Origin of the sequence: Synechococcus sp. FACHB-909 (assembly GCF_014698945.1) — a bacterium.
Taxonomy (GTDB): Bacteria; Cyanobacteriota; Cyanobacteriia; order PCC-6307; family Cyanobiaceae; genus Cyanobium.
Genome location: NZ_JACJTY010000004.1, coordinates 166,416 through 221,692 on the forward strand (window position 1 = coordinate 166,416; position 55,277 = coordinate 221,692).

The 55,277-nt window shown below is 70.7% G+C and carries 55 protein-coding genes and 1 tRNA gene (2 of these 56 cut by a window edge); 16 read left to right on the forward strand and 40 right to left on the reverse strand.

The features are described 5' to 3' along the window. A protein-coding gene (locus tag H6G99_RS08510) for a formylglycine-generating enzyme family protein (RefSeq protein ID WP_502707677.1) crosses the window boundary here: on the forward strand, positions 1–529 show its 3' portion. The gene continues 485 nt to the left of window position 1, outside the view; only the last 529 of its 1,014 coding nucleotides appear in the window; its start codon lies beyond the left edge, outside the window; its stop codon occupies positions 527–529. Beyond that, a complete protein-coding gene (locus H6G99_RS08515; RefSeq protein WP_190611028.1) occupies positions 522–3,086 on the forward strand; it encodes an arylsulfatase in 2,565 nt (854 codons plus the stop codon). Before H6G99_RS08510 ends, H6G99_RS08515 begins: the two co-directional genes overlap by 8 nt. 42 nt (positions 3,087–3,128) lie before the next feature. Here H6G99_RS08515 and H6G99_RS08520 read toward each other — a convergent pair whose 3' ends face one another. From H6G99_RS08520 to ftsH, 6 genes are all read right to left on the reverse strand, one after another. After that, complete coding sequence (locus tag H6G99_RS08520; RefSeq protein WP_190611030.1) at positions 3,129–3,503, reverse strand: hypothetical protein; 375 nt, start codon at positions 3,501–3,503, stop codon at positions 3,129–3,131. 140 nt (positions 3,504–3,643) lie between these two features. After that, a tRNA-Ala gene (locus H6G99_RS08525) sits at positions 3,644–3,716 on the reverse strand. A 63-nt stretch (positions 3,717–3,779) separates the two neighbouring features. Further along, a complete protein-coding gene (gene lexA, locus H6G99_RS08530; protein ID WP_502690425.1) occupies positions 3,780–4,394 on the reverse strand; it encodes a transcriptional repressor LexA in 615 nt (204 codons plus the stop codon). Positions 4,395–4,491: 97 nt separating this feature from the next. Further along, positions 4,492–5,454, reverse strand: a complete 963-nt coding sequence (gene argF, locus H6G99_RS08535; protein ID WP_190611031.1) for an ornithine carbamoyltransferase — start codon at positions 5,452–5,454, stop codon at positions 4,492–4,494. Positions 5,455–5,500: 46 nt separating this feature from the next. After that, complete coding sequence (locus tag H6G99_RS08540) at positions 5,501–7,036, reverse strand: glycosyltransferase family protein (RefSeq protein ID WP_190611032.1); 1,536 nt, start codon at positions 7,034–7,036, stop codon at positions 5,501–5,503. Between the two features lie 69 nt (positions 7,037–7,105). Next, positions 7,106–9,001: an ATP-dependent zinc metalloprotease FtsH gene (gene ftsH / locus H6G99_RS08545; RefSeq protein WP_190611033.1), complete on the reverse strand. Its 1,896-nt coding sequence runs from the start codon at positions 8,999–9,001 to the stop codon at positions 7,106–7,108. A 105-nt stretch (positions 9,002–9,106) separates the two neighbouring features. Between ftsH and H6G99_RS08550 the strand changes: the two genes are divergently transcribed. The 3 genes from H6G99_RS08550 to H6G99_RS08560 are packed head-to-tail and all read left to right on the forward strand — an operon-like array spanning position 9,107 to position 10,583. Then, positions 9,107–9,814, forward strand: coding sequence for an SOS response-associated peptidase (locus tag H6G99_RS08550; RefSeq protein WP_190611034.1), 708 nt, complete (start codon positions 9,107–9,109; stop codon positions 9,812–9,814). Between the two features lie 26 nt (positions 9,815–9,840). Further along, complete coding sequence (locus H6G99_RS08555; protein WP_190611036.1) at positions 9,841–10,095, forward strand: Nif11-like leader peptide family RiPP precursor; 255 nt, start codon at positions 9,841–9,843, stop codon at positions 10,093–10,095. 5 nt (positions 10,096–10,100) lie between these two features. Beyond that, positions 10,101–10,583 (forward strand): DUF427 domain-containing protein, encoded by a 483-nt coding sequence (locus H6G99_RS08560; protein WP_190611037.1) that lies wholly within the window; start codon positions 10,101–10,103, stop codon positions 10,581–10,583. Here H6G99_RS08560 and H6G99_RS08565 read toward each other — a convergent pair. From H6G99_RS08565 to H6G99_RS08580, 4 genes are read right to left on the reverse strand one after another with little or no spacing between them, the layout of a single operon-like run. After that, on the reverse strand, positions 10,549–11,634 hold the full coding sequence (locus H6G99_RS08565; protein ID WP_190611038.1) for a hypothetical protein: 1,086 nt from the start codon (positions 11,632–11,634) through the stop codon (positions 10,549–10,551). The genes H6G99_RS08560 and H6G99_RS08565 overlap by 35 nt on opposite strands. Before the next feature lie 25 nt (positions 11,635–11,659). Next, positions 11,660–12,784 (reverse strand): bifunctional diaminohydroxyphosphoribosylaminopyrimidine deaminase/5-amino-6-(5-phosphoribosylamino)uracil reductase RibD, encoded by a 1,125-nt coding sequence (gene ribD, locus H6G99_RS08570; RefSeq protein WP_286191070.1) that lies wholly within the window; start codon positions 12,782–12,784, stop codon positions 11,660–11,662. Then, entirely contained in the window at positions 12,781–13,290 is a 510-nt protein-coding gene (locus H6G99_RS08575; protein ID WP_190611040.1) for a DUF3122 domain-containing protein, read from the reverse strand. Before H6G99_RS08575 ends, ribD begins: the two co-directional genes overlap by 4 nt. Next, positions 13,287–15,794: a GH116 family glycosyl hydrolase gene (locus tag H6G99_RS08580; RefSeq protein ID WP_190611042.1), complete on the reverse strand. Its 2,508-nt coding sequence runs from the start codon at positions 15,792–15,794 to the stop codon at positions 13,287–13,289. The genes H6G99_RS08575 and H6G99_RS08580 overlap by 4 nt, the downstream gene beginning before the upstream one ends. A gap of 95 nt (positions 15,795–15,889) precedes the next feature. Between H6G99_RS08580 and H6G99_RS08585 the strand changes: the two genes are divergently transcribed. After that, positions 15,890–18,004: an acyltransferase family protein gene (locus tag H6G99_RS08585; RefSeq protein WP_190611044.1), complete on the forward strand. Its 2,115-nt coding sequence runs from the start codon at positions 15,890–15,892 to the stop codon at positions 18,002–18,004. On the opposite strand, the gene H6G99_RS08590 is transcribed toward H6G99_RS08585, so the two are convergent. Then, positions 17,974–18,252 (reverse strand): DUF8678 family protein, encoded by a 279-nt coding sequence (locus H6G99_RS08590; RefSeq protein ID WP_094585448.1) that lies wholly within the window; start codon positions 18,250–18,252, stop codon positions 17,974–17,976. The two genes, H6G99_RS08585 and H6G99_RS08590, sit on opposite strands and share 31 nt — an antisense overlap. Before the next feature lie 35 nt (positions 18,253–18,287). On the opposite strand from H6G99_RS08590, the gene cbiE reads away from it, so the two are divergent. Continuing rightward, positions 18,288–19,583, forward strand: coding sequence for a precorrin-6y C5,15-methyltransferase (decarboxylating) subunit CbiE (gene cbiE, locus H6G99_RS08595; protein ID WP_190611045.1), 1,296 nt, complete (start codon positions 18,288–18,290; stop codon positions 19,581–19,583). On the opposite strand, the gene H6G99_RS08600 is transcribed toward cbiE, so the two are convergent. From H6G99_RS08600 to H6G99_RS08610, 3 genes are read right to left on the reverse strand one after another with little or no spacing between them, the layout of a single operon-like run. Beyond that, positions 19,537–20,046: a DUF192 domain-containing protein gene (locus H6G99_RS08600; protein ID WP_190611047.1), complete on the reverse strand. Its 510-nt coding sequence runs from the start codon at positions 20,044–20,046 to the stop codon at positions 19,537–19,539. The genes cbiE and H6G99_RS08600 overlap by 47 nt on opposite strands. Beyond that, the gene (locus H6G99_RS08605; RefSeq protein ID WP_353617206.1) at positions 20,043–20,699 is read right to left on the reverse strand and encodes a winged helix-turn-helix transcriptional regulator; all 657 of its coding nucleotides are present in this window, start codon (positions 20,697–20,699) and stop codon (positions 20,043–20,045) included. The genes H6G99_RS08600 and H6G99_RS08605 overlap by 4 nt, the downstream gene beginning before the upstream one ends. A gap of 35 nt (positions 20,700–20,734) precedes the next feature. Continuing rightward, positions 20,735–21,661 (reverse strand): NAD(+) kinase, encoded by a 927-nt coding sequence (locus H6G99_RS08610; protein ID WP_094585452.1) that lies wholly within the window; start codon positions 21,659–21,661, stop codon positions 20,735–20,737. A 216-nt stretch (positions 21,662–21,877) separates the two neighbouring features. Here H6G99_RS08610 and H6G99_RS08615 point away from each other — a divergent pair, with 216 nt between their 5' ends. Beyond that, entirely contained in the window at positions 21,878–22,744 is an 867-nt protein-coding gene (locus H6G99_RS08615; RefSeq protein WP_190611050.1) for a hypothetical protein, read from the forward strand. 60 nt (positions 22,745–22,804) lie between these two features. On the opposite strand, the gene pheS is transcribed toward H6G99_RS08615, so the two are convergent. Beyond that, positions 22,805–23,812, reverse strand: coding sequence for a phenylalanine--tRNA ligase subunit alpha (gene pheS / locus H6G99_RS08620; RefSeq protein ID WP_190611052.1), 1,008 nt, complete (start codon positions 23,810–23,812; stop codon positions 22,805–22,807). Positions 23,813–23,886: 74 nt separating this feature from the next. Here pheS and surE point away from each other — a divergent pair, with 74 nt between their 5' ends. Continuing rightward, complete coding sequence (gene surE / locus H6G99_RS08625) at positions 23,887–24,699, forward strand: 5'/3'-nucleotidase SurE (RefSeq protein WP_190611054.1); 813 nt, start codon at positions 23,887–23,889, stop codon at positions 24,697–24,699. Here the strand turns inward: surE and H6G99_RS08630 are convergent. Next, the gene (locus tag H6G99_RS08630) at positions 24,684–25,265 is read right to left on the reverse strand and encodes a DUF3611 family protein (RefSeq protein WP_190611055.1); all 582 of its coding nucleotides are present in this window, start codon (positions 25,263–25,265) and stop codon (positions 24,684–24,686) included. The two genes, surE and H6G99_RS08630, sit on opposite strands and share 16 nt — an antisense overlap. 63 nt (positions 25,266–25,328) lie before the next feature. Between H6G99_RS08630 and H6G99_RS08635 the strand changes: the two genes are divergently transcribed. The 5 genes from H6G99_RS08635 to H6G99_RS08655 all read left to right on the forward strand — a co-directional run bounded on the left by H6G99_RS08635 (position 25,329) and on the right by H6G99_RS08655 (position 28,881). Continuing rightward, positions 25,329–26,285, forward strand: coding sequence for a bifunctional riboflavin kinase/FAD synthetase (locus tag H6G99_RS08635; RefSeq protein WP_190611057.1), 957 nt, complete (start codon positions 25,329–25,331; stop codon positions 26,283–26,285). Positions 26,286–26,389: 104 nt separating this feature from the next. Beyond that, positions 26,390–27,457: a thiamine phosphate synthase gene (locus tag H6G99_RS08640; protein ID WP_190611148.1), complete on the forward strand. Its 1,068-nt coding sequence runs from the start codon at positions 26,390–26,392 to the stop codon at positions 27,455–27,457. 8 nt (positions 27,458–27,465) lie between these two features. Beyond that, a complete protein-coding gene (thiS, locus tag H6G99_RS08645) occupies positions 27,466–27,681 on the forward strand; it encodes a sulfur carrier protein ThiS (protein WP_094585458.1) in 216 nt (71 codons plus the stop codon). Positions 27,682–27,708: 27 nt separating this feature from the next. Further along, complete coding sequence (locus H6G99_RS08650; protein ID WP_190611059.1) at positions 27,709–28,659, forward strand: DUF1517 domain-containing protein; 951 nt, start codon at positions 27,709–27,711, stop codon at positions 28,657–28,659. A gap of 63 nt (positions 28,660–28,722) precedes the next feature. After that, positions 28,723–28,881: a hypothetical protein gene (locus H6G99_RS08655; RefSeq protein ID WP_190611061.1), complete on the forward strand. Its 159-nt coding sequence runs from the start codon at positions 28,723–28,725 to the stop codon at positions 28,879–28,881. Here H6G99_RS08655 and larB read toward each other — a convergent pair whose 3' ends face one another. The 6 genes from larB to era form a co-directional block, all read right to left on the reverse strand. Next, positions 28,882–29,535, reverse strand: coding sequence for a nickel pincer cofactor biosynthesis protein LarB (gene larB, locus H6G99_RS08660; RefSeq protein ID WP_502707678.1), 654 nt, complete (start codon positions 29,533–29,535; stop codon positions 28,882–28,884). A gap of 44 nt (positions 29,536–29,579) precedes the next feature. Next, entirely contained in the window at positions 29,580–30,080 is a 501-nt protein-coding gene (locus H6G99_RS08665) for a TIGR03792 family protein (protein ID WP_353617207.1), read from the reverse strand. Continuing rightward, positions 30,077–30,562, reverse strand: coding sequence for a 2-C-methyl-D-erythritol 2,4-cyclodiphosphate synthase (ispF, locus tag H6G99_RS16355; protein ID WP_286191071.1), 486 nt, complete (start codon positions 30,560–30,562; stop codon positions 30,077–30,079). The genes H6G99_RS08665 and ispF overlap by 4 nt, the downstream gene beginning before the upstream one ends. Positions 30,563–30,628: 66 nt before the next feature. Further along, positions 30,629–31,324 carry a tRNA (guanosine(37)-N1)-methyltransferase TrmD gene (trmD, locus tag H6G99_RS16360; RefSeq protein ID WP_094585464.1) on the reverse strand — a complete coding sequence of 232 codons (696 nt, stop codon included), beginning with the start codon at positions 31,322–31,324 and terminating at the stop codon, positions 30,629–30,631. A gap of 7 nt (positions 31,325–31,331) precedes the next feature. Continuing rightward, on the reverse strand, positions 31,332–31,853 hold the full coding sequence (locus H6G99_RS08675) for a phycobiliprotein lyase (protein WP_094585465.1): 522 nt from the start codon (positions 31,851–31,853) through the stop codon (positions 31,332–31,334). A 102-nt stretch (positions 31,854–31,955) separates the two neighbouring features. Then, positions 31,956–32,939 (reverse strand): GTPase Era, encoded by a 984-nt coding sequence (era, locus tag H6G99_RS08680; protein WP_190611064.1) that lies wholly within the window; start codon positions 32,937–32,939, stop codon positions 31,956–31,958. Positions 32,940–32,985: 46 nt separating this feature from the next. Between era and H6G99_RS08685 the strand changes: the two genes are divergently transcribed. Continuing rightward, positions 32,986–33,561, forward strand: a complete 576-nt coding sequence (locus H6G99_RS08685) for a sll1618 family protein (RefSeq protein ID WP_190611065.1) — start codon at positions 32,986–32,988, stop codon at positions 33,559–33,561. A gap of 33 nt (positions 33,562–33,594) precedes the next feature. Here H6G99_RS08685 and H6G99_RS08690 read toward each other — a convergent pair whose 3' ends face one another. From H6G99_RS08690 to H6G99_RS08700, 3 genes are read right to left on the reverse strand one after another with little or no spacing between them, the layout of a single operon-like run. Next, positions 33,595–34,275: a hypothetical protein gene (locus H6G99_RS08690; RefSeq protein WP_190611067.1), complete on the reverse strand. Its 681-nt coding sequence runs from the start codon at positions 34,273–34,275 to the stop codon at positions 33,595–33,597. After that, entirely contained in the window at positions 34,272–35,366 is a 1,095-nt protein-coding gene (locus tag H6G99_RS08695; protein WP_190611069.1) for a hypothetical protein, read from the reverse strand. The genes H6G99_RS08690 and H6G99_RS08695 overlap by 4 nt, the downstream gene beginning before the upstream one ends. Positions 35,367–35,388: 22 nt before the next feature. Next, the gene (locus H6G99_RS08700; RefSeq protein ID WP_190611071.1) at positions 35,389–36,477 is read right to left on the reverse strand and encodes an SLBB domain-containing protein; all 1,089 of its coding nucleotides are present in this window, start codon (positions 36,475–36,477) and stop codon (positions 35,389–35,391) included. Between the two features lie 498 nt (positions 36,478–36,975). Here H6G99_RS08700 and H6G99_RS16570 point away from each other — a divergent pair, with 498 nt between their 5' ends. Continuing rightward, positions 36,976–39,336, forward strand: a complete 2,361-nt coding sequence (locus H6G99_RS16570; RefSeq protein WP_190611072.1) for a GumC family protein — start codon at positions 36,976–36,978, stop codon at positions 39,334–39,336. A gap of 48 nt (positions 39,337–39,384) precedes the next feature. On the opposite strand, the gene H6G99_RS08710 is transcribed toward H6G99_RS16570, so the two are convergent. The 15 genes from H6G99_RS08710 to H6G99_RS08775 all read right to left on the reverse strand — a co-directional run. Continuing rightward, entirely contained in the window at positions 39,385–39,912 is a 528-nt protein-coding gene (locus H6G99_RS08710) for a protein-tyrosine phosphatase family protein (RefSeq protein WP_190611074.1), read from the reverse strand. Between the two features lie 97 nt (positions 39,913–40,009). Next, positions 40,010–40,675 carry a hypothetical protein gene (locus H6G99_RS08715; RefSeq protein ID WP_094585472.1) on the reverse strand — a complete coding sequence of 222 codons (666 nt, stop codon included), beginning with the start codon at positions 40,673–40,675 and terminating at the stop codon, positions 40,010–40,012. Further along, positions 40,672–41,610 carry an exosortase/archaeosortase family protein gene (locus tag H6G99_RS08720; protein WP_094585473.1) on the reverse strand — a complete coding sequence of 313 codons (939 nt, stop codon included), beginning with the start codon at positions 41,608–41,610 and terminating at the stop codon, positions 40,672–40,674. The genes H6G99_RS08715 and H6G99_RS08720 overlap by 4 nt, the downstream gene beginning before the upstream one ends. Continuing rightward, on the reverse strand, positions 41,607–42,419 hold the full coding sequence (locus tag H6G99_RS16370) for a polysaccharide biosynthesis protein (protein WP_286191072.1): 813 nt from the start codon (positions 42,417–42,419) through the stop codon (positions 41,607–41,609). Before H6G99_RS16370 ends, H6G99_RS08720 begins: the two co-directional genes overlap by 4 nt. Then, positions 42,406–43,545, reverse strand: coding sequence for an SDR family NAD(P)-dependent oxidoreductase (locus H6G99_RS16375; protein WP_286191073.1), 1,140 nt, complete (start codon positions 43,543–43,545; stop codon positions 42,406–42,408). Before H6G99_RS16375 ends, H6G99_RS16370 begins: the two co-directional genes overlap by 14 nt. A gap of 329 nt (positions 43,546–43,874) precedes the next feature. Further along, positions 43,875–44,813 (reverse strand): MraY family glycosyltransferase, encoded by a 939-nt coding sequence (locus H6G99_RS08730; RefSeq protein WP_190611075.1) that lies wholly within the window; start codon positions 44,811–44,813, stop codon positions 43,875–43,877. Further along, complete coding sequence (locus tag H6G99_RS08735) at positions 44,810–45,733, reverse strand: SDR family oxidoreductase (RefSeq protein ID WP_190611077.1); 924 nt, start codon at positions 45,731–45,733, stop codon at positions 44,810–44,812. The genes H6G99_RS08730 and H6G99_RS08735 overlap by 4 nt, the downstream gene beginning before the upstream one ends. Positions 45,734–45,750: 17 nt before the next feature. Beyond that, positions 45,751–46,485, reverse strand: a complete 735-nt coding sequence (locus H6G99_RS08740; RefSeq protein WP_094585477.1) for a YdcF family protein — start codon at positions 46,483–46,485, stop codon at positions 45,751–45,753. Positions 46,486–46,513: 28 nt separating this feature from the next. After that, positions 46,514–47,392, reverse strand: coding sequence for a glycosyltransferase (locus H6G99_RS08745; protein ID WP_190611079.1), 879 nt, complete (start codon positions 47,390–47,392; stop codon positions 46,514–46,516). Beyond that, positions 47,389–49,140, reverse strand: a complete 1,752-nt coding sequence (locus tag H6G99_RS08750) for a carbamoyltransferase family protein (protein WP_190611081.1) — start codon at positions 49,138–49,140, stop codon at positions 47,389–47,391. The genes H6G99_RS08745 and H6G99_RS08750 overlap by 4 nt, the downstream gene beginning before the upstream one ends. 294 nt (positions 49,141–49,434) lie before the next feature. Further along, entirely contained in the window at positions 49,435–51,273 is a 1,839-nt protein-coding gene (gene asnB, locus H6G99_RS08755) for an asparagine synthase (glutamine-hydrolyzing) (RefSeq protein ID WP_190611083.1), read from the reverse strand. Between the two features lie 5 nt (positions 51,274–51,278). Further along, a complete protein-coding gene (locus H6G99_RS08760) occupies positions 51,279–52,499 on the reverse strand; it encodes a glycosyltransferase family 4 protein (protein WP_190611085.1) in 1,221 nt (406 codons plus the stop codon). Next, positions 52,496–53,530 (reverse strand): GDP-mannose 4,6-dehydratase, encoded by a 1,035-nt coding sequence (locus tag H6G99_RS08765; protein WP_190611086.1) that lies wholly within the window; start codon positions 53,528–53,530, stop codon positions 52,496–52,498. Before H6G99_RS08765 ends, H6G99_RS08760 begins: the two co-directional genes overlap by 4 nt. 106 nt (positions 53,531–53,636) lie before the next feature. Continuing rightward, entirely contained in the window at positions 53,637–54,440 is an 804-nt protein-coding gene (locus tag H6G99_RS08770) for a glycosyltransferase family 2 protein (protein ID WP_190611088.1), read from the reverse strand. Continuing rightward, positions 54,437–55,277, reverse strand: partial view of a hypothetical protein gene (locus H6G99_RS08775; protein WP_094585484.1) — the 3' portion only. 617 nt of this gene lie beyond the right edge of the window; the window shows 841 of its 1,458 coding nt (coding positions 618–1,458); its start codon lies beyond the right edge, outside the window — the gene reads right to left on this strand; the stop codon is at positions 54,437–54,439. The genes H6G99_RS08770 and H6G99_RS08775 overlap by 4 nt, the downstream gene beginning before the upstream one ends.

The window sequence follows — 55,277 nt, forward strand, 5'->3', positions numbered from 1 at the left end:
GCAGGTGTCGCTGGCGGATGCGGAGGCCTACGCGGCCTGGGCCGGCGCCGCCCTCCCCAGCGAGGCCCAGTGGGAATTCGCCGCCCGGGGCGGCCTGCGGGATCGGGCCTTCAGCTGGGGCAACACCTGGCGGCCAGGCCAGGCCAACACCTGGCAGGGGGAGTTCCCCGTCAGCAACACCGCCGACGATGGCTTCACCGGCACCGCTCAGGTGGGCAGCTTCCCCCCCAATGGCTACGGGCTCCACGACATGACCGGCAATGTCTGGGAGTGGACGGCGGACTGGTACCGGCCAGGCCACGATCGCCTCGCCGGCCAGGACGATCCGGTGCTGGCCGACCCGGCCGCCAGCAGCGACCCGCGGGAGCCCGGGGTGGCCAAGCACGTCATCAAGGGGGGCTCCTTCCTGTGCGCCCCGAACTACTGCAGCCGCTACCGGCCGGCGGCACGGGAGGCCGAGAGCCCCGACACCGGCACCTCCCACATCGGTTTCCGACTCGTTTCCCCCGCCCTGACGACCCATGGCTGAACGTCCCCTGTCCCGCCTGAGCGTCGCGCTCGGCCGCCTGCTGCGGCGCCTGGTGCCGGCGTGCCTGGCCCTGGCCCTGGTGGGCTGGTCGTTCAGGGCCGTGCCGGCCCTGGCCCAGCGGATCACCGGCACGCCCGGAGCCCCGAATGCCACCACCACGATCTCCGGCACCCAGCTGCCCGCCCCGGCGCCCCCCTTCGGCGGGGTGATCAAGGATGGGGCGCTGCAGTCGAAGCCCTGGTGGGCGCCCCGGATCACTCCGCCCCAGAGCGCGCCCAACGTGCTGCTGATCATCACCGACGACGCCGGATTCGGCGTGCCGAGCACCTTCGGCGGCGTGATCCCCACCCCGGCGATGGAGCGCGTTGCCAAGGCGGGTCTCCGGTACAACCGCATGTTCTCCACGGCGCTGTGCTCCCCCACCCGCGCCGCCCTGATCACCGGCCGCAACCACCACTCCGCCGGCTTCGGGGTGATCTCGGAGCAGTCGACGGGCTTCCCCGGCTACAACAGCATCATCGAGCGCGACAAGGCCACGATCGGCCGCCTGCTCAAGGACAACGGCTATTCCACCGCCTGGTTCGGCAAGGACCACAACGTGCCCGCCTTCCAGTCCAGCCAGAGCGGCCCGTTTGATCAATGGCCCACGGGCATGGGCTTCGAGTACTTCTACGGCTTCGTGGGTGGGGACGCCAACCAGTGGCAGCCCAACCTGTTCCGCAACACCACCCAGATCTATCCCTTCGAGGGCAAGGAGCCCGGCACCTGGAACCTGGTCACGGAGATGGCCGATGACGCCATCGACTACATGGCGCGGATGCATCAGATCAACCCCAGCAAGCCGCTGTTCATCAAGTACGCCCCCGGGGCCACCCATGCCCCCCACCACCCCACCAAGGAGTGGGTGGACCGGATCCACGCCATGCATCTCTTTGATGACGGCTACGAGAAACTGAGGGAGCGCATCTTCGCCAACCAGAAGAAACTCGGCGTGATCCCGAAAGACGCCAAGCTCGACCCCTGGCCCGCCGATGTGATCACGCCCTGGGACAAATTGAGCCCGGAGGCCCAGAAACTGTTCATCCGCCAGGTGGAGGTGTTCGCCGCCTACGCCGCCTACAGCGACTACGAAATCGGCCGGGTGATCCAGCAGTTCGATGACCTCGGCAAGCTCGACAACACGCTGATCATCTACATCAACGGCGACAACGGCACCAGCGCCGAAGGCGGTCCCCTGGGCACCCCCAACGAAGTGGCCTTCTTCAACGGCCTCAACAAGCTGCCCGTCGAGGTGCAGATGAAGTTCTACGACGTATGGGGCACCGATCTCACCTACAACCACATGTCGGCGGGCTGGAGCTGGGCCTTCGACACCCCGTTCAGCTGGTTCAAGCAGAACGCCTCCCGCCTGGGCGGCGTCAACCAGAACATGGTGGTGTCGTGGCCGGCGCGCATCAAGGACAGGGGCGGCCTGCGTGAGCAGTTCGTGCACGTCATCGACGTGGTGCCCACGATCCTGGAGGCGGCGGGCTTACGGGCACCCGAGGTGGTGGATGGCATTCCCCAGAAGCCGATCGAGGGCACGAGCTTCGTTTACACCTTCGATGGCAAGAATGCCAAGGCGCCCTCCAGGCACGAGCGCCAGTACTTCGAGATGATGGGCCAGTGGGCCCTCTACGACAAGGGCTGGCTGCTGAGCACCAAGGTGAACCGGGCCCCCTGGGACGCCTTCGGCCCGGCCAACCCCGATCCGCTCAACAACCAGACGCTGGAGCTCTACAACCTCAACACTGATTTCAGCCAGACCACCGACCTGGCGGCCCAGAACCCCGGCAAGCTGAAGGAGATGAAGGCGGCCTTCATCGCCGAGGCGAACAAGTACCAGGTGTTCCCCCTGGATGCCTCGGTGGCGGCGCGGATTGTGGCGCCCCGGCCCAACATCACTGCCGGCCGCAGCGAATTCGTCTACACCCATCCGATGGTGGGCCTGCCCCAGGGCGCTTCGCCCGTCCTGCTCAACACCTCCTACACCGTCAGCGCCGACATCGAGGTGCCGGCCGGCGGCGCCGAGGGCATGCTGCTCACCTCCGGCGGCCGCTTCGGCGGCTACGGCTTCTATCTGAAGAACAGCAAGCCCGTGTGGGTCTGGAACATGGTGGATCTGGAGCGCCTCAAGTGGGAGGGCACCGAGGCCCTTGCCCCCGGCAAGCACAAGGTGGAGTTCGATTTCGTCTATGACGGCAAGGGGGCCGGCACCCTGGCCTTCAACGACTTCAGTGGCGTCGGCCGCCCGGGCACCGGCACCCTCAAGGTGGACGGCAAGGCGGTGGCCACCAAAACCATGGCCAAGACCCTGCCGATGATCCTGCAGTGGGACGAAAGCTTCGACGTGGGCTCCGACACCCTCACCGGCGTCAACGACGCCGACTACCAGCCGCCGTTCCGCTTCACCGGCACCCTCGACAAGCTCACCCTCAAGCTGGATCGGCCCAAGCTGTCGCCGGAGGAGATCAAGGCCCTGGAGGCGGCGATGCGCACGAAGGCGGCCAGTGAGTGACCCAGACGCCCAGGCTCCTGTGGTGCCTCAATCCGAGGTTTCTCAGGGCCTGGTGGGGCAGAGCCGCCGCCATTCCCCCAGGGCCTCTCCGGCGGCGAAGTACTTGCGCAGGCCCATCGCCGCGTCGTAGCGCTGCTTCTGCGGCGAGCCGGCCCAGGTGGCGGCGGGGCAGGGCTGGGGAGCGGCTCCAGCCTTGGGCGGCTGTTCGGCCGCATCCACCCCCAGCCGCAGCCGGAACAGGCCTTCCTGGCCGTACTGCTGGCGGAAGGCCTCCCGATCGATCGGTGCCAGGGAGCTGTTGTTGGGTTCCACGATCCCCTGCGCTTGGCCGATGGACGGGACGAGCAGGGCCAGTCCCGCCGCGAGGCCTGCGGCCTGACGTCGCCGCCATGGGGCCCGGGGGGAACGGGTGGTCAAGGGGCAGCGGGCAGGGGATCCGGCCATCCTGTCGGCTGCACTGGCGCCGGCCATTTCCGGCTCAGCCAGCTTGCCCACAGCACCAAGGCCCCCCAGGGGCCCGATCAAAAAACCCCCAGGGGAGCCCAGGATCAAAGAAATGGAGCCAAGCGGACTCGAACCGCTGACCCCCTGCATGCCATGCAGGTGCTCTACCAGCTGAGCTATGGCCCCATTGGTGCGCCGGTTTCCCGGTGCTTGAGGAGCTTACAACGTGGTGGTGCGGGCCCGGTCCCTTCAGACCTGACGCCAGACCGCCACCAGGCGGCCCTGCACGCTCACCTGGTCGGCGGGCAGGAGGATCGGTGCGTAGGCGGGGTTGGCGGCCTCCAGCCGCACCTGGGCCCCCTGGCGGTGGAAGTGCTTGAGGGTGGTGCCGCTGCCGGGCACCAGGGCGCTCACGATCGTGCCCTCCCGCAGCCGGGAGGGGTCGGCGACGGGCTCCATCAGCACCACGTCGCCATCGGCGATGTGGGCGTCCACCATCGAGTCGCCGTTGACGGTGAGGGCGAACAGGCCGCGGGTGTCGAGCACCGGGGCCAGATCGAGGTGCTCCTGCACGTCGTCGAAGGTTTCCACCAGGCCGCCGGCCGCCACGGCCCCGAGCACGGGGATGCCCGCGGGGGCGTGGCCCAGGAGCTGGAGCGTGCGGGCCTGGCCCTCCTGCCAGGTGATCCAGCCCTTCTGCTGCAGGTGGCGCAGGCGGCTCTGGATCGGCGCCGGCGACCGCAGGCCCATGGCCTCCATCATCTGGCGGATCGAGGGGCTGTGGCGGTGGCTGCCGATGTAGTCGGCGAGCCAGTCGTAGAGCTGCCGCTGGGCCTCGGTGAGCTCCTGGTGGGTGGCGACCACGGGCAGTACGGATGAACCACTCCCTTTCTGCCATCCCGCGCGCGGTTTGTCCAGGGCCGGGCCTGCCGCTGCCCTCCGGAGCCCGCCGGTGGCGCCCTCAGTCGCTGACGCCCCCCAGCAGGGTGGCGAGCAGGGCCTGCTGCACGTGCAGGCGGTTCTCCGCCTGGTCGAACACCCGGCTGGCGGCCCCCTCGATCACACCGGCGCTGATCTCCTCACCCCGGTGGGCGGGGAGACAGTGCAGCACGATCGCCCGCGGATCGGCCTCGGCCAGCAGGTCCTCGTCGAGGCACCAGCCGCTGAAGGCCTGCTCCCGCTGGGCCTGCTCCTCCTCCTGGCCCATGGAGGCCCAGACATCGGTGTAGAGGACATGGGCCCCCCGGGCCGTCGCCACGGGGTCCTGCAGCACCGTGATCGAGCTCCGCCCGCCGCTGAGGGCCCGGGCCTGCTCCACCACCGCCGGGCTGGGGGCGAAACCGTCGGGGCTGCCGATGCGCACGTCCATCCCCAGCAGGGCCCCGACGAGCATCAGCGAGTGGGCCATGTTGTTGCCATCGCCCACGTAGGCCAGGGTGAGGCCGTGCAGGTCGGTGGGGCCGTGGCCGAAGCTCTCCTGGATCGTCAGGGCATCGGCCAGGGCCTGGCAGGGGTGCTCCAGGTCGGTGAGGGCGTTGATCACCGGGATCGAGGCCCAGTGGGCGTAGTCGACCAGGTCCTCCTGGGCGAAGGTGCGGATCGCCAGGGCATCGCAGTAGCGGCTCAGCACCCGGGCCGTGTCGGCGATCGGCTCGCCCCGGCCCACCTGGGTGACCGCCGGGTTGAGGTCGATCGTCTGGCCGCCCAGCCGGGCCATGGCGACGATGAAGCTCACCCTCGTGCGGGTAGAGGCCTTGGAGAAGATCAGCCCCAGCACCCGGCCGGCCAGGTCGATACGCCGCTCACCCACCTTCAGCTGGCGGGCCAGCTCCAGCAGGGCGAGGGTCTGGGGACCGTCGAGGTCGGCCGAGGAGAGCAGGTCGCCGCCCTTGAGGGCGGCGAGCGGGGCTGAGGGGGACACCATGGCCCACGTCCCAAAGAACCCTTATGCGAGATCGACCCCCCCCACGTCAAGGGGGACAGGGGCGCAGGCCGTGGCGCGCGGGCTGCGCCGGGCTGGTGCGGGGCAGCAGGATGAACGAGGTGGCCTGCCAGGCTCCCGGCGCTTCCCAGCAGGCCAGCTGCGGGTTGGCGGCGCCCAGCTCCTCCATCCATTCCCGGCTGCCGTGGAACGCCAGCAGCGGCTGCCGCAGGGGCCCGGGGTCCGCTGGGTCCCGTTCCGTCAGATCCCGCAGCTGGCCGGGCCGGAAGTAGGTGCCCATCAGGGCATCGGTGCGCCAGCCCGTGCTCCAGCAACCACCGGCGCAGAGGCCGGTGCTGTTCACGAAGGCCGCCATGGCCCGATAGTTCTCCAGTGGTTTCTGTTTCTCGGTCAGCAAGCGCTGGCCGGTCCGCAGCTGCAGCAGCAGCACGGTCGCCAGCAGAACGGCCAGGGCGGTGCGGCGGAAGCGGCCCAGACCGGCACTGAGCTCCCAGCCCGTCCCCACCAGGTAGGCCACGGCCGGCAGCACCACGATGGTGTAGCGGGCCTGGCTCATGGGCTTGATCGGATCGATCACCAGCATCAGCGCCAGGAACAGGCCGATCACCAGCAGCAGGTAGCGGGCCTCCCCCAGGGCCTGGGGCAGCTGGTGGGTCGGCCCCACGAGGAAGCGGCGCAGGTTCCGCCAGGAGCCGAAGGCGCAGCCGATCCCCACGGCCAGGCCGACCAGGCCCAGGACGGCCAGGTCTCTCTGGTCCAGGTCCAGCACGGGAAGCAGGCCGCGGCTGAACTGCTCCAGGGTGCCGATGATCGGCGTCACCTCGATCCAGTCGATCCGGTCGAACTTGACGCTGATCGAACTGGTCAGCCCATGGCCGAGGGGCGGGAGCAGCAGCAGCAGCCCAAGGCCGAGCGCGTCCCGCCGTCGCCGCAGCACCCGTCCATCAGCGGCGCTCACCGCCAGCACCACCAGCACGAACAGCAGCGAGAAGTAGTGCGTCAGGGACAGCAGCACGCAGGCCAGAGCGAAGCCCCAGCGCAGGGCGGCCTCGTGGCGTCCCGGCCGCTGGCGCAGCAGCAGGGCCGTGCCCAGCATCAGCGTCGACAGCGCCAGTGAGAGGGCGTAACTGCGCGCCTCCTGGGCATAGAAGAGGAAGGAGGGGCTGGTGCCCAGGAAAGCCACCGTGGCCAGACGGCGACCGCTGCCGCGCCCGGAACTGCCCAGGGCCGCCGTCACCAGGCCGAGGGCTGCGATCAGAAAGCTGAGGCTGCGGGTGGCGCTCTCCCCGCCGCCGAAGACCCCGATCCAAAGCTTCAGCAGGACCTGGTAGAGGGGGGGATGGGTATCGGGGAGCAGCCAGTCCCGGAACAGCACAGCCCAGTCGGCGCTGCTGGCGGCCACCGACCAGATCTCATCGGACCAGTAGGAATAGGCCGTGGTCAGCCCCTGTCCGGCTGCCCAGAGGCAACCCAGGATCAGGACGGCGGTCAGAAGTCGCCGGGGAGGGCGCTGGAGCGGTCGGGTGGCGGGTGGGGGCCCCGGAGGCTCTGTCCCGACCACCATCACACCGCTGCACGAGACCAGTGTCGGGACATTAGGCCTGATTCCCAGGCCCGTCCCGTCGTCTGCTCTTTAGGCGGCGGCCCCCTCCAGCACCGCCGCATCGGGCAGCTGGCTGGAGGCCAGCAGCTGCTTGAGTTCGTCGCCCTCGATCACCTCCTTTTCGAGGATCTTGTGGGAGATGGTCTCCAGCAGCTCGCGGTTGTGATGCAGGATCGCCAGGGCCCGGTCATGGGCCCGATCCACCAGACCGCGCACCTCCTTGTCGATCTCCAGGGCGGTGGCGTCGCTCACGGCCCGGCGGGGGTTCGAGTTACCCCCCAGGAAGCGGCTGCCACCCTGTTTGTCGTAGGCGAGGGGGCCGAGGGTTTCGCTCATGCCGTAGGTGCCGATCATCTGCTCGGCGATGTCGGTGGCCCGCTGCAGGTCGTTGGCGGCGCCGGTGGTGACCTCACCGAAGACCACCTCCTCGGCGGACCGCCCGCCCAGCAGCGTGGCGATCTGGCCTTCGAGATCCTCCTTGGAGTTCAGGAACCGCTCCTCGGTGGGCAGCTGCAGGGTGTAGCCGAGGGCCGCCATGCCGCGGGGCACGATCGAGATCTTCGCCACCTTGCTGCCGCCGGGCATCAGGTGGCCCACGATTGCGTGGCCCACCTCGTGATACGCCACCACCTTCTTCTCGTCGGGTTGCAGCACCCGGCTCTTCTTCTCGAGGCCCGCCACCACCCGTTCGATGGCTTCGTTGAGGTCGGCCTGCTCCACGGTGGTGCGGTAGGCCCGGGCCGCCAGCAGGGCCGCCTCGTTGACCAGGTTGGCCAGGTCGGCGCCGGCAAAGCCGCTGGTGGCCTGGGCGATCTTGTCGAGGTCGACGCCTTCGGCCAGCTTCACCTTCTTGCCGTAGATGTCGAGGATCATCTTGCGGCCGGAGAGGTCGGGACGGTCTACCAGCACCTGGCGGTCGAAGCGGCCGGGACGCAGCAGGGCGGCATCCAGCGTTTCCGGCTGGTTGGTGGCCGCCAGCACGATCACCGGCTTGTCCTGGGCGGTGAAGCCGTCCATCTCGGTGAGCAGCTGGTTGAGGGTCTGCTCCCGCTCGTCGTTGCCTCCCACCACGCCCATGGAGCCCGAGCGGCTTTTGCCGATGGCATCGAGTTCGTCGATGAAGATGATGCAGGGGGCTTTCTTCTTGGCTTCCTCGAACAGGTCGCGCACGCGGGCGGCGCCGGCGCCCACGAACAGCTCCACGAATTCGGAGCCGGAGATGATGAAGAAGGGCACGCTGGCTTCACCGGCCACGGCCTTGGAGAGCAGGGTCTTGCCGGTGCCGGGGGGGCCGACCAGCAGCACGCCCTTGGGGATGCGGGCGCCGATGTCCATGTAGCGCTGGGGCGTCTTGAGGAAGTCGACAATCTCGGTGAGCTCGGTCTTGGCTTCGTCGACGCCGGCCACATCGGCGAAGGTGACGCGCGACTCCTCATCGGGCACGTAGACCTTGGCCTTCGACTTGGTGAAGCTCAGGGCCCCCTGGGCGCCACCGCCACCCATGCCACTGCGGCGGGCGAAGAACTGCAGCACCAGGATGAAGATCAGCGGCGGCACCACCCAGCTCAGGGCCGTGGTGATGAAGCTGGGCCGCTTCGGCGGCGCCGCGGCGAACTCGACCCCGTGCTGCTCCAGTCGCTGGGGCAGCTCCATGTCGAAGATCGGCGTGGTGGAGAGCACCGTGGGGGCGCCTTCCTCGGGGGGCTTGGTGAGCTCGTAGCGGATCTGGTCCTGGGTGATGTACGCCCGCTTGACGTTGTCGTCGTTCACCTGGTCGATGAACAGGGAGTAGGGCACCCGGGGCACCTGGGTGGCGGGGTTGGGCAGGAAGTTGCTGAACAGCAGCAGCACACCGAAGCCGATCAGGAGCAGGTTGACGATGCCGAAACGCCGGGTGGGGCGATTGTCGTCCTGACGGATGGCCATGCTGCGCGCAACGTCGAATGGGCCCAAGCTAGGTCTGGTCGTCACCCGCCGTTCCCACCCCCGGTCGGGAGAACCGAACGCCCCGCCCTCGGCTTCCCACTCCCCATGTGCGGCCGCTACTCCCTGGCCACCCGCCTCGACCAGCTGCTGCCCCGGCTGAAGGGCCCGCTGCCCCCAGGGCTGGAGGACCATTACGCCCCCCGGACCCAGGTGCGGCCGGGGGAGCCCGTGCTGCTGCAGCGCCAGGAGCACGGCCGCCTGGAGGTGGCCCTGGCCCTGTGGGGGCTGGTGCCGGACTGGTGCCCTGACCCGGCGGGTCGCCGCCGACCCATCAACGCCCGCAGCGAGACGGTGGGGGAGAAACCCTTCTTCCGCGGCGCCTGGCGCCACCGCCGGGCCCTGATCCCCGCCGATGGCTTCTACGAATGGCAGACGAGGACGGTGGACGGCCGTGCCGTCAAGCAGCCCTGGTTGTTCCGTCGCCGGGATCGGCGCCCCTTCTGGCTCGGCGGGCTCTGGGACCGCTGGCTGGGGGCGGACGGTGGTGAGCTCGAGACCTGCGTCGTGCTCACCACCGCCCCCAACGACCTGCTGGCCCGGGTGCACGACCGCATGCCGGTGGTGATCCCCGACGGGCTCGAGGAGGCCTGGCTGGAGTCCGTCGATGGCCCGGCCCTGCGGGCCCTGGAACCCCTGATGGCCCCCTGGGACCCGGCGCCGTGGGAGGCGGTGAAGCTGGAGATGGGGCAGCCGGCCACCGTTCAGCTCGATCTGCTGGCCTCCGCCGCCGCCGGCGACCCGCCGGGTCGCTAGAGAGGGAAGGCCCTGATGCCGGTCCCATGAGCCTCGACCAGCTGGATGCGTTTCTGGCCCACGCCAGGACCGATGCCGCCCTCGATCGCCGCCTCCACGACCCGGCCGACCCCCCCGATCTGGCGGCGTTCCTGGCCCTGGCCCGCGGCGCCGGTTTCGCCGTCGATGAGGCCGATGTGATCGCCGCCCAGCAACGGGCCGAGGCCAGCCTCAGCGACGAGGAGCTGCAGGCCCGGGCTGGGGCCGAGGCCCGGCGCCTGCGCCACTTCATTCCCGGCTGATCCCCATGGCCGAGCCCGTCGCCAGCTATCCCCGGCCCCCGGCACTGCTGCCCTGCAGCCAGCACGTGCGGGTGGAGGCCCTGGGGCGGGTGCTGTGCGACACCCATCGCAGCCTGCGGGTGCTCGAAACCTTCCATCCCCCCGTCTTCTATCTCTCTACGGAGGATGTGGATCTGACCCTGCTGGAGTCCGCGGCCGGCTCCAGCTTCTGCGAATGGAAGGGCGTGGCCCGCTACTTCGACCTGGTGGCCCCGGACGCCGCAGGCGGCGAGCGCCGCCTGCGGCGGGCGCTGTGGAGTTACCCCTCACCCACCCCGGCCTTCGAGGCCCTGGCCGGCTGGCTGGCCTGCTACCCGGCGCTGATGGACGGCTGCTGGGTGGATGGGGAGCGGGTGGCCCCCCAGCCCGGCGGCTTCTACGGCGGCTGGATCACCAGCGCCGTGGAGGGACCGTTCAAGGGGGATCCGCGGCATCCGGAGCTGCGCTGAGTGCGGACCTCGCCCCTGCCCCCGTCGGGGGTCGCCAGTGGAGCAGCAGGTCGAGGCGGTTGGAGGAGCGCTGCCATGCATCGGCATAGCCAGGCAGCCGCAGCATCTCCACGTTCACCCGGTCGGAGTCCAGCATGGTTGGGTTCAGATGTTCGATCAGGAAGACATCCGTGCAGTGGAACTGGCGGATGCGCTCAGAGAGCAGGGCGGCGGCCAGGGCGAAGGTGCCGACTCCGGAGGTGGCCAGATGGGTGGCGTGGCGCAGAAGCTGGAAATCGTCTTCGACGGATCCGCAGACAAGGTCATGGATGGGGAACAACGAGAGCACGGCATCCAGCAGCGGGTGGGTGGTGCCTGGTTCCGTGACGATGATGGCCCTGCGGTGCCGTTCGCTGAGCTCTCGATAGAAGTGGAGAGGGTTGGTGATGTAGTACCGATTCTCCAGGTTCGCCACATCTCCACCACGCAGATGAATCACCAGCGTGCTCTCCAGTTGGGCGCCTGAAAACGTTCCCGGTGGAGGTTTGCGGATGTGCGGGAGCAGATGGGTGCGGGCGATGCGGTGCGCCTGCCGGTGGATGTACTGACGGCCGAGAAGGCAGTCACGACGTGGCTTATCGCCCTTCGCAAAGGCCATGCGTTGATGGCCTGAGCGGGAGAAACCGTACTCCATGTAGTGAAAGAAGAGGCCAGACAGATGGGTCCGGGCCACCGCAGAGGTGTCGCTACGAAAGTCAAGGCTGAACGCCTTCACGATGTTGCGCAGCGGGCCGGACTGGATGAAGTCCTCGTCCACCTGCACCGATCCCCGGAAGGCTTCGGCATGGGCGATCACCACGATCAGCTGCTGGATGTTGTTCCCGGTTCTTCCGTACCATTGGGCCAGCGTGAAGCTCGCGGCTCCGGAGGGAAGGCTCAGGCGCAGTTTCCTCCGTTGCAGCCGAAGCCGGCGCAGCAGGCCCCAGGTCTGCTGCGCCGCTCTCCACCCCACCACATGTCGTTTCGCCCGACGCTTCAGGTCTGACCAGCGCAGCGGGCGGATGGCGGGCATGGCGTCGGCGGCGTCTCGTGGGGGCTCAGCAGCTGAGGCGCTGACTTTGCCCCTCAGTTGGCCCGACCACAGCACCCTGCCAGAGAAGGTCCCGGCCCAGCCAGCCGATGGCCGCGTCCCCCAGGGACCAGCCGTCCTCCAGGTTCTCCAGGCCCAGGTCCCCGAGGGCGGTGCGGGCGGCGTGGCCGCCGAGCAGCTTCGGTGCGATCACCGCGGCCAGCTGCTGCACGCAGTCCTGGCGCAGGGCCGCCGCCGCCAGCGCGGGCCCGCACTCCCACAGCACCCGGTTGCAGCCCCGCCGGGCCAGGGCGATCGCCAGCGCCGCCGGTTCGCAGGCCTCCAGGGCCAGGCGTTCCACCCCCAGCCGATCGAACCGGTCGCGGCGATCCTGGGGCGCCTCCGGTCCGTGGACCAGCAGCGTCGCCGCCGGGGCCGGATCCCAGAGTTGAGCCGCCGCCGGCAGATCCAGGCCGCGGCTGAGCACCACCCGCAGCGGTTCGGGCGTGCGCCGCCCCCGGCTGGTGAGCAGGGGGTCGTCGGCCCGCACCGTGCCGCCACCCACGATCACCGCATCGCAGCGGGCCCGCAGGCGGTGCACCCAGTCCCGGGCCCCCGGACCGCTGATCCACTGGCTGACGCCGTTGGGCAGCGCCGTGCGGCCATCCAGGCTCATGGCCCACTTGAGGATCCCCAGGGGCCGGCCGGTGGCGATCCGGTGCAGAAAGGGCCGGTTGAGCCGGCGCGCCTCGGCTTCCATCACCCCTTCGATCACCTCCAGGCCCGCCGCCCGCAGCCGGGCGATGCCGCCGCCGGCCACCCGGGGGTTGGGGTCGGCCATGGCCAGCACCACCCGGCCGATGCCGGCGGCGAGCACCGCCTCGCTGCAGGGGGGGGTGCGGCCGTGGTGGCAGCAGGGTTCCAGGGTCACGACCAGGGTGCCGCCCCGGGCCCGCTCCCCCGCCTGGGCCAGGGCCCCCACCTCCGCATGGGCCTCACCAGCGCGCGCATGGAATCCCTCCCCCACCAGCTGCCCGCCTGGGTCGAGCACCACGGCGCCCACCAGGGGATTGGGGCTGGTGCGGCCCTCGGCGAGGGCGGCCAGCTGCAGGGCCCGGGCCATCCACCGATGCCAGGGGGAACCGGGGCTCATGGGGCGGGGGCGTCCGGCAGGCTGCGCCATTCGGCCACCACGTAGGGGGGCACCGCCAGTTCACTGAACACCCGCGGCAGCCGCAGCCGCAGGGGCCGGTTGCGCTCCAGATCGGCCAGCAGCGGAGCCAGGTCGAACTCGGCCGCGGCGGCGCGGTTGTCCCGGGCCAGGGCGGCACTGGCCAGGGTGACGTCCTCCAGGTCCCAGCGCAGCCGGCCGCTGCGCACCTCCAGGGCGGTGGGATGGTCGAGGCGCACCTTGCCGGGGTAGCCCACGATCCGCAGCCGCAGCGGTCCACCCGGCGGCCCTTCCCGGTAGGCGACCACCTGCCAGCTCTGGTCGTCGAGGTCGCGCAGGCTCTCCAGGCTGCGCACCACCGGCGTGCCCTCGGCGTCCGGGTGGGCATGGACCTGGGCCAGGGCCGCCGACGGGGCGATGGCCAGGATCAGGGCCAGCAGGGGGGCCAGCAGCAGAACCTCGATCCGCCCGAACGTCCGCTGGCTCATGGCTGGCGCTCGGCGCCGGGGATCGGCTGCCAGCCGGTGTGGGTGGCCCAGAGGGCCCAGATCGCCATCGCCCGCAGGTAGTGGCAGGCCCGGAAGGTGCCGGCGGCGGTGATCGCCTCCGGGGTGCGGAACTGCAGGCCCCCCTCGTACACCTGGCGCACCACGGCGCCGGTGATGGCGAAGGCGGTGCCGCTCTGGTCCATCAGCCGGTAGTAGGCGGCCAGACCGAAGTTGATGCCGGTCCAGACCTCCAGTGGATGGGTGCCCTTCGGATCAAGGGGGGTGCCGTCGCGGCGCAGGCCGTTGGCCACCCCGAGGCGGCCCCCCTCGAACCCCTCGAAGCACGCCTCGCGGATCGCGTTCAGGGCCGAGCGGGCCCGCTCGTCGGCCACCACCGGCGGCAGCCCCAGCAGGCGGGCGTAGAAGTCGCCGCAGAGCTGGTCGGCCATCACCACCGGGGTGCCGCTGCCGGCATCGATTTTGTAGTACTCGCCGTTCCAGAGCAGGGCATCGAAATGGCTTCGGGACTGCTCCAGCCAGCCGCCGAAGCGCCGCTGCTCCTCGGCGGTGTCGAGCCCCAGCTCCAGCTGCAGTTGCTGGCCGATGGCCAGGGCCGCCTCCAGGGCGGCGATCCAGAGGGCACCGCAGTAGGCGCTCACCCCCTGCAGGGGCCAGTCGTCGAAGGTCTGGTCCGGGGCACCACCGTTGTCGGGCAGCCCGTCGTCGTTGACGTCGAACTGCTTGAGGTAGTCGAGGGCGGTCACCGCCGCCGGCCAGCAGTCCGCCAGGAAGGCGATGTCCGGGCCGCTGGGGGCCAGGCGGTAGGTGCGCCAGACCTGCAGCACGAAGTCGCTGGCCAGGTCCTTCCAGAGGTTGCAGTCCTGGTAGGCGGTGTAGTTGGTGGCGTCGAAGGGGCGCTCGTTCGGGGCCCCGAGGTCGTGGGGGGTGGCGCCGGCCACCTTGCGGGCCGCCTCCACCCGGCCCCGCCCCTGGGTGAAGTACCAGCCGATCGGCCGCGGCGTGGGATCGGCGGCGGGGATGGCGCGGGCGAAGCTGCGCAGCACGGCCTTGTCGAGTTCGGGCCAGAGCTGCAGCAGGGCGAAGGAGCCGTACAGCCGCACGTCGAGGCTTTCGTACCAGGCGTAGTCGAGGCACTCGAGCACCCCGAAGCGACCCACCGGATCGCCTGGGCTGGCGGCCGTCCAGAGGCTGCCGCCGCTGGCCAGGTCGTAGAGCTCGTTGAGCAGGGCCATGCGCAGGGGCTCCGCCAGGTCGTGGCGTTGCACCACCGGCGCCTGCCAGGCCTCGATCGCGGCCTGCCAATCGCGCCATTCGGCCAGGGCTTCACCGGCGATGGCGGCGGCGTTGTCGCCTTCGGCGGAGAAGAAGTCGGTGTAGCGCCGCAGGGCGCGGGTGCCGGTGGCGAAGGCCGTCACCGGCAGGTCCCAGCTGATCACCACCGGGATCTCGAGCGAGGCGCCCGGCTCCAGCCGGAAGCGCACCGCCAGGGCGGCGCTGAGGGGATCGTCGCCGGTGCTGCGGCGGTCGTTGTCGCTGTCGGGGATCGAGCCGTCACGGCTGAAGGGTTCCCAGAGTTCCGCCCCGTCGCCGCTGGGATCCCAGCGGCTGCAGCGGAACACCTCCAGCCCCGGGTGGTTCAGCGCCGCCTCGTCGGGCACCGCCAGACACCATTGCCCGTCCCCTTCGGCCAGGGGCTGGGAGCGTTCCCCCTCCAGCAGCAGGCCCTTGAGGCCGGGGGCATCGACCCAGCGGTTGCGCTGCCCCTTGCCGCGGCCGATCGCCGGCATGTAGTTGTGCTCCGGGCTGCCGTCATCCCGGAAGTGGACCTCCGCCGCCGGGTCGGTGTTGGTGAACCAGCCGACGGTGTTGCGCCAGCTCAGCAGCAGGGACAGATCCAGCGGCTGATTCGTTGGGTTGCTGAACGTCCAGGCGAAGACGGCGACGGGGTAGCTGGTGCGCTGATAGTCGCCGGGAAGAATCGGGCTGAAGGCCTCGCAACGCACGTCGGCGCTGAACACCGCGGCGTAGTGGTGGGAGCTGATCGGGTAGCGCACCGCCACGGTGCCGCTCGGCTGCTCCGGGGTGGCGGCGGGGTACCAGCTCCAGGCGGCCAGCGGCGGGCCGGCGTCGAGGCGGGAAGCGTCAGAGGCGGGGGTGGTGGCCAGGGCATGGGCCCGCCGCCCCTCGCCGTCCTGCTCGAAGAGGGCGAACTGGCAGTCGGGCAGCACGCCGAACCAGTGCTCGCCTCCGTCGAGGTGCCAGAGGTTGAAGGCGCCGTCGATGCCCCGGCCCAGGCAGCCGGCGCCGAAGCCCCCCAGGGGCATGCCGTGGTTGGGGCCGTCGTCGAGGTTGCTGGCGTAACGCACCGTGTAGGGCTGGCTCCAGCCCTGGCCGAAGGGTCGCGACCAGCTGGCCTCGGGGGGCTGCCAGGGACTCCTGCCGCGCCGCAGGTTGTGGAGAGCGGAGAGGCCGAAGGGCGCCATGGGGCCAGACGAGGTGGGCCCAGCTTGTCAGAGCTGGCCCCTCAGCGAGTGCCCGTCCAGATCGCCATTACCCTGCCTGCAATCGTCGGGGCGGCGTGAATTCTCTGGTGCGGCTTTTCGGCACGGGCATCCTGCCGCCGCAGCGCTCCAGGGCCTATCGGCCCGAGATCGACGGCCTGCGGGCCGTGGCCGTCATTGCGGTGCTGATCAACCACCTCGATCCCCGCTGGTTGCCGGGTGGCTTCCTCGGCGTCGACATCTTCTTCGTGATCTCGGGCTATGTGGTCACCTCGTCGCTGCTGGCGCGGCGGGATGGCAGCCGCTGGCAGTTCCTGCGCCGCTTCTACGGCCGCCGGATCCGACGCCTGATGCCGGCGCTGGTGGTGAACATCGCCGTCGTCTCGGCCCTGTTCTCGATGCTGGTCTCGCCGCTCGATGATTTCTTCGCGCCGGTGATGCGGACCGGCACCGCCGCCCTGTTCGGGGTCTCCAATCTCTACCTGCTCCGTCAGGGCTCGAACTACTTCGCCACCGACAACCACTTCAACGCCTTCATGCACACCTGGTCGCTGGGGGTGGAGGAGCAGTTCTATCTGGTCTGGCCGGCGGTTCTGCTGCTCTGCGGTCTGGGGGTGGCCGGGGCCGGCAGCGGCGCCCTGCGGCGGCTCAAGCTGGCCAGCCTGCTGCTGCTGGCCCTGTCCCTGGCCCTCTATGTTGGCCTGAGCCTGGGCGGCAACGCCGAAAGGGCCTTCTTCCTCACCACCGCCCGGTTCTGGGAACTGACGGCGGGTTGCGTGGCCTACCTGCTGCATCGCGGCAGCGGCAGCGCCCGCGACCTGGGCCAGAAGCTGGCCCTGCCCCGCTGGCGCCAGCCCCTGGCCCTGCTGGCCCTGGTGGCGTCGCTGGCCCTGCTGCTGCTGCCGGAGGCCTGGAGCCTGGGCACCACCGTTGGGATCACGGCGCTGACGGCGCTGCTGCTGCTGCTGCTCCAGCCCGCCGGGGGCATCGGCCGCTGGCTGTGCCATCCCGCCTGCCTGGCCATCGGCATGGTCTCCTACTCGCTCTATCTCTGGCACTGGCCGGTGATCGTGCTGGCCCGCTGGACGGTGGGCTTCAACGCCGTCACCCTGCTGCCGGTGCTGGTGCTGATCACCCTGTGCACGGCCCTCTCCTACCGGCTGGAGTGCCTGTTCCGCTACGGCCACCCCGCCATCCCCGGCCTTCTCTATCCGGCCATGACCGTTGTGGTCGCCGCCTTCAGCGCCGGTCTGCAGGGGCCGCTGCTGGGCCGGATCTTCGTCGGTGAGCGCCGCCACGCCATCGGCACCACGGCCAACATGAAGCGCATCGGCGGCACGACCGTCGACACGGTCCACTGCTTCCAGGAGCCCACCGATCCGGTGGCCAGGGGCGATGGGCCCGACCCCTGCCTGGCCCTGGGGCCGAAGGGGAAGGACCTCCCCACCCTCTTCTTCCTGGGGGACAGCCACACCCACGTGCTGATTCCCCTCGGGGAGAAGCTGCTGGCCAGCGGCCGCTTCAACGTGTCCTTCATGGCCCGGGGCGGCTGCCCGGTGCCCTTCTTCCCCCGCTGGGCGGAGGGCGCCCCGGAGCAGACCCGCTACCGCCGCTGCCGCCCCTACGCCGACAACGAGGAGCGCCGGGTGCTGGCCCGCCTGCGGCCTGGAGACCGGGTCGTGCTGGTGTCGAATCTGGCCGGCCACCTGAAGGGAATCCAGGGGGAGACCCGCTTGAACGCCGAGGCCTCCTATGCCGCCGCGCTGCGGCGATTCGATGCCGAGGTGCGTCGCCGTGGGGCGGACGTGGTGGTGTTCGGCCCCCTGCCCACCTTCCCCCAGCTGAAGATCGGCGGTCCGCTCACCCTCTGCCAGACGGAGTGGTTCCGTCCCGCCTGGTCCCTCGGTTCCCAGTGCCAGCCGGTGCTGCGGCCGCGCCGGCAGGAGCTGGCCGCGATCGCTCCGGCCCAGCGCCTGCAGGAGCGCACCATCCGCGACCTGGCCGGCACGCGCCTGTTCACCCCCTTCGACAGCATCTGCCCGCCGACCCAGGCCGTCTGCTCCAGCGTCCGGGCCGGGACGCCCCTCTACAGCGACGAGACCCACCTCACCAACGCGGGTGCCCTGCTGCTCTATCCCCGCCTGATGGCCTTCCTCGAGCGTCAGGCGGACGGGGCGCCGCCACCCAGCTGATCGCTCCCCAGCTGATCGCTGCCCAGCTCCTGCTCGATCAGGGCATCGAGGGTCACGGCGCTGCGCACCAGAGACTGGTAGCGCTGCACCACCCGCCGGTTGCGCTCCAGCCAGCTGCCGGCGTCCCCACCGCCCCCGAGTGGGTGGCCGCCCGGGCCTGAGCGGTCGTCATCCAGCAGCTCGAGATCACTCTGGTGGGCCAGCAGGGCGACCACCAGGCTGTGGATCCGCTGGCGTCGATCGCTCATGGGCAGGGGGTGGGGCCGGCACGTCCGGGAGCATCATGGCCAGAAGTGGCACAGGGGCACGGCTGGAGGGTTCGCTGCTGGAGGTGCTGGGCACCGATGCCGCCGGCCTGGCGGGTCTCTCCCGCCACTGGCAGGACCGGATCCGGCAGGCCGATCTGGTGGCGGCCCCCCGGCGTCTCCTGGCGGACCTCGGGGCCTGGCGGGGTGAGGCCCCCACGCCGGAGCTGCTGGCCAGCGACCGGCCCGCCGACCTGCTGCCGCGGCTGGAGCGGGCCCTTTCCACCGGCCAGCGGGTGGTTCTGCTCGCCAGCGGCGACCCCCTCTGGTTCGGCATCGGCCGTCTGCTGCTGCAGCACCTTCCGGCCGAACGCCTCCGCTTCCATCCGGCCCCCACCTCCCTGCAGCTCGCCTTCGCCCGTCTGGGGCGGCCCTGGCAGGACGCCTCCTGGATCAGCCTCCATGGCCGTGACCCCGAGCCGCTGGCGGCCCGTTTGCAGCAGCGGCCCGCCGCCCTGGCGGTGCTGACCGATCCGGCCCGGGGCGGCGCCGACGCCGTGCGCCGGATCCTGCGGGCGTCGGGGCTGGAGGCCGCCTATGAGCTCTGGCTGGGGGAGCGCCTGGGCCATCCGGCGGAGCGGCTGCAGCGGCTGGCGCCCGACGACCCCCTGCCGCCCGATCTCGATCCCCTGCACCTGGTGCTGCTGATCGCGCTCCAGCCCGCCGTGCCTCCGCCTCAGGCCCTGCCGCTGTTCGGCCTGGCCGATGGCCTCTGGTTGCAGCACCCCGATCAGCCGGGGCTGATGACCAAACGGGAGGTGCGTATCCAGCTGCTGGCCGATCTGGAGCTGCCCGAGACCGGGGTGCTCTGGGACATCGGCGCCGGGGTGGGGTCGGTGGGGCTGGAGGCGCTGCGCCTGCGCCCCGCCCTGGAGCTGTGGGCCGTGGAGCGCCGGCCCGGGGCCGCCGCCCTGATCGGCGCCAATGCGGACCGGCTGGGGGTGCGGCCCGCGGCGGTGCTGGAGGGGGAGGCCCCGGCCGCCCTGGGCCCCCTGCCCGATCCCGACCGGGTGCTGATCGGCGGCGGCGGCCGGGACCGGCGCGAGGTGCTGGAGGCGGTGCTGGGCCGGCTGCGGCCCGGCGGGGTGGTGGTTCTGCCCCTGGCCACGGTCGAAGCCCTGGCCCAGCTCAGGCCCCAGCTGGAGCAGGCCGGCCTGGCGGTGACGGTCAGCCAGATCCAGGCCTGGCGCGGCGCCCCCCTGGCGGAGGGCACCCGCCTGGCGCCCCTCAATCCCGTGCTGGTGCTGAAGGGGTCGCGCCCGGCAGCGGGGTGATCCGCACCGGGGTGCCCACGCTGATGCCGAGCACGGCGGCCTGGCCCGCCGCCAGTTCCAGCACCCCGTCCATCGGCGTGTCGGGGCCGTAGCTGCGGCAGGGCAGGTTCATGCAGGGGGGCACGTCCGTCTCCAGCGCGGCCACGCGACCGTCGCGGATGAACAGCATGTCCAGGGGTTCGGGCGTGCGGTGCATCCAGAACCGGGTCACCGCCGGAGGGTCGTAGGGGAACCACATGCCACGCAGGTGGGGCAGGGGCGGGCGCATCTGCAGCCCCATGGCGTACTGGCGCTCGCCCCGGGGCACCTCCAGCTGGATGCAGCGCGCCGGCGGCGGCCCTTCCAGGCACCACTGGGCGGTGATAGGCAGGAACTGGGGCGGGCTCTGGCTCAGACCCGGCCCGCAGCCGAGCAGCCCGACGACGCCTGCGATGGTCAGGCTCCGGAGCAGGGAACGGCTCATGGCACGGGCCCCACGGGGGGACGCCCGTCGCTGAGGCAGTAGCCCCGCCCCCGCACGGTGTGGATCAGCCGTGGTTCCCCGTCCTGCTCCAGTTTCTGGCGCAGATAGCGCACGTAGACCTCGATCACGTTGCTGGCACCTCCGCCCTGGTCGGCCCAGATCTCCTCAAGGATCTGCTCCCGGCTCACGACCGTTCCCTTCTGACGCAGCAGCAGCAGCAGCAGCTGGTACTCCCGGGCCGTCAGGCTGAGCTGGCGCTGACCGCGCCACCCCTGGCAGGCCACCGGATCGATGCGCAGATCCGCCACCTTCAGCAGCGTGGACACCGGCATGGGGGCCTGGCGCCGGGCGAAGCCCAGGTGCAGCCGCAGCCGGGTGAGCAGGTCGCTCGTGCCCAGGCTGGGCAGCCAGAAATCATCGGCGCCCCACTCCAGGCAATGGCTGCGGCTCTCGACGCTGTCGCTGGTGATGCCGAGCAGCAGCGGGCGGGCCCCCAGCCGGCGGCGCAGCTCCGGGATCCGCGCTTCGCTGCCGGGCGACAGGACCACCGCCGCCGGCAGCTCCTCCCCGGACTCCTGCAGCTGCGGCCGGTAACCGGAGACCTCCAGCCGCGGGGCGAGGGAGGCGGCCTCCGGGCCCACCAGCAGCACCACGGTCGGTGGTGAGGACGTGGTCGAGGGTGGCGTGGTCACAGGGGGGCGTCGGCGTGGCTGCTGGAGGGCTTGGCCACGTGGGGCAGTCCCCAGCCCAGCTTGTTGCGCAGCACCTGGAAGAACTCGTGGTCGGCCAGCCGCACGAAGCGCACCGGATGCTCGCTGCGGCGCACCAGCACCCGGTCCTCGGGCCAGATGTAACAGCCGGCGCTGCCGTCGACCACCATCATCAGCCGCTCGGGGGTGGCGGGGAACACGGTCACCGGCTCCTGGTCGCTGAAGACCAGGGCCCGGGAGGCGAGGGAATGGGCGGCAATCGGTGTCAGCTGCAGCACCGGACAGTCGGGGGTGATCACCGGCCCTCCGGCGCTGAGGGCGTAGGCGGTGGAGCCGGTGGGGGAGGAGAGGATCACCCCGTCGGCGGCGATGTCCACGGGGGCGTGGCGGCCGATGGCGATCTCGAAGTGGCACATGCTGGTGAGCGGCTCCCGGTGCAGGGCCATCTCGTTGAGACAGAGCACCTCCCAGCGCCGCTGCTCGCCCCGCATCACGCTCACCACCAGCATGGAGCGCTCCTCCACGGTCCATTCCCCGGCCACCACCTGGGCCAGGGCCTGGTCCAGGTCCTTGAGGTAGGCCTCCGCCAGGAAACCGAGGTGGCCGGTGTTGATCGTCAGGATCGGCACGCCGATCGGGGCGGTCTGGCGGGCGGCGGAGAGAACGGTGCCGTCCCCCCCCAGCACCAGCGCCAGGGCCATCTCCTCATCGAAGCTGGCGGGCACGCAGGCGGCGTAGCCCCGGGAGCGCAGGTGCTGGTCGGGATTGGCGAAACCCACCACCCCACCGGAGCTGCTCACCCGTGCGACCTCCAGCCCGGCGGCGGTCAGCCGGTTCTCGATCAGGTCGGCGGTGCTGATCGCCAGATCCTTGCCGTCATTGACGATCAGTCCGACCCGGGGCACCGATCGCAGGCTGAATGGCAGACAGACTCTAGGAGGACGCGGAACGGCAGCCACGGCTGCAGGAGACGGGCGAAACCTGGTTGGGGAGATGGCCTTTCGGCCTCCCTGGCCGTCGTCGCCGAACAGGGCCTGCAGGCCGAGTTGCCAGTGCCCGGATGGTTTAAGACAAGGCGACAGCGTTAACATCCGGGCACTTCGTCCCGTCGGCTGCTGCCGGTGAAGCTTCTTTACATCGGTGGTCTCGAGCACAGCGGGACCACCCTCACCGAGCAGTTGCTGAGCAGCCATTCCCGCAGCCTCAGCCTGGGAGAGATCGCTTCCTTCTTCTCTCCCTCCCACATGAAGGCCTATCTCCGTGCCTGGGGAGATCATGACGACGTGCGTCGCTGTTCCTGTGGCAGTGACTGGGAGAATTGTTCCTTCTGGGGAAAGCTCACCCATCTCAATGGCCTGAATTCAGACCTTCCTCTGGACGAGAAATATGCCCAGCTGATCAGATTCATCCGACGCCAGCTTGGTGATGATGTGCTGGTGACGGATTCTTCCAAGTCCGTGGAAGCCCTGGGCGCCCTGCGCAGTGCCCTGCGGCGCGAAGCCGCCAGCCAGGATCGTTTCGGGCTCATCCTCGTGACCAAGGATGTGCGCAGCTTCACGGCTTCGATGAAGCGCAAGAGTGGCGGCAAGGGGCTGCTTTCCGCTTTCCGTTCGATGAACTACTGGACCCATGCCAATACCAAGTGGTTGAAGGTTCTGGCCGCCGATCCTTCCATCCCCCATCGCATCAACCTCTACGAACATCTCTGTCTCGATACGCTGGGTCAGGTCAACGGGCTGCTGGCGATGGTTGAGGAAGCCCCCCTCCCCAGCCTGGACATCGCCAACACGCGATCGCACATCGCCATGGGGAACAAGGACTTCCTGATGCGCAATCGCAGCCGTGTCCGCTACGACCAGCGCTGGTTCACCGATGACGCCATTCTTCTGGCCTATCTCATCAACGGCCCGGCCAGGCGTCTCAACCACCGTTTCTATCGAATGGGCCAGCAGCTCGCCGCAGACCTGCCCAAGAAGTCACCGATCTGAGGAGGCTGAAACAGGAGGGGCGCTCGACCAGGGTGCACGGCCGATGTCAGACATCGGGGATCAGAACTGCTCCAGGAAGCGCAGATCGCTGTTGAACAGCCGGCGGATGTCGTCGATGCCGTGGCGCACCATGCAGAACCGCTCCACCCCCAGGCCGGCGGCGAAGCCGCTCCAGCGCTCGGGATCGATGCCCAGGCCCTCCAGCACTGCCGGGTCCACCATGCCGCAGCCCATCACCTCCAGCCAGCGGCCCCGCCACTGCACGTCCACCTCGGCGGAGGGCTCGGTGAAGGGGAAATAGCTGGCCCGGAACCGCACCGGCAGATCACCGAAGAACTGCTGCAGGAAGGTTGTGACCGTGCCGCGCAGGTGGCTGAAATCCAGCCCCTCATCGAGGGCGAGCACCTCCACCTGGTGGAACACCGGCGAGTGGGTGGCATCCACCGCATCGCGCCGGTAGACCCGCCCGGGGGCGATCACCCGCACCGGCGGGGGGTTGGCCTCGAGGTGGCGGATCTGCACGGGGGAGGTGTGGGTGCGCAGCAGCCGGTCGCCCCCCAGGTAGAAGGTGTCCTGCATGTCCCGGGCCGGGTGGTGCTCCGGGATGTTGAGGGCGGTGAAGTTGTAGTGGTCGGTTTCGATCTCGGGCCCTTCGGAAACCCGGTAGCCGAGGCCGGCGAAGATGTCGACGATCTCCTCGATCGTGCTCTGCAGCGGATGGCGGTGGCCCGGCGGCACGTAGCTGCAGCCCGCCGTCACATCGATCCGCTCCCGTTCCAGCCGCTCCGCCATGGCGGCGCTGCGGACGGCCTCGAGCCTGGCGCCCAGCAGCTGCTGCACCTGCTCCTTGAGGAGGTTGGCCCGCTGGCCCACCAGGGGGCGCTCCTCACCGGGGAGGCGGCCCATGGCACCGAGCACCCCGGAGAGCCGTCCCTTTTTGCCCAGCAGGCCCACCCGCAGCTCCTCAAGGGCCGTGGCGTCCCCGGCGGCGGCGATGGCGGCGGCGGCCTCCGCCTCCAGGCGCTCCAGCTGGTCGGTGAGCTGCTGCAGGCTGACGGTGGTGCTCACGGCACGGATCGGGGGGAGGAAGCGACTGTAGGCAGCAGCGTCTAGCTTGCCGGCAGTCCACGCGGTCGAGGCCGATGGCACCGCTCCGGATCCTGATCAGCAACGACGACGGGGTGTTCGCCGACGGCATCCAGGCCTTGGCGGCCGAGGCCGTCGGCCGCGGCCACACCGTCACCGTGGTCTGCCCGGACCGGGAGCGCTCCGCCACCGGCCACGGACTCACCCTCCAGACCCCGTTGCGGGCGGAGCGGGCCGACGAACTCTTCGCGGCGGGCGTCACCGCCTGGGCCTGCAGCGGCACCCCCTCCGACTGCGTCAAGCTGGCCCTGTTCCGGCTGCTGGAGCAGCCGCCGGACCTGGTGCTCTCCGGCATCAACCACGGCCCCAACCTCGGCACCGACGTGCTCTATTCGGGCACCGTCTCGGCGGCGATGGAGGGCACGATCGAGGGACTGCCGGCCCTGGCAGTGAGCAGCGCCGACTTCCACTGGCGTCGCTTCGAGGCGGCGGCGGCCCTGGCCCTTGATGTGGCCGAGCGGATGCTGGCCACCAGCTGGCCCGAGGGGCTGCTGCTCAATCTCAACGTCCCGCCCCGGCCCGCCGCAGACCTCGCCCCGCTGCGCTGGTGCCGCACGGCCGTGCGGCGCTACATCGATCAGTTCGAGAAACGCACCGATCCCCGTGGCCGCACCTACTACTGGCTGGCCGGCGAAGTGGTCGACGACCTCGAGGGCACCGGCGCCGGTCCGGCCGAATGGCCCACCGATGTGGCCTGGGTGCAGCAGGGCGGATCGTCCCTGACGCCCCTGCAGCCCGAACTCTTCTGGCGGGGCTCCGTCGCCTCATTGCCGGCCGTGGAGGCCTTGGGCGATCAGGTCTTGCGATAGATCCGCTGCAGCAGCCACAAGCTGAGGATCAGGGCGATCAGGTGGGCGAACAGCACCTGGGTGTTGCTCAGCACCGAAAGCATCTCGATCGAGGTGATCGGCAGCCCCACCACCCGGCCGCCGCTGCCTGGGGTCCCCTGCATCTGGGCCCCGAAGAAGCCCGGCACCTGCTGGGAGGCCTGCACGAACAGGCTGCCGGCCAGGGCCTGATAGCCCACCGCCGCGAGGGTGAGCCCGCCCAGGTCGGCCAATAGACCGCGTTTCACCAGGCGCGTGGTTTCGCCCTTGCTGGGGCGTGCCGGGCTGGCCAGGGCGCGGCCGCAGCGCACCACCAGCCAGGATTGCCACAGACTCCAGAGCAGAATCAGGAATGACAGGGTGGTGAGGGAAAGGCCGGGGCCCAGCCCCAGGGCACGGGAGGAGTTGGCCGCCATCTGGCCGCCGATGTTGTTGAAGATCAGCACCCCCACCACCACCACTCCGAGAGCGAGCTGGACCCAGAAGCGCACCCAGCCCATGCGGCGCAGGGCATCGGCCATGCGCTGCAGATCCAGCGTGTCGACCATGGGGAGAAGGGCGAAGGCCCCAAACTTGGCATGGGAGGATCCAGCCGGCGAGGGCCGAGGCCGTTGATCCCGCTTCACGACCCCTCCAGCGCCCTGCGCCCCACCGCCGTCGCCCTGGGCAGCTTTGATGGCCTGCATCGGGGTCACCGGAGCGTGATCGCCGCCGTCACCGCGCCCATGGCCGCCGGCCAGGAGCGGGCTGTGCCCACGGTGGTCAGCTTCTGGCCCCATCCCCGCGAGGTGCTCCACGGCGAGACGCGGCTGCGGCTCGATCTCCCGGAGGAGAAGCTGGAACTGCTTGAACCCCTTGGCATCGAGCAGCTGGTGCTGGTGCCCTTCACCCGCGAGCTGGCGGCGCTGACCCCGGAGCCCTTCGTGCGCCAGGTGCTGGCCGAACGGCTCCAGGCCCGCAGGATCGCGGTGGGCACCAACTTCCGCTTCGGCGTCGATCGCCGCGGGGACGTGGACGACCTGGCCCGCATCGGCGCCAGCTTCGGCATCGACGTGCAGGTGGTGCCGATGCTGTGGGATGGGGCCGAGCGGGTGAGCAGCAGCCGCATCCGGCGGGCCCTGGGGGCCGGCGACATCGACGAGGCGGCGCGGCTGCTGGAGCGTCCCTACCGCTTCAGCGGCCAGGTGGTGAGTGGCCGGGGCCTGGGGCGCCAGCTGGGCTGGCCCACCGCCAATCTGGCGGTGGACGGCCGCAAGTTCCTGCCGCTGGAAGGGGTCTATGCGGCCCTGGCCTGGCGCGACGGCGGCGAGGGACCGATGGCGGCGGTGATGAACCTGGGCCCCCAGCCCACCGTCGATCCCCTGGCCCCATCGGCGGTGGAGGTGCACCTGCTGGAGCGCCGGCTGGAGCTGGTGGGGGCCCATCTGACCGTGCAGCCCCTGCGGCTGCTGCGGCGCCAGCAGGCGTTCGCCAGCCTCGAGGCCCTCAGCGAGCAGATCCGGCTGGATGCCGATCGGGCCGGGGAGCTCTGCCGGACACTCGGACCCCCTGGGGAGGCTTCCACCTAGGGGCAGGACATCAGTTCCTCCCGCCCGAAGAAGCCCTCCCATACCCTGGAGGCCTCACCCGCCCCGGTCCGGTGACGCCCCAGCCTCCAGTCCCGTCGCCGCCGCTGTCCGGCCGTGAGCGTGGTTCCACCCACCGTGCCGCCATCGAGCGGCTGCTTGATGCCAACCTCGACCGGGCTCGGGAGGGGCTGCGGGTGCTAGAGGACTGGGCCCGCTTCGCCCTCGACCGTCCCGACCTGGTGGCCCGTACCAAGGACCTGCGCCAGCGCCTGGGGCGGCTGCACCGGACCTCCTACAAGCTGGCCCGGCACACCGCCAGCGACCCGGCCACGGGCCTGGCCCATCCGGCCCAGGCCGAACGGCAGGACGGCGCCAGTGTCCTGGCCGCCAACGCCGGACGGGTGCAGGAGGCCCTGCGGGTGCTGGAGGAGTTCGGCCGGCTTGAGGACCCGGAGCTGGCGGCCGAGGCGGCGTCGATCCGCTACGCCCTCTACGACGTGGAGGTGGATCTGCTCCAGGCCGGCCGTGACGGCGACGGGCGCCGGGCCCTGCTGCGCCGCTGCCATCTGTACCTGGTGACCAGCCCGGTGGACGGCCTGGAGGCCGTGGTGGCCGCCGCCCTGGCGGCGGGGCTGCGGCTGGTGCAGTACCGCGCCAAACCCGACGCCCCCCTGGATGACCGGAGTCGCTTCGCCCAGGCCAGCGCCCTGCGCCAGCTCTGCCACCGCCATGGCGCCCTGTTCCTGGTCAACGACCGCATCGACCTGGCCCTGGCGGTGGGGGCCGACGGCGTCCACCTCGGCCAGGGCGACCTGCCGCCCTCGGTGGCCCGCCGCCTGCTGGGGCCCGACCGGCTGATCGGCCGCAGCACCCACCGGCTCGAGGACTTGCGCCAGGCGGTCGCCGATGGCTGCGACTACGTGGGGGTGGGGCCCGTCAACGCCACGCCCACCAAGCCCGGCCGCGAGCCGGTGGGGCTGGCCTACGTGACCCAGGCGGCGGCGGAATCCCCCCTGCCCTTCTTCGCCATCGGCGGCATCGATCCGGGCAACCTGGCCGCCGTGCGCCGTGCCGGGGCGGATCGGGTGGCGGTGGTGCGGGCCATCACGGCCGCCGACGACCCCGGCGCTGCGGTCGCCGCCCTGCTGGCGGGGCTGGAGGCTGAGGCATGACGGGTGGCATGACGGGAGACCTGCTGCTGCGGGTCAATGGGGAAGCGCGCCGCTGCCCCGCGGGTCTGTGTCTCGATGCCGTGCTCGTGGCGCTCGGCTACCAGCCGCGTCTGGTGGTGGTGGAGTTCAACGGTGAGATCCTGCCCAGGGATCGCTGGCCAGCCCAGGCTGTGGTGGAATCCGATGTGCTGGAAGTGGTCACCATCGTGGGGGGCGGTTCCTAGATTCCTGCCATCGCAACGTCGTACCCCATGGGTTCCCGCTTGTTCCGGCGCCTGGCCGGTCTGATGGTCGTGCCCGTGCTGGTGGCCGGCCTGGTGATCGCCTCCCCGCCGCCGGCCCAGGCCGCCAGCGGCGGTCGCATCGGTGGTGGCAGCTTCCGTTCGGCGCCCTCCATGCCCCGCAGCTACGGCGGCGGCGGTGGCTACGGGGGCGGCAGCTTCGGCGGCGGCGGCTACCGGGGCGGTGGCATGGGCTTCCCCTTCATCGTGCCGATCTTCGGTTTCGGCGGCGGCGGCCTGTTTGGTTTCCTGATCCTGATGGCCGTGGCCGGCGTGGTGGTCAACGCCCTGCGCGGCGGTGGCGGCGGGCCCGCGCTGGCGGGTTCCGGTTCCGAGCTTGCTTATAGGCCACGCCCGGACGGGCCGGTCTCGATCGCCCAGGTCCAGGTGGGCCTGCTGGCGTCCGCCCGCGATCTCCAGGACGATCTGCGCCGGCTGGCCGGTTCGTCGGACACCTCCAGCAGCAGCGGCCTGCAGCGGGTGCTGCAGGAAACCAGCCTCTCCCTGCTGCGCCATCCCGATCTCTGGGTGTACGCCAACGGCGAAGTGGGCCAGGTGCCCTTCGCCAGCGCCGAATCCACCTTCAACCGGCTCTCCATGCAGGAGCGCAGCAAGCTGGAACGGGAGCTCACCGCCAACGTGGCCGGGCGCCGCTTCAGTGAGCCCGCCCCCGTGGCCCCCGGTGCCAGCGACGCCGCCAGCGATTTCATCGTCGTCACCCTGCTGGTGGCCAGCCGGCGCAACCTGGCGATCAAGGGGGCCGGCACCGCCGACGACCTGCGCGATTCGCTCCAGAAACTCGGTGCGGTCGGTGCGGACGATCTGCTGGCCATTGAGGTGATCTGGCAGCCGGAAGGGGCCGGCGAGGTGCTCACCACCGAGCAGGTGATCACGGCCTACCCCAACCTGCAGCATCTCTGAACCTGCGGCCTTGCCGGCCGGCCTGCGGTCCCCCACACTGCGCGGCAGAAGCCGCAGGCGCCGATGCCTCCCCATCGGATGAGCTGGATCAACTCCCCGGTGCTGCTTGAGGCCATCGAGCGTTACGAGCAGGGCCGGCTGCCGCGCCCCCTGGCCCTCTGGCTCCAGACCGTGCTGGAGCTGGAGGCTCCTCCGGCGGGTCCCCTGCGTCCCGGCGGCTGATCAGCCGGCCCGGTCCAGCTGCAGGATCCGCAGGGCGGCCATGGCGGCCCCGTAGCCGTTGTCGATGTTCACCACGGTGAGCCCGGGGGCACAGCTGGCCAGCATGCCCATCAGGGCCGCCTGGCCGCCGGCGCTCACCCCATAGCCCACCGCCACCGGCACCCCGATCACCGGCTGGGGCAGCAGGCCGGCCAGCACGGTGGGCAGGGCTCCCTCCATCCCGGCGCAGGCGATCAGTACCCGGGCCTGGTGCAGCCCCTCCAGCTGCCCCAGGAGCCGGTGCAGTCCGGCCACGCCCACGTCGAGCACCAGGTCGCTGGCCACCCCGTGGCAGGCCAGGGCCAGGCGCGCCTCGGCCGCCACCGTGAGGTCGCTGCTGCCGCCGCCGAGCACCGCCACCCGCCCGAGGGCCGGATCCGGCGGCGGCGGTGCGGGCCAGGTGAGGCAGCGGGCCAGCGGATGGTGGACGGGGGCTTCCCCGTCCCCGAGGGCCCCAAGGGCGTCCAAGCGCTCCTGGAGCCGCCGCTCCACCGCCGCGGCCTTCTCCGCCGAAACGCGGGTCACCAGGGCCAGCTCCCCGGCCCGGCGCATCTCCAGCATCACGGCGGCGATCTGCTCGACGCTCTTGTGCTCGCCCCAGACCGCCTCCACCATGCCGAGCCGCCCGCGGCGGCCCAGGTCGAGCCGGGCGTCCTCGCTCAACGCCCCTCCTCTTCCACCGGCGGCGTCAGAGCCACCCACTCCAGTTCGCCGGCGTGGACCAGGGGAAAGGGGTTGGCGGCCCCGGCCAGCCCCCGGGCCTCAGGATCGCGGGACAGGGCCCGCCGGGCCGCGACCTCGAACCGACCCTGCACCGCATCGATCTCGCTGGCCGGGATGGCCAGCCACTGGCGGCGGCTGCGCCAGCGGATCAGCAGCAGACCTTCCTCCCATTCCGCGTCCCAGAGCAGCTCCCGGCCCAGGAAGCCGTCCTGGCGTTGCAGCCACGGTCCCCAGCTCTCCTCCTCCGCCTGCAGCCAGGCCCCCCGGGCGTCGGCGGGCACCTTCACCCTCAGGTGCTCCACCACCGGCCCCTGGGGCTGGGCGAGGGCGGCCGGGGTGGCGGCCTGGGCCGTGGCGGGAAGGCCGACCAGCACGAGAGTGAGCAGGAAGAACGCGGCCAGCAAGGTAGCCAGCCAGCGGTTCGGTCGACGGATCACGGCCGCTGCAGCAGCGCCACCGCATGGCAGGCGATGCCCTCCTGGCGGCCCGTGGGCCCGAGTCCCTCGTTGGTGGTCGCCTTGACCCCCACCTGCTCAGGGGCCAGGCCCATGCGGCCGGCGATCGCCTCCCGCATGGCGGAGATGTGGGGCTTGAGCCGGGGCCGCTCCGCCACCACCACCGTGTCGACGTTCAGCACCAGCCAGCCCCGCTCCGCCACCAGCGCCACCACCTGCTCCAGCAGCACCAGGCTGTCGGCGCCACGCCAGCGCTCGTCCTCCGGCGGAAAGTGGGTGCCGATGTCCCCCAGGCTGAGGGCCCCCAGCAGGGCATCCATCAGGGCGTGCACGAGTACGTCGGCGTCGCTGTGGCCGTCCAGCCCCAGGCCGTCGGGGTGCTCCAGGCGCACGCCGCCCAGGATCAGGGGACGGCCGGGGACGAGCCGGTGGATGTCGTAGCCGTTGCCGATGCGCAGCTGCATGGGGGGCGGTGGGGGCGGATCCAGTGTCGCCGGTGCGGGGCGATGGCGCGCCTCAGGGGGCGTGCTTCAGGTCTCCTGCTCCGCCTGCCACTGGGCCAGCAGGTCGGCGCGGCGCTCGCGGGTGCGGGCCACCTGCTGCTCCTGGCGCCAGCGGGCGATGGCGCCGTGGTCGCCACTGCGCAGCACCTCCGGCACCGCCATGCCGCGGAACTCCGCCGGCCGGGTGTAGTGGGGGTGCTCCAGCAGCAGGCTGCTGTGGCTCTCGGCCTCGAGGCAGTCCGGCGAGCCGACGGTGCCGGGCAGCAGCCGCACCACGCCGCTGATCACCACCAGGGCCGGCAGTTCGCCGCCGGTGAGCACGAAATCGCCCAGGGACACCTCCTCGTCCGCCAGGGGCCGGATGCGCTCGTCGAAGCCCTCGTAGTGGCCGCAGAGCAGCACCAGCTGGTCGTGCTCGGAGGCCCAGCGGCGCAGGTCGCGCTGGTGCAGCGGCTGGCCCTGGGGGCTCATCAGCAGCACGCGGCGGCGCGGCAGCACCGGGATCGCCTCGAAGGCGGCGTAGACCGGCTCGGGCTTGAGCACCATGCCGGCACCGCCGCCGTAGGGCACGTCGTCCACCTTGCGGTAGCGATCGGTGGCGTGGTCGCGGGGGTTGTGGGTGTGGACCTCGGCGATGCCGGCGGCGAAGGCACGGCCGATCACCCCCAGCCCCAGCAGGGGCGTGAAGGCGTCCGGCACCAGGCTCACCACGTCGAAGCGCATGGGGAGCTCAGCCGGCGGGTCGGCTGACCCGCCGGATCTCGGAGCTGAAGCTGGCCCGGCCCGGGCGGCCGTCGGGGTGGTGCTCCACGCTGCTGCGCAGGCGCAGGTTGGCCTTGGTGAACCAGATCCGCTCCCGCACCGACGCCCCGGCCCGCTCGCTGGTCAGCTCCAGGCTCCCATCCGGCCACAGCTGCCAGTGCCCCGTGCTGGCGGCCCCGTCCGGGGCACTGCCCTGGAAGCCGCCGTCGGGACGGAACAGCAGCCGGTGGCGGCCACCGCCGGGTGGGGTGATCTCCAGCCCTCCCGGCTCGCCGCTCTGCTCAGGGGCCAGGTAGGTGACCGTCAGTTCGCCCCGCTCGGAGCTGTGCCAGCTGGCCTCGTCCGCCTCGGCCTCCCGCGCCGCCTCTGCCGCCTCCTCGAGGCTGAAGCAGCTGCGCAGGGAGAGCCAGTCGCCGGCGCAGAAGGCCAGGAACGCCGCGATCGTCTCGGGAGGGAAGGGGGCGGCGGGCGGCTCGGTCGCGCTGGTCACGGATGGGGCGGCGGGAGATCGGGGCCGGTGGGCCCCGTTTGGGATCCTCGCAAACCCCCCGCTGCAGGGGTGCGGTGTGGGGGCTGCGGAGCGCCGGCGGCCTCAGTCGCCCCGGTAGCCCAGCTCGGCCAGCCGGCCCGGATGGCTGCGCCAGTTGGGCACCACCTTGACGAACAGCTCGAGGTACACCGGACCGTCGAACACCTTCTGCATCTGCAGCCGCGCCCCCTGGCCGATCGCCTTGAGCATCTGCCCCCCCTTGCCGATCAGGATGCCCTTCTGGCTGCTGCGCTCCACCAGCACGGTGGCGAGCACGGCCGTGCGCACCTTGCCCTTCGCCTCCTCCTCCACGATCCGCTCGATCCGCACCGCCACTGAGTGGGGCACCTCCTCCCGGGTGAGGGTCAGCACCTGCTCCCGGATCAGCTCCGCCAGCAGCAGCTGTTCGGGCTGGTCGCTGACCGTGTCGGCCGGGTAGAGCAGGGGACCCGGCGGCAGGTCGGCCGCCAGGGCCTCCACCAGGGCCTGGCAGCCATCGCCGTTGAGGGCGCTGCAGGCGTGCAGGGGCCAGGTCACGGGGCGATCGCCACCCTCCGCCATCAGCTCCCGGTAGGTGGCGGCCAGATCCTCGGCGTCGGCGCCGACCCGGTCGCTCTTGTTGAGGGCCACATGCACCGGCACGCGGCTGTGGCGGAGCAGGTCGACGATGAACCCGTCCCCCCGGCCGGCCGGCTGGCTGGCATCCACCAGCAGCAGCACCACATCCACCTCGCCGATGGCACCCCGGGCGCTCTGGACGAGGCGTTCCCCCAGCAGGTGATGGGGTTTGTGGATCCCCGGGGTGTCCAGCAGGATCAGCTGGGCGGCGGGGGTGGTGAGGATGGCCCGCAGCCGGTTGCGGGTGGTCTGGGCCACGGGGGAGGTGATCGCCACCTTCTGGCCCACCAGCTGGTTGAGCAGGGTGGATTTGCCCACGTTCGGGCGTCCGATCAGGGCCACGAAGCCGGAGCGGAAGGGCGCCCCTTCGCTGCTGCCGTCGTCGGGCTGGGCATCGCCGGGGCTGGCGGTCGGGGCGCTCGGGTCCATAGCCTCAACACTGCCAGTCCGTGGGCCCCGCCGCCCGTCCGCCGCCATGACCGATGACGCCCCGCTGACCGAGACTCCCCTGAACGGGACCCCCCTGGCGCCGAGCTTCCCCCAGGCGATGGAGATCGCGGCCCAGTGGATCGGCCTCTGGGAAGCCGGGGAACTCAGCGATGAGGTGCTGGCCGATCGGGTGGGGGAGCTGGTGGCGAGCCGGGACGGGGCCCGTGGCTTTTTCGTGGTCGGCCTCACCGGCGAGGCGCCCCTGCTCGACCGGCTGCCGGAACCCCTGGTGGTCGCCCTGCGGCAGGCGGGGGCGGGGGTGGTGGATCTCACCGCGCGCAATCTGGCCATGAGCACGGCGATGGTGCTGCACCACCGGCGTTCAGGGGACCTGGAGCACCAGGCCGGCTCGGAGCGCGTCCAGCTGCGCAGCACCGAGCTGCTGCGCCAGCTGGAGCCGGTGGCCGTGAAGCAGCGCCTCGAGACCCTTCTGGCGGCCGCCGCGGAGGACGGTGCAACCGAGGCGGTGGTGGCGGAGGACAGGGCCTTCCTCGACCGCTGGGGGTACGACGCCGAACAGCGTCAAGCAATCGCCGCCGCCATCGAGGCCGTGGCTGACTGAGCCACGAACCCGGCCAACATCCTGGCCTGGGCCTCAGAACTTCAGGTAGAGCAGCGTCATGGCCTGAAGGGCGTCGAAAGTGACGCCATCGGGCAGGAAGACGTAGTTGACGTTGAACCCGAGGGTCACGTTCTGGGTGATGTTCAGATCGACGCCGCCGGTGAGCATGGCGTTCGTCTGGCCGGTGGAATAGGTGTTGGTGGCGATACCGCCCCCCAGGTAGGGGGAGACCACGGAGCGACGGAACAGATCCAGGGTGAGGGGCAACTGGAAGGAGGTCTGGCCGTTGTAGCGGCCCAGCACATCACGGTTGCCGAAGATCACACTGGGACGCAGGGAGACCGCCAGGGTTTCATTGAGTTTGTACCCGATCCGACCGGTGAACACCCCGCTGTTGGGCAGGTCACTGCCGAAATTGACGCCCCCACCGATGCCGTAGATGCCCACGTTCTCGATCGGTTTGCCCTGACGCGGCACGATCGCCAGCTCGGCGGGATCCCGGTTGGCCGGAGGCGGGAGGTAGTCGGCAGGAAGGGTGGCCGCGTCGGTGACGGGTTCCCAGCCGGCCGCCGCGGGCTCCGGGGCGATGGGGACCCAGGGAGCCGGTGGCGCCGGCAGCGACTGGGCCCGACCCGGATCGGCAGCCAGGGCCAGGGCCAGCCAGGCCAGACCGACCAGGGGGGCGCCGCCGGGGTGGAGCCGGATCCGCTTCACTGGGCCACCACGGCGCCGGCTGGACCGGCCGGGGCCGGGGTGGGGGCGGGAGCTTCCGCCACAGGGGCCACCGTGGCAGCGGCCGGGGGCGGCGGCGGGGCGATCGGGGCGCTGCTGGCCACCGGCGAGACCCGCACAGGGGCGGGGGTGGCCCTGTCCTCAGCCGGGAGCGGCTGCAGGTTCACCACCGTGGGGGTGACGGTCCCGGGGGCTTGGGCCGGCTGGCGGCTGGACCACTCCTTGATGTCCTCGATCACCGCGGGATCGTCCGGCTGGCTGAGCACATCGACGCTGCCGTCGGCCTGGATCGCAAGGGGCACCTGGGTGGGCTTGCTGACCCGGGTCGAGGGCACATGGATGACCCGGGCCTGCTGGAGCTTGGCCGTCTTGGTGGGCGTGGGGGTCGGCAGGGTGCGGATCGCCTGGCGCATCGGTTCCCTCAGGTTCTGGGGAATGGGAGCCATCGGATCGCCGCTGCTGGCCCAGCGGGCCCGCTCCGCCCGGGCCACGGTCGGCATGGCGGGCAGGCCCAGGTCCTGGATGGTGAGCACACCACCGAGGAGCTCGGAATTCGAGAAGTTGCGCTGCAGCAGGGTCTGGGCGCTGCCCAGGCCGGTGGTGCCGAGGGGAGGCCCATCGATGCGGAAGGAGGCCGGGCGGGACGGGGCCTTGGCCACCGGGGACGGGGCGGCGCTCCGGAGGGCGACCGCCGGACGGCGACCGGCATCGGGCCGCCGGGCGCCCGAAGCAGAAGACGTGGAGGGGCCGCTGAGATCGAGGCTGCGTGCGAGGGGGGCATCCAGCAGCGAACCGATCTTTTCGGAGGCCGAACTCAGCACATGGCCGGTGGTGGTGCCCAGGTCGTCGAGGGGCGAGGAGGTGTCGGGCGCTGGGGTGGTGGCCGGTGCTTCCGGCGCTGAGGCGATCGCTTCGTCCGTCCCCTTCGGATCAGCCGGCTGGGGGATGGTCATGTCCTTGACCCGCGACTGCCAGCGGTCGTGGGCATCGATGGCCAGCAGCGGCAGCCAGATGGACTGGCTCAGCAGGGCCCAGGCGATGGCTTTGGGGCTGATGGTGGGTTCGCGGTACATGGGAGGGCTCGAGAAGCGGTTGTCAGCGGAAGTTGTTGTTGTTTCTGTTGCCGTTGAATGTATCTCGGAAGAAATAATAGGAGCTGGCGGCCTGACTGAGGGGAACGATGACCTGATTGATGACGTCGAGGGCCTCGGCGTAGAAGGTGCGATTGACGATAATCGTGTCCCTGTCCCGGAGCGGGGGATTCAGCCCCTTGGAGACGCCGATCCCATCCCGGTAGCTGTAGACCTCCCGGGTGGTGGTGCCGTTGCGGTTGAGGCGGACGAGCTCGATGTCGTTCTTGTTGGCCCGCCAGTTCTCCGCACCACCGGCCCGGAAGATGGCCTCGGCCAGGGGGGTGTTGGCGGGAAGGCTGAGGTTGCCGGGGCTGCGGACCTCGCCGATCACCGAGACATTGATGGTGGCCGGGGCCAGGTTGGTGGCGCCGATCTGGAGGATTTCCTCGGGGATCAGATCCTCCGTGCGGGCGACCACGATCGTGTCGCCGTCGAACAGGATCGGGTTCTGCCGCTGGTTGCCGACCTGGAAGACCTGGGCCAGGTCCAGAACGGTCTGCTTCTGACTGCCGTCGGGCCCGGCCAGACGCCGCAGCAGCACCTTGCGGATGTCGGCGTTCAGGGTGACGCCGCCGGCGGTCTGGATCGCGGAAACTGGTGTGGAGAAGGAGGCCAGGGGGTAGAGGCCAGGACGGCCCACCTCGCCGATGATGGTCACCTTCACGGGGCGGGGCGAAACGAGGCTGAGGATCAGCTCAGGCCGCACCAGCTGCTTCGCGTAGAGCGAGGTGAGCCAGCGGGTGGCCTGGCCGATGGTCAGGCCGGTGAGCTGCACCGATCCCAGCAGCGACAGGGTCGAAGTGCCGTCGGGAAGGATGGAGACCGCACCGCCGATGGCGGAGGCGGAAGGGTCGGTGAAGGTGAGTTGCAGACCATCCCCGGGGCCGAGGACGTAAAGATCGTTGTAGACCTCCGTGACCGTGAGGGGCAGAGGGGCCGAGGAGGCGGGGCCAGCCAGGGGAGCGGCGCTCATGGCCGCGGCACCGCGCCAGGGGGAATGGGGCGCCACCCCCTGGGGCACCGAGGCCTTCAGGCCTGTCGGAGCCACCATCGCACCGACCAGACCCAGTGCGCCGAGGGAGGAAAGACGCCGCCGGATCGTGGGGCGAAGGCTCCTGCCACGGGAGGTTCCGTCAGATGCTGCAGATCCCTGACCTGCGGCAGATTCCCGGCGTGCCGACTGGCCTGCAGATCCCTGGCGTACAGATGTTCTGGGAGGAGAAGCCACCGAAGGACATTAATCGGATTACCACCATAGACGCCCGAGTCAAGGGGGCATTCTTTGCTGGTTGCCATTATCATCGGCTCAACTTTCCCTGCGGTTCATAACGTGACAACGACGGGTGTTCCTCCTGAGACCTTTCCGGGTGGAACCGCGCGCCCGCTGTCCCTTCCCGCCGCGGGTGGTCCGGGTCCAGGCGCTTTCGATCCGTCGCAGCAGAGCCCCCTCAGCCCCATCGGCGAGGGCCAGTCCGGCGGCGGCGGCCTGGGGGGCCTCGTACGGACGGTCAAGCGCCGTCAGTCCATCTTTCTGATCACCTTCGCGGTGGTGACCGGCGTTCTGGCGATCAACACGCTGCGTCAGCGCATCTTCTCCCCCGTCTACCAGGGGGGGTTCCAGATGCAGATCAGCAACCCCTTCGACAACCCTGGCGGCGGCGGCGGCGGCGGTTCCGTTGAGACGATCGCCCGCAGCGAGATCAAGACCGATGTGCCCAGTCTCATCGTTCTGATGCGCAGCCCCCTGCTGCTCGGGCCGGTCGCCCAGCGTCAGGGCGTGCCGCTCCGGGCCCTGGAGAGCAACCTTTCCATCAACCAGGAGTCGGCCCGGGTCGACAACGTCCTCAACGTGTCGCTGCGCTGGCCCGATCCAGCCAAGGGCAAGGCCATCCTGCGGCAGCTCGCCAAGGATTACACCGCCTTCTCCCTGACCCAGCGCCAGGCGGCGGTCAACTCCGGCGTCCGCTTCCTCGACGAGCAGGCCCCCGCGATCGAGGAACGGGTCACCAAGCTCTCCCAGGAGATGCTCAGGTTCCGGGAACGCAACAATTTCGTTGACCCGGCCACGGCGGCCAGCCAGATCCTCGGGGCCCGCGAAGGTCTGGTCAACCAGCTGCGCACCCTTCAGAACGAGCAGGTGCAGCTCGACAGCCAGCTGAAATCGATCCAGACCGGCAAGCTGCAGTTCACCCCCAGCGGTGCCCCCACCGCCCTTGAGCAGCTGGGTCGGAACAGCGTTCTGGTGCCGGGCAGGGGGGGATCTTCCGGAGCCGAGGCTGCCAGCGGCACCAAGACGCCCCTTGACCTCCTCAACCAGTTTGAACAGGAACTGGCCACCGCCAAGGGCACGTTCAAGGACAACTCTCCGATCGTTCAGTCCCTGATCGCCCGCCGCAACCAGTTGCTCCCCGTTGTGCAGCGGCAGGCTGCCGACGCCGTCAAGGCCCGGCTGCTTTCCAACGTGGCCCAGCAGGATGAGATCAACCGTCAGATCCTTCTGCTGAGCGAGAACTTCCGGAACAATCCCCAGAAGATGTCGGAGTTCGAGAACATCAACCAGCGGCTCTCGATCGCCAGGGAGCAGTACTCCTCCTACATCCAGGCCAGGGAGCGTTACCGGCTCGAGATGGCCCGTTCCATTTCCCCCTGGGAAGTGATCGGACCTCCCGATTTCGGCGGCAGTCCGGTGGAGCCCAACATCCAGCGCAACCTGCTGAGGGCGATCATGATCGGTCTCTTGGCCGGTCTCGGCGCCGCCATCCTCCGCGAGCGGACCGACAACGTCTTCCACACCCCCATGGAGGTGGAGAAGGACCTGCAGCTGCCGGTTCTGGGTCTGATCCCCTACCTGCCCCTCGAGCCCGGTGTCGACATCGCCACCAGCATCTCCAAGATGTCCTCGAGCGAGCGCTTCGCCATCAAGGAGTCGCTGCGCAGCCTGTTCACCACCTTCCGACTGCTCCGCGCCGACAGCAGCATCCGCATGGTGGGCATCACCTCCTCCACCCAGGGGGAAGGCAAGTCCACCGCGGTCGCGGTGTTTTCCCGCACCCTGGCCGACCTCGGCCTCAAGGTGCTCGTCATCGACTCCGACATGCGGCTGCCGATGCAGGCCCGCTACCTGGGTGTGGAGCAGGGCGACGGCCTCTCCACCCTGCTCTCGGATTCAACGCGCAAACCGACGGATTTCATCCACTCCATCGCCGAGAACATGGACGTGCTTCCGGCCGGCCCGAAGCCGCCCGATCCGGCCAAGCTGCTCAACTCAACCCGCTGCAAGGAAGTCATGGACGAGATCCGTGCCCTTCCCGGCTACGACATCATCGTCGTGGATGCGCCTCCCTGCCTGATGCTGGCCGATCCGATCCTGCTGGGAGAGAAGCTCGACGGCATCCTCTTCCTGGTCGGCCTCGGCAAGGTGAGTCGTGAGCTGGCTCCCCAGGCCAGCCGCCGCATCCGGGCCTCCGGGGTGGATGTGCTCGGCATCATCTGCAACCAGGTCAATTTCCCCAGCCGCCTCAACGATTACGGCTACGAATACGGCTACTACTACCACTACGCCTACGCGTCGGCGTCGGGTTACGCCAAGAGCGCCAGCGAACCTTCCACCGGTGGATTCGGCAGTTATGTGCAGCGCTATCGCGACAGCTACATGAAGGGTGCCGCGACCAATTCCTACATCTCCGCCCGCTACAACGAGGGCGAATCCGACGTCAAGACCTACTACCGCGAGGACGAGGATCAGGGGTCTGCGCCCGTCGCCTCCAATGGCGGCCTCGGACCCAGCGCCGGCTCCTCCAGTTCCCTGCCTCCCGCCGAGAGGGTTTCCTCCCGTCGCCACCGTCCCTCCAGTGATGGTGGTGGCGGCCCGATGGTCTGGCTGCGCAAGCGCTTCGGGAACAGGGGCTGAGGGTTCGGTTCGTTTCAGCTCAGGGTTCGCTGCAGGTGAGGGCCCGTTTCAGGGGCCCTTCCCCCCGCCAAGGAGGGGCTCCACCGGCCCCGTCTCCAAACCGTCACCCATGGCTGGGCGGGCGCAGAGCAGCATTTCGAGCATCACCAGGTGGTCATAGATGGGCATGGCCATCGGGTGGCAGCGACGCACCCAGGCCAGGGCCGCCAGCGGATCGATGCCGCGCAGTCGGGCCGTCAGGCCAACCGCCAGAAGGGGGGAGCGTTCGTACCCCGCCATGCAGTGCAGATAGATGGGAGCGGCCTGGTTCACCAGCGCTTCCGCCCTCGCCAGGGCCAGGGCCAGTCGCTCCTGGCGCAGCGGCTCCTGCTGCCTGTGGTCGGGCAGGGAGACCCGGTCGCTGCTCCAGCCGGGGGGAACGATCAGGGCGCTTTCCTCCTCCGGATAGCAGCAGCTGAAGCGGCTGCGGATCCCGGCCTCCTCCAGCTGTTGCCAATGCCTGGCCGTGCGCGGCATGGGACCGATCGCCAGCTGACCGTTGAGCACCCAGCTGCAGGGCAGGGAGCGGTCGGGCATCGGCGGCAGGGGCCGGTCCTGCCTCAGGCTATGGAGAAACTGCCGCAGGGGGCCCATCATCGGCGTGCCCTCGACGGGTGGCGCTTGTCGGTTGCGCTCACGTCCGGGTTCGCAGCACCGGCTCCACCAGGGCCAGCACCTGCTGCCAGAGGCGGTCGGAAGGGGGCTTTCCCTTGGGCCCACGCAGGCTGATCAGGGTGCAGGCATAGGTGCGATGGGGCTGGAGCCCGATCACCTTCTCGATGGCGGACTCCCTCCCGACCGCCAGACGATCGGCGAGGGTGGTGAGCTGTTCACGGGTGACCCCGAAGGGCTTCTCCGGGCCAGGGCCTGACATCAGGCAGGTCTGGAGGGTGGGGCGGTCCTTGGTCAGTCCCCTTGCCGTCGGGACCGGGCTGCCGATCAGGCGGCGCTGGATGAGATTCAGGCTGGCCTGGTCCCGCCCGATGACACTGGTCTGGAAGTTGAAACGCTGGCGCACCGTGCCGCCCATCAGGGTCAGCTCGAACCCCTCCTGCAGGGGCAGGACGACCGGCGCCGTGGTGGAAAGTTCGTAGCTGCGCTTCGCCGGCCAGGGGGGGGCGAGGCTGGGGGCCGTCTCCGGCAGCAGCTGGGCCCCGCGCAGCGCCGCTTCCAGCTGCTCAGCCGGCAGGGCACGCGGTGCCGCGGGCCAGCGCGGCAGCAGGATCGCCTGGGTCGCCAGAAGGGCCGCAGCGACGGCGAAGGTGCCGTACCAGCGGACCAGAAGGGGAGGGGTGATCACGCTCCTTCCCCCGGTTGCGGCGGGGCGGGCAGGGGGGGAAGTTCCCGCTCGAGCAGCCGCATGTAGACCATGCCGAAGATCATCACCGCCACTCCGGAAAAGACCAGGGAGCCGGTGCTCTCGTGGAAGAAATCGAACAGCCAGCTGCCCTTGCCTTGGCCGTTGCCCGCGAACACCGCCAGCAGGGCGATGCGGAAGGTGTTGCAGACCAGGCCGATCACCGGCGCCATCAGCAGCACCACGGCACGGCTGGTCCAGGAGCGGATCGGAAAGGCCAGCAGGAAGATGACGCCCACGCACAGGATCTGGGCCATCAGGTCCACCCCGTTGCAGGGGCCGAGCACCCGTACGCCGCCGCCTGGCAGCAGCACGCTGCGAGCGTTCACCGTGACGTCGAGTCCGAGCACGCTCAGCCAGAGACCGGAGAGGCTCGCGGTGAGCAGGCTGATGGGGGCTTCCGGCAGGGTCCGCATCAGCAGGGCGAAGCTTGGAAGCAGCATCAGGCAGAGCAGCGGATCGCGGAAACGGCCCAGGCTGGCCGGTTTCTCCGCCATCAGACCCAGGCTGAGGCCGCCGATCGGCGCCAGGGCGAACAGCAGACCGTCCCAGTGGAGGATCAGCGCCGAGCGGGCCAGGACCCAGACCAGCAGCAGGCTGCCGATGACCAGTCCCCAGGCGCCTGGCCTGGGCCGGAGGTCCTCGAACTGGTCCTCCATGCAGATCACCGCCCCCCCCCACACCAGCACCGCGAACACGGTGATGTGCTCGCTCTGGCTGCTCTGGAAGACGGCGATGTTCTGGACCGCCACCGCAGCGGCCAGGGCCAGCCAGAGGTTGCGGGGCGTGGGCGGGGGAACGGCCGGGATCGCGGCCCGCCAGCCCGGAGGAATCCTCTGAAGGAGGCCGCTGAAGAGTCGCTCGATGGTGTTGCTCATCGGGCCAGGGCGTCGAGCAGAGGGGAGGCCGGGAGACCCTCTTCAGGATCGTATTCCGGGACCAGGCGCCGCAGCAGCTGGCTCGAGGCGGCTTCGTCCCACTGGGCGAGCGCCTCATGCAGCTGCTGGATCAGGGGCCCCAGCTGTTCGCTGTCCCGATGGGGTTCGGTGGCCCTGCGGATCAGCGGGTGCTGGGTGGGCTGGTCGGCGGCGCTGATCAGGAGCTCCTCGTAGAGCTTTTCCCCCGGCCGCAGGCCGGTGTACTGGATGGCGATGTCCCCGTCGCTGTTGTGCTCGTCGCGCACCCGCAGCCCGGACAGCTCGATCATCTGGCGGGCCAGGTCGGCGATCCGGACCGGTTCGCCCATGTCGAGCAGGAAGAGATCGCCGCCCATGGCCATGCCGGTGGCCTGCAGCACCAGCTGGACGGCCTCCGGGATGGTCATGAAGTAGCGGGTGATGGCCGGATGGGTGACGGTGACCGGCCCACCTCTGGAGATCTGCTGATGGAACAGGGGGATCACCGAGCCGGAGGAGCCCAGCACGTTGCCGAACCGGACCATCGAGAGGATCGGGCCACCTTCCTCGATCTCGGCAGCAGCGGCCTGGATCAGCAGTTCGCAGATGCGCTTGCTCGCTCCCATGACATTGGTGGGGCGAACGGCCTTGTCGGTGGAGATCAGGGTGAGCCGGCTCACGCCCGAGGCCCGGGTGGCGGCGATCACGGCCTCGGTGGCGCCGATGTTGTTAGCGATGCCGGCGCAGAGGTTGGCCTCAACGAGGGGAACGTGCTTGTTAGGCGGCGGCATGGAAGATCGTGTCGACCCGGTGCTGACGGCAGATCAGGGTGAGGCGGGCCGCGTCACAGGCATCGCCGAGGACGGCATGGAGCTCGACGCCGCAGGGTTTGGAGCCCAGCTCCCGCTCGATGGCGTAGAGGGCGAATTCGTTGCGCTCGACCAGCAGCAGCCTGGCGGCGCCCAGGCCCACGACCTGGCGGCACAGCTCGCTGCCGATCGAGCCACCGGCGCCCGTCACCAGCACCACCTTCCCCTCGACGCCGGCCTTGAGCAGCACCGGGTCGGGGTTGGAGGGTTCGCGGCCAAGAAGATCCTCGATCGCCACCGGCTGCAGGTCGGAGACGATCCTCTGGCCGGTGGCCATCTGGGCCAGCGAGGGGACCGAAAGCACTTCCAGGCCCCGGTGGGTGAGCTGATCCACCAGCAGGCGTTTGCGCCGCCGCGACATGGTGGGCATCGCCAGCAGGACCTTTCGGACGCCGTGACGCTCGATCAGACGGGGCAGCCGCAGGGGCGAGTGGATGGCCATGTTCTGGAGGGTCCGGCCCTGCAGGCCCTCATCGTCATCAAGGAAGCCGACGATGCGGAAGCGGGGGTCGTTGCGCAGGGCCAGCAGCAGACCCATGCCGGAGGCGCCGGCGCCGTAGATGAGGGTGCCATCACCCTGGGAGCCGCCGGGGGAGTGGTTCTCCCGTTGATCGAGGTGATGGACCAGGACGTCACGCAGCACGATGCGGCTGGCGATGGCCCCGCCGGTGAACAGCAGCCAGTAGAGAATCCAGAAGGATCTTGGTGGCTGGGCACCGCCGATCAGGGTGCTGCTCAACAGCAGGATCAGCACCATCGCGCCGGAGCGGGGCACCAGCCCGTAGAGGGAGTGGCTGCCGGCGTAGCGGGTGAGCCCCCGATACCAGCCCGAGACCACCAGGACGGGCAGGCCGGTGATGACGGCCAGGGGCAGCAGCAGGATCGTGGAGGGCATGAAGCCCTTCAGGGTGGTGGCGTCCGGCAGACGCAGGATGAAGGCGCCGAGATAGGAGGCGACGATCATCAGACCATCGAAGACCACAAGCAGCAGCCGGCGGGCCAGCAGCTGCTTCTGCACGTAACGAAGAAATGAGAGCTGGGGAATCAATCGTTCAGTTCGGCGGTGATCGACGAATCAGGAAATGCAGTGGGGATGCAGTGGGAATGCAACGGTGAAAAAAAGCTGCGGCGAGGAGAAGGAAGCGACGTCTGAATGGCTGCCCACCAGTGTTGACTTACCTCGATGACTTGCCCGTGCAACGCTTCCGCTCAAGCGAACAGGAGGCCAGCAGATGCATGAGAGGAGTGATTGGCGCCGACTGGACGGATCAAGGCTAGGCAATCACATGGAGATCGTCATTCTCACACACCAATAGTGTGATGTCGGAATGGATCATGGCCGTGGCAATACCTGCACCCTTTGACGTTACTGCCCATTCAGGGGGAGAAGGGGACGGCCTGGTGCCGATCGAGCCACAGGCCCAGAGCCAGCTCCAGCAGCAGCAGGCCGAGCTCCAGGGGCAGGCCCTGGAGGAGCAGGGCGGCCCCTAGCAGGGCGGTGGCGCCGATGTAGAGCAGGGCCACCCGGGCATGGGGCCAGCCGGCCTGATGCAGGCGCTGATAGAGGTGCAGACGGTGGGCCTGGAAGATGGGTTGGCCCGCGGCCAGCCGGCGCAGGACGCAGAGGCAGGCATCCCCCAGCAGCGGGAAGCCCGCCAGCAACAGGCCCAGGGCCAGGGCGGGCGTGGCCTGCTGCAGCACCATCCCGGCGATGACCGCCCCGAGGAAGGTGCTGCCCACATCCCCCATGAACACCTTTGCCGGGCTCCAGTTCCAGGCCAGGAAGCTCAGCAGGGCTCCGATCAGCGGCACCAGGGCGTGGCCGCCATCGGGGGCCATGGCCAGGAAGGCCACGATCAGCAGCACCGCGGCGCAGCAGGCGACGAGGCCGTCGAGCCCGTCGCTGAAGTTGACGAAGTTGATCACCGCCGTGGCCGCGAACACCGCCACCGGCACCAGCCACCAGGGCAGGGCCAGGGGTGAGATCGCCACCAGCGCCAGGGCCGTGGCGATCTGCACGCCGTAGCGCCAGGCGGCCGGCAGATCGAGGCGGTCGTCCAGCAGGCCCACCAGGGCCAGCGGCAGACAGATCAGGGGAACCCAGGCCGGCCAGCCCTCCCCGGCGAACGGAGCCAGTCCGCTGCCAACGAGCACGAAGGCCAGCCCCCCGCCCCTGGGGGTGGGTCGCTGATGGGAGCTGCGGGCGTTGGGCTGATCCACCAGCCGGCGCCGCAGCAGGGGCAGGAGCCGGTGCAGCAGCAGCGCGCCGAGGCCGGCGCCCAGCAGCAGGAAGGCCAGGCCGTGCAGGGGGGTCATGGCACCAGCGGCAGCACGGGAAAGGGTTCGGGGGATCCCCCGAGAAGGTGGTGGGCCGGCGTGAAGCCGGCCAGGTCGGCGCCCATGCGCAGCACCGCCTCAAAGCGCTTTGGGGAGAGCAGCAGCAGCGGCGAGGCGAGGGACAGGAACAGGCGCGGCGGCAACGCCAGCAGGCGGCAGCGGCGGGCCCGATCCCCCCGGTCGGTCGCGTCCTGCAGGCGCCGGAGCATGGCCGCGTAGCTCAGGGTGTCGTCGCCGCCGAGGGGGAGGTGCACCGGCTGGGACGGGTCGAAGCCGTCCTCGGCCAGGCGGTCGGCCAGGTGCAGGGCCACGGCGGCCAGCTGGCGGCAGTGGATGGGCTGGCGCAGGCCTCCCTGGCCGGGCAGGGGCAGCAGGGGCAGGCGGCGCAGCAGCTGGCGCAGCCGGCTGAGGTTGCGATCACCCAGGGGGCCGGCCTGGCCGTAGATGAGGGTGGGGGCCAGGATCCGCAGGGGGCGGGCGTGGGCGGCGCACGTCCGGCTCAGCGACTCCTCCGCCTGCCGCAGCCGCTGCACCAGATCGCGGTCGAAGCGATTGGCGGCGAATCGCTTGGTGATCACCGAGGAGGAGGAGCAGGCGATCACCCCCTGCAGCCGGCCGAAGCCGGCCGGGTCGCGGCCGGCGAACCGCTCCAGCCAGGGGGCGAACGACCAGATCGGGGCAAAGCTGACCAGCAGCCCCGCCGGCACCTCAGCCCAAGCGCCGGTGTCCTCGAGGTCGCAGCGCAGGAACGGCGGTGCCTCGCCACCGCCGCTGCCGCCGCTGGCCGGGGGCAGCGGCGGCCGGCGCCCCGCCACCACCAGCTCCCGCCCTGCCGCCAGAGCGATCAGGGCCTGGCCGCTCGGGCTGGTGGCCCCGAAGAGCGTGATCGGCGCAGGCATGGGGGGGACCAAGGGGATCAGACGCAGTCGTTGCCGTCGAGGCGGCCATCCCATCCGGTGAGGCGCCAGAGGGAGGCGCGCAGCTGGTCGCGCCGGAGGCGAAACTCGGATTCGGGCCGCAGATCACCGGTCTCGGCTTCGGAGCCGACCACCCGCCAACCGGTGCCGGCATAGACGATCCGGGCGATCGCCAGGGTGCGCTCCATGTGGGTCGGGGCGGTCACGATCGTGACCTGGCCGGGTTTCGGCCACGTCTCCAGCAGCTTGGCCAGATGGGTGACCAGGCCCACCGTGTCGCAGGCCGGCAGCAGTCGCACGATCCTGGAGGTGTCCTTTGGCCAGAGCTGGCGATCCTTCAGGTGATTGGTGGTGATGGCCTGGTACTCGGCGTTGCCCTGGAGCACCAGATAGGCGCCCGGCCGGTCCCGCCAGAGCAGCATGGCGGACTGGCTGCGCCAGGGATCCTCGATGAAGGCGGAGATGACGTCCGGGCCCGTGGCGGGGGCCTTCGGGACATTCGTGACGGCCTGCCGCGACGGCCGGGGGGAGGCGCCCCGTGTCCCCTGCCAGGCGGGAGCGAAGAACCAGGCGAGGCCGCCGGCGACACCCAGGGCCAGGACCCCCAGCCGGGTCTTCCGGTTCCACCAGAGCCGCTGCAGCAGGGAGCCCTCCCTCTGCCGCGGCTTTTTCCTGCGGACCCGTTGCCGCCGCGGTTCCCGGTCGTCCCCAGGTGGCCTCTCCTCCTCGGGCAAGGGAATCGCTGCGCAGGCCTGGCCAAGCTTATCGGTCCCGTCTGGGGGGTCTCGGCCCCTGCCCGGCCCCGGGCCGGCGACTCCAGAGGCGCCGGACGTAGCGCAGGCCGAAGGGGAGCCCCCAGAGCCACCCGAAGGACCGGCGATAGGCCAGGGTGACCTCCTGAAGCCGCCGGCCGGTCTGCTGGCCGCTGGCCCCCGCTTCCCCCATGTGGACCAGTTCCAGATCCAGGCCCCTGGCCGACAGATCCCGGCTGGTGCTGAGGCGCAGGAAGTAGTCGAGGTCGGCGGAGAGCCGGAAGGGTTCGGCGTAATGGTCGAGGCGCCGCCGGGCCCCGGGGCCGATCAGGGTGGCCTGGTGGGGGGGGGTGGACCCCAGGAACAGGCTGAGGCGGAAGGCCCTGCAGCTGGAGAAGGCGGTGCGCCGTCCCAGCCGCGTGGCCCCGTCCGGCCCCTTGCCCGCATAGCGGCCGCTGCAGACCACCAGATCCGGCGGCTGAACCCCGCGGGGCCCCCGCTGCGTCGCCTCCATGGCCTCCTCGAGCACGGTGCGGGAGGGCGCCCAGTCGTCACTGCCCCAGAACAGCAGCCAGTCCTCCGGGGGCGCTTCCCGGAAGCCCTGGTTCATGGCCCCGAAGATGCCGGGGAGCGACGGATCCTGGGGTTGCCAGCGGAAGCGGTGGTCCCGGTGGCAGAGGGCCTCCAGCCAGGCCCGGTGCTCCGCTCCGCTGGGCCCGTCGATGAACAGCACCTTCCAGTGGGGCCAGCTCTGGCGCTGCAGGGAGTTCACCAGCCGCGGCAGCAGCTGGTGGGAATCGAGGGTGGGAACGATCAGGCTGAGCCCGGTGGCGGCGCCGTCGGGCGGCGTGGTGCCGGTGGCGGGGCCGGGTGGCGGCGTGGCGCTCACCCCTGCCGGCGGATCAGCACGTCGCCGAGCACGAGCAGGTCCATGCGGGTGCGCAGGAAGCAGTCGAGGGCCTGGGCGGGGGTGCAGACGATCGGTTCGTTCTCGTTGAACGAGGTGTTGAGCACCATCGGCACGCCGGTGAGGTCGGCGAAGGCCCGGATCAGGCGGTAGTAGCGGCCGTTGTCGGCGGCATTGACGGTCTGGAGACGGCCGCTGCCGTCCACGTGGGTGACGGCCGGGATGCGGGGGCGCTGCTCCTCGCGGATCGGGTACACCTGCATCATGAAGGGGACCTCCCCGTCGAGGCTGAACCACTCGCCCACCGCCTCCGCCAGCACCGAAGGGGCGAAGGGGCGGAACGATTCCCGGCGCTTGATCTTCAGGTTGAGGATGTCCTTCATGTCGGCGCGGCGCGGGTCCCCGAGGATGGATCGGTGGCCCAGCGCCCTGGGTCCCCACTCCATGCGGCCGTCGAACCAGCCGATCACCAGCCCCTCGGCGATCGCCGCCGCCACCTGCTCGCACAGGACCCCCTCCTCCGGCCGCTCCAGGCTGCATCCGGCCTGCTCCAGGGCTGTGCGGGTGTCCGCTCTGGCCAGCAGTTCCTCCACTTCACCGGGGGCCGGCTGACTGCCCAGGTAGGCATGGCGCATCGGCGTGGAACGGGGCTGGCCCAGGCCGTGCCAGACCTCAAGGGCGGCGCCGAGGGCTCCCCCCGCATCGCCGGCGGCCGCCTGGACGTAGACGCGCCGGAAGGGGGTGGCCAGGGTCACCTTGCCGTTGGCCACCGAGTTGGCGCCGCAGCCCCCGGCGATGCAGAGCTGGTCGCTGGGGTGGTTTCGGTGCAGGGCCCGGAGGAGGTGGAAGAAGGCCTCCTCATACATCGCCTGGGCCGAGCGGGCGATGTCCATGTGGTGCTGCTCCAGCGGCTGATCCGCGCGGCGGGCGGGGCCGAGCAGGGCTTCCAGCTCCGGACTCCAGTGGCTGCCCACCACTGGGGCGCCGTTGCTCCATTGGTGCGGCAGCTTCTGGGTGGCATGGAGGAAGTAGCGCAGATCCAGGCGGTAGGTGCCGTCGTCCTGCAGCCGCACGATGCGGCGCATCGCCTCCATCCGGGTGGGCTGGCCGTAGGGCGCCAGTCCCATCACCTTGTATTCGTCGCCGTAGTTGGGGAAGCCCAGGTACTGGGTGATGGCCGTGTAGAAGGCGCCCAGGGAATGGGGGAACCAGATCTGGCCATCGAGGCTGAGCTGGTTCCCCTGGCCATACCCCCAGGCACCGCTGGCGAAGTCACCGAAGCCGTCCACCGAGATCACCGCCGCCTCCTCGAAGGGGGAGGCGAAGAAGGCCGAGGCCAGGTGGGCCCGGTGGTGCTCCACGAAGTGCAGCTGGGCCCTGATCGCCGCCCCGGGGAAGGCCTGGGCCAGCTGCTGGCCCAGATCGGCCCGTTCCCGCTTGTTGCGCCAGCGGGCGACCAGGAAGCGGGGATCGGGACGGTGCCCCAGGGTGTAGGCCACCTTGCGCCAGCGGTGGGCCCCCGGCTGGGAATTGATGGCGACGTGGTCGAGGTCGGCGGGGCCCACGCCGGCATCGGCCAGGCACCAGGCGATGGCCTCCGATGGGAACCCGGCCCAGTGCTTGATGCGGCGGAAGCGCTCCTCCTCGGCGGCGGCGACGATCACCCCATCCCGCACCAGGGCGGCGGCCGCATCGGCGTGGAAGGCATTGATGCCCAGGATGAGCGTCATGGAGCTGCGGAACCGGATGGCGGGTGGAGGACGGTCTGGAGGGGAGCGGTCCCGCAATGGGGGGTGGGCGGAACCCTGTCCGGGCCAGAGGCGCTGGGGCCGTCCCGATGGTTCCCACCACCCGGTCGGCCTCGACATCCCCGGTCGGACGGCCGGATCAAGGGATGGACCGGATCAAGGGATGGAGATGGGCAGCGGATGACACCGCGGAGACGAGGTCCGCCGGCGGCGGGATTCTAGGCGACCTTTCCGGAGCCATCCCGGCCATCGCCGCCGGCCACGCCGGGAACCGGCTCACGGGCGGGGAGCCGGCGAGAGGCTGAGGCCGAGGTGCACCTCCAGCCAGTGCTGGAGCACCATCAGGCTCCAGCGCCGGTACCAGGGCGCCAGATCGATCCCTCGGGGTGTCGAGGGCAGCCGCAGGGCCAGGGGCGAGGCCGGGTCGTCCAGCCACAGCTGGAACGGGAAGCGGAACCCCTGCTTGGGGCGGTTCAGGAACCAGTCGGGCAGTTCCGGCACGCTGCGGGCCAGCAGCTGTTTGCCCTCCGCCAGCCGCAGGGCGGCGCGGATCGGGGCCAGCCGGCGCTGCAGCTGGGCATCCACCAGGGGCAGGCGCAGCTCCAGCCCGGCGGCCATCGCCATCACGTCGCTGTCCGGCAGCAGCTGGTTGCGCAGGTAGCGGCTGCCCTCCAGCCAGGCGACCCCCTCGCGGCCCCCCGGCGCATCGCCGCCGTCGCCGCCGCCCCCGATCCCGCCGCAGGCCACTGCCGGCACCGCGGGTCCGGCGCTGAGACCCCAGTGCGCCAGCAGACGCTGGGTTTCGGCGGGGGAGAACAGGCCCCGGAAGCAGCCGTAGGCCTCCGCCAGGGAGGCGGGCGCTTCCAGGAGTCCGCTGATCCGCTGCAGTCGGGCGCCACGCCCCTGGGGCAGCCGCTGCAGCAGCCACGCCGCCGGCGGCCCGGCGGGGCCGATCAGGCTCCGCCAGCGCCGCAGTTTCGGCACCATCCGGAAGCTGGGGTAGCCACCGAACAGCTCATCCCCGCCGAGCCCGGAGAGGGCCACCTTCAGCCCGTGCTCCGTGGCCAGCCGGGCCACGCACCAGGTGTTGTACCCGTCGATGGAGGGCTGGTCCTGGCTGGCCAGGAAGGCCGGCAGCCACTGGCGGGCCTGGTCGGCCGTGAGGTTCAGGGGCGTGTGATGGGCGCCGAAGTGGGCGGCGATGCGGGCCGCCGGCCCGGATTCATCGAAGCCGCCGGCGCCCGGGGTGGCGAAGCCGATCGTGAAGGTGTGCAGGCCCCGGGGGGCGAGCGCCAGCAGGGAGGCGGAATCGAGCCCGGCGCTGAGGAACAGCCCCACCGGCACATCGCTGACCATGTGGGCAGCCACCGAATCCTCGAGGGCCGAGCGGGTGAGGGCCACCGCCTCGGCCGCCGTCATGGCGCCGGCGCCGGTGGCGCCCACAAGGCTCTCGGGCAGGGCCCCCCAGGGCTGCACCGTCAGCCGACCCTGGCGCCAGGTGGCGGCGTGGCCGCAGGGAAGGCGCTGCACCCCCGCCACCAGGGTGTCGGGCTCGCTCACCGATCCGGTGGCCAGGTAGCGCCCCAGGGCCTGGCGGTTCAGGCTCGGCGGCTGGCCGTCGGCCGCCAGCAGGGCCCGCAGCTCCGAGGCGAAGGCGAGGCTGCCCCCCGGGCCGCTGCGCAGGTAGAGGGGCTTGATGCCGTGGGGATCGCGGGCGAGCAGGGCGCTGCGCTCCCGGGTGTCGTAGAGGCAGAAGGCGAACATGCCCCGCAGCGCCCCCAGCCCGTCCAGGCCCCGGCTGACCAGCCAGGCCAGCAGCACCTCCGTGTCGCCGCTGCCCCGGAAGCGCTGCCCCTCCGCCTCGAGCCGGCGCCGCAGCTCGGCATGGTTGTAGATCTCGCCGTTGAACACCAGCTGCCAGCGGCCGCAGGCGGAGGCCATCGGCTGGTGGCCCAGGGGGGAGAGATCCAGGATCGCCAGGCGCCGGTGCACCAGGCAGGCCCCGGCGTCCTGCCAGACGCCGGCATCATCCGGGCCCCGGTGGGCGAGACGCGGGCCGACCCGGGCGGCGAAGTCGCCAGGGTCCCTGCCCAGCTGGCCCGCGATGCCGCACATCGGCCCTAGGCCTCCCGCAGGGTGGGGATCCGGCCGGGGGGGGCGATCGCCTCCAGGTGGGCGAGGAAAGTCCGCCGGGCCGCCTGGGGGCTCGCCTGCTCCCGTACCCACGTGAGAGCGCCGGTGGAGAGGCGTTTGCGCCGGTCCCGGTCGGCGCCGATCGCCGCGATCGCCGCCGCCATGGCGGCGGGATCACTGGCCACCAGCTGGCCGGTGCGATCGTCGATCACGTAGTCCTCCGGGCCGCCGCAGCGGGTGCTGACGACCGGAACGCCGCAGGCCATCGCCTCCAGCGCCGCAATGCACAGCCCCTCCTGGTGGGAGGGGATCACGAACACATCCAGCGTCTGCAGCACCTCCGCCAGGGCGGCGGGGGCCAGGCAGGGGAGGCAGCGCACCCGCTCGGCCAGTCCCATCGCCACCAGGGGGCCGCGCAGGCGGTCGACGTCCTGCTCGCCCGCCAGCACGAGTTCGACGGGGTGGCCGGCGGCGACGAGGCGGGCCACGGCCTCCAGCAGCAGGGTGATGTGCTTGCGGGGATCGCCGTAGCGCCCGGCGAAGCCGACGCGCCAGGGCACCAGCCGTTCGGGGGCGGGACGGAAGACGGCGGGATTGACCGGCATCCGCATCACGCCGTCCATGGGGCGGTGGGCCAGCGCCTCCAGGGCCCTGGCCGTGTAGCCGCTCAACGCCAGGATCCGCCCGCGGGGGGCCCGCAGCACCTGGCGCTCCAGCCGCTGCAGCACCGGTCCGTTGAGCATCCGGTCGAGCAGCCGCCGGGGCCGGGAGAAGCCCCTGACGCGGTCGACGCGATCCTCCTTCCAGGGGGTGGCCACCCAGGCCAGGAAGGGAATCCCCAGGCGGGCGAAGGGGGTGGCGCAGAGGGGATTCCCCGTCACCGAAAGGTGCAGGTCGCAGCCGGCCACCAGCTCCCGCCAGGCCCGCCGCGGCAGGTAGTGGGTGAACTCCAGCTCCGGCAGCCAGGCCCCCAGGCCATGGCCCTCATGGTCGCCGTAGACGCGGCGCTGCATCTGGCCCGGCTTTCGGCCGCTGGGGACCGCATGCAGCGGCACCGACAGACGCGGATGGGCGCTCCAGGGGGCATACCAGGCGAAGACGGGCTCGATGTCGAGCTCCTCGAGCATCCGGGTGACCGCGGTGGTCATGGCGGGCACGCCGCCGTCCACCGGTTCGATGGTGCTGACCAGGGCCCGGGGCCGCCTCATTGCCTGAGCCAGCCGAACAGATCGCGGTTGTCGCGGACCCAGCGGATCAGGTGGCGCACGCCGGCATCGACGCTGATCTCCGGCGTCCAGCCCAGCTGCTCGGCGGCCTTGCTGACGTCACAGATGAACACCGGCTGGTCGCCCGGCCGGGACTGGCCGCTGAGGGGGGAGAGCGTGATGGCCAGCTCCTCCTCCAGGAAGCGCAGCAGATCCCGCAGGCAGAGGGTGTTGACGGGGCCGCCGCCGATGTTGAAGGCCTGGCCGCTGATGCGGTCGCGGCTGTGCCACGCGGCTTCGTAGGCCCGGGCCAGGTCGCGCACATCGAGCACGTCCCGGGTCTGCCAGCCGTCGCCGTAGAGGGTGATCGGCCGCTCCAGCAGGGCGGCGATGCTGAACCAGGCCACCCAGCCCTGGTCCTCGATGCCGAACTGGCGGGTGCCGTAGATGCAGGACTGGCGGAAGGCGCAGGTGTGCAGGTCGTAGATGCGGGCGTAGTCGATCGTGTACTGGTCGGCGACCCCCTTGGAGCAGCCGTAGGGGGAGTCAAAATCGAGGGGCTGGGTTTCCGGCACGCCGGAGGGGAGATCGCGGAAGCGATAGCCGTGGGGGGTCATCTCCACCGGCACCGATTCCATGCCGCCATAGACCTTGTTGGTCGAGGCGTAGAGCACGAAGCTCTCAGGCGAATGGAGCCGCACCGCCTCCATCACGTTGAACGTGCCCAGGGCGTTGATCTCGAAATCCTCCCGGGGGTTGGTGTAGGAGGTGGTCACCGCCACCTGGGCCGCCAGGTGCAGCAACATGGAGGGCCGGACGGCGGCCACCACCTCGGCGAGGGCGTCCGCCTGGCGGATGTCGACCCGGTGGAAGGCAATGGCGGGATGCTGATCGAGCAGCCAGCGAAGGTTGTCCTCGGTGCCCCGGCGGGAGAGGTTGTCGAGGATCGCCACCTCCCACCCCAGGGAAGCGAAGTGCTGGGCGGCGTTGACGCCGATGAAACCGGCGCCGCCGGTGATCAGGATCGAGGGCATCGAGAAGAGCGAGACGGGGGAATCGACGGGTGACTCGAAGCGGGCAGACCGGCGGTCAGGGCGGACCTTAGGGCAACCTCCAGATCCTGCAGGGTCCTGTGGGCATTCAAGGGGGAGTCGAGAGGCTGCAGCGGCCCTCCAGGAGCATCAGATGGAGCAACAGTTCGGCATACATGCGCTGCTGGGCGTAGGCCCAGCCGCGCCAGCCCTCCAGCACCCCCCCCTTCCAGACCAGGCAGAACAGCAGGGCCGCGAAGGGGGCCAGGGGGGTGTGCTTCCGCAGCCGATCCGCCACCGACAGCTGGCGCCAGGGGGTGGTCCGCAGCTTGGCCGCCTCGATCGCCAGGTAGGAGCCCTGGGAGGCCAGCCAGCGCTGCAGGGGCTTGCGGTCGTCGTGGAAGATCGGCTGCCGCAGCCGTCCCACGGGTCCCGACAGGACGATGCGGTGGCCGTGGCCGTCGTTGCGGTAGCGGCCCAGGCCACGGCGATAGAGGCTGGTGCGCGGGGGCAGCATGCCGCTGCGCAGGGGCCGGCCGCCGATGCAGTAGCGGAACGGGATGGCATAGCCGGCCATCGCGGTGGCGGCCGGATCCCTGATCACCGCCTGGATTTCGGCGGCCAGCGGCGGCGGGATCAGGTAGTCCGCATCCAGGCTCAGCACCCAGGGGGAGCTGATCTGGTCGAGGCCGAAGTTGCACTGATCGGCGAAGCTGTCGAACGGCCGGTGCAGCACCCGGACGGACCCATGGCCGGCGAGGATAGTAAGGGTAGCGTCGCTGCTGCCGCTGTCGATCACCAGGATGGAATCCAGCCAGCCCAGATGGTCGAGGGTGCGGCCGATGTTGGCCTCTTCGTTGTGGGTGAGGATCAGGGCGGTGAGGAGCGCGGCAGGGGGCTCGGACAGACTCATGCCTGGGGCTGGGAGTGCTGCTCCAGGAAGATCTGCCGCTGGCGCTGCTGCTCCTGCCACAGGGCCCATTGCTCCTGCTGCTGGGACACCAGGGTGGGGATGGCCAGGAAGGAACCCAGGCAAAGGCTCATCAGGATGAGCACGAAGGGGTCGCCGTAGAGCTGGGCCGCCGAGAAGAACGCCGGCACGTTGGCCAGGGCGAAGGACATCAGCCCCATCAGCAGGGCGGAGGTGGACTGGGGCAGCTGCTTCAGCAGACGGAAGTTGCGCAGCAGCACCAGGGCCAGCAGCACGAAGATCACCCCGAGCACCACGATGCCGGGGATGCCGAGTTCGAGGATGAGGCGGCCGCCGCCCCCTTCGGAGACGAAGCCCACGCTCTGGATGGCATCGCGGGCGGCATTCCTGACCAGGCCGCCGGTGCTGGCCCCGGCACCCACCCCCATGCCGATGCCGTCGGAGATCTCGATGGCCCTCAGGGTGGCGCCGATGCCCTGGGAATCGAAGCGCTCGACCAGGTCCTGCTGGATGGTCAGGGAGCGGTTGGTGTACTCGCCGAAGTTCTCGCCGAGATTCTCCGAGAGGATGAAGGCATAGAGGGGATAGGCGATCCCGGCAACCCCGAGCACACTGGTGATGACCCGCTCCTTGGAGGCGGGGCTGGCCCGGCGGCTGAAGAGCAGCAGATAGATGGCCACGAAGGCCAGGATCAGCACCTGGGCCTTGCGTCGGCCGGTGAGGATCGTCAGGAAGGCGAAGCCCGCGGCCAGCAGCAGCAGCCCGAACTGGTTGGTGGATTTCTGGCTGGCGATGCCCATCGACGCGGCGATGCAGGCC

Bases quoted from the DNA above. Each gene is read 5' to 3' on its own strand.
- H6G99_RS08695 (WP_190611069.1), bottom strand. From the start codon at position 35,366: ATGTACCGCGAACCCACCATCAGCCCCAAAGCCATCGCCTGGGCCCTG.
- H6G99_RS08565 (WP_190611038.1), bottom strand. From the start codon at position 11,634: ATGCCCGCCATCCGCCCGCTGCGCTGGTCAGACCTGAAGCGTCGGGCG.
- H6G99_RS08760 (WP_190611085.1), bottom strand. From the start codon at position 52,499: ATGAGGCGGCCCCGGGCCCTGGTCAGCACCATCGAACCGGTGGACGGC.
- H6G99_RS08710 (WP_190611074.1), bottom strand. From the start codon at position 39,912: ATGCCCGACCGCTCCCTGCCCTGCAGCTGGGTGCTCAACGGTCAGCTG.
- thiS (WP_094585458.1), top strand. From the start codon at position 27,466: ATGACGGGAGACCTGCTGCTGCGGGTCAATGGGGAAGCGCGCCGCTGC.
- H6G99_RS08650 (WP_190611059.1), top strand. From the start codon at position 27,709: ATGGGTTCCCGCTTGTTCCGGCGCCTGGCCGGTCTGATGGTCGTGCCC.
- H6G99_RS16370 (WP_286191072.1), bottom strand. From the start codon at position 42,419: ATGCCGCCGCCTAACAAGCACGTTCCCCTCGTTGAGGCCAACCTCTGC.
- surE (WP_190611054.1), top strand. From the start codon at position 23,887: ATGGCACCGCTCCGGATCCTGATCAGCAACGACGACGGGGTGTTCGCC.
- ispF (WP_286191071.1), bottom strand. From the start codon at position 30,562: ATGCAGCTGCGCATCGGCAACGGCTACGACATCCACCGGCTCGTCCCC.
- H6G99_RS08515 (WP_190611028.1), top strand. From the start codon at position 522: ATGGCTGAACGTCCCCTGTCCCGCCTGAGCGTCGCGCTCGGCCGCCTG.
- H6G99_RS08655 (WP_190611061.1), top strand. From the start codon at position 28,723: ATGCCTCCCCATCGGATGAGCTGGATCAACTCCCCGGTGCTGCTTGAG.
- ribD (WP_286191070.1), bottom strand. From the start codon at position 12,784: ATGAGCCCCGGTTCCCCCTGGCATCGGTGGATGGCCCGGGCCCTGCAG.
- H6G99_RS08720 (WP_094585473.1), bottom strand. From the start codon at position 41,610: ATGAGCAACACCATCGAGCGACTCTTCAGCGGCCTCCTTCAGAGGATT.
- argF (WP_190611031.1), bottom strand. From the start codon at position 5,454: ATGGTGTCCCCCTCAGCCCCGCTCGCCGCCCTCAAGGGCGGCGACCTG.
- ftsH (WP_190611033.1), bottom strand. From the start codon at position 9,001: ATGGCCATCCGTCAGGACGACAATCGCCCCACCCGGCGTTTCGGCATC.
- H6G99_RS08575 (WP_190611040.1), bottom strand. From the start codon at position 13,290: ATGAGCCAGCGGACGTTCGGGCGGATCGAGGTTCTGCTGCTGGCCCCC.
- H6G99_RS08600 (WP_190611047.1), bottom strand. From the start codon at position 20,046: ATGAGCCGTTCCCTGCTCCGGAGCCTGACCATCGCAGGCGTCGTCGGG.
- cbiE (WP_190611045.1), top strand. From the start codon at position 18,288: ATGGCCAGAAGTGGCACAGGGGCACGGCTGGAGGGTTCGCTGCTGGAG.
- H6G99_RS08765 (WP_190611086.1), bottom strand. From the start codon at position 53,530: ATGCCCTCGATCCTGATCACCGGCGGCGCCGGTTTCATCGGCGTCAAC.
- H6G99_RS08770 (WP_190611088.1), bottom strand. From the start codon at position 54,440: ATGAGTCTGTCCGAGCCCCCTGCCGCGCTCCTCACCGCCCTGATCCTC.
- H6G99_RS08735 (WP_190611077.1), bottom strand. From the start codon at position 45,733: ATGCCTGCGCCGATCACGCTCTTCGGGGCCACCAGCCCGAGCGGCCAG.
- H6G99_RS08580 (WP_190611042.1), bottom strand. From the start codon at position 15,794: ATGGCGCCCTTCGGCCTCTCCGCTCTCCACAACCTGCGGCGCGGCAGG.
- H6G99_RS08555 (WP_190611036.1), top strand. From the start codon at position 9,841: ATGAGCCTCGACCAGCTGGATGCGTTTCTGGCCCACGCCAGGACCGAT.
- H6G99_RS08685 (WP_190611065.1), top strand. From the start codon at position 32,986: ATGACCGATGACGCCCCGCTGACCGAGACTCCCCTGAACGGGACCCCC.
- trmD (WP_094585464.1), bottom strand. From the start codon at position 31,324: ATGCGCTTCGACGTGGTGAGCCTGGTGCCGGACGCCTTCACGCCCCTG.
- H6G99_RS08700 (WP_190611071.1), bottom strand. From the start codon at position 36,477: ATGGTGGCTCCGACAGGCCTGAAGGCCTCGGTGCCCCAGGGGGTGGCG.
- H6G99_RS08550 (WP_190611034.1), top strand. From the start codon at position 9,107: ATGTGCGGCCGCTACTCCCTGGCCACCCGCCTCGACCAGCTGCTGCCC.
- H6G99_RS08590 (WP_094585448.1), bottom strand. From the start codon at position 18,252: ATGAGCGATCGACGCCAGCGGATCCACAGCCTGGTGGTCGCCCTGCTG.
- H6G99_RS08540 (WP_190611032.1), bottom strand. From the start codon at position 7,036: ATGGTGGTCGGGACAGAGCCTCCGGGGCCCCCACCCGCCACCCGACCG.
- H6G99_RS08630 (WP_190611055.1), bottom strand. From the start codon at position 25,265: ATGGTCGACACGCTGGATCTGCAGCGCATGGCCGATGCCCTGCGCCGC.
- H6G99_RS08750 (WP_190611081.1), bottom strand. From the start codon at position 49,140: ATGACGCTCATCCTGGGCATCAATGCCTTCCACGCCGATGCGGCCGCC.
- larB (WP_502707678.1), bottom strand. From the start codon at position 29,535: ATGGTGGAGGCGGTCTGGGGCGAGCACAAGAGCGTCGAGCAGATCGCC.
- asnB (WP_190611083.1), bottom strand. From the start codon at position 51,273: ATGTGCGGCATCGCGGGCCAGCTGGGCAGGGACCCTGGCGACTTCGCC.
- H6G99_RS08560 (WP_190611037.1), top strand. From the start codon at position 10,101: ATGGCCGAGCCCGTCGCCAGCTATCCCCGGCCCCCGGCACTGCTGCCC.
- era (WP_190611064.1), bottom strand. From the start codon at position 32,939: ATGGACCCGAGCGCCCCGACCGCCAGCCCCGGCGATGCCCAGCCCGAC.
- H6G99_RS08730 (WP_190611075.1), bottom strand. From the start codon at position 44,813: ATGACCCCCCTGCACGGCCTGGCCTTCCTGCTGCTGGGCGCCGGCCTC.